Origin of the sequence: Klebsiella sp. GG_Kp146 (genome assembly GCF_040061975.1) — a bacterium.
In the GTDB taxonomy this organism is placed as follows: Bacteria; Pseudomonadota; Gammaproteobacteria; order Enterobacterales; family Enterobacteriaceae; genus Klebsiella; species Klebsiella quasipneumoniae.
In genome coordinates this window covers 1-57,671 of sequence record NZ_JBEAHA010000011.1, presented here as the reverse complement: position 1 = coordinate 57,671, position 57,671 = coordinate 1, and the positions used below count along the sequence as shown (strand labels likewise).

The following is a 57,671-nucleotide window of genomic DNA, read 5'->3' as shown; positions in this document are numbered from 1 at the left end:
TCGGACAGACGGAAACGGTGGAGAGGGTAAACGGAATGCCTTTGTCATCCGCTGCGCCGGCGGCCTGCACTTCGCCGCGGCGGGCGTACATTCCGCACAGCCCCACCGGCGCCAGCGCCGTCGGCATCGCCAGCTTCTCGTTGAAGAGGGTGGTCTCGAGGCTCAGGTCCGACATATTGCGCAGAATACGCTGGCGCAGCGCCACGTCGGAAAGGTCCTCGACGTTGCGGCGCAGGGTATGTTCGGCGTAAGCCCCGCCGTCGATATAGTGGAACAGGAACGGCGGCAGGATACGCTGGGCGGCGGCGCGATAGTCGCTGGCGGCGGAAATAATCATCACGAATTCTCCCTGGAATTATCAATAGCATCGCCGGGCAGGCGGGTAATTCGCGCCTGGCGGGCCTGGTCTTCATCAAAACGTTTAATGGTGGCGTGGACAAAACCTAAGTGGGCCATCATCGCCTGGCGCGCCGCCTCGGCGTCGCCGGCGACAATCGCCTCCATGACGGCCTGGTGCTGTTCGGTCAGGCGGGCAAAAACCGGCGGCACCAGATACATCCGCTGACGGCTCTGCTTGACGGAGGAGTGCAGCAGGTCGAAAAAGCCGCGCATGGTTTGCAGGAGCACCACGTTATGCGAGGCTTCGGCGATGGCCAGATGAAAGCGGACGTCCGCCTGCGAGGCGATATCCGGGTCTTCGCTCTGGGTCGCTTCAAAGCACAGGCGAATTTTTTCTTTATCGGCGTCGGTGGCCCGCATCGCCGCGTGCCACGCGGTGCTGGCTTCGATGGCGTGGCGGGCCTCGAGGATGTCGAAGCTGTAGTCAGGGTCATCGGCCAGCAGCGTCTTCAGCGGCTGGACGATGTTTTGCTCCGACCACGGCTCATGCTGAAAGCGGACGAAAGTGCCGCCGCCGCGACGGCTCAGCAGCACCCCTTCATTGACCAGCATCGCCAGCGCTTCGCGCAGGGAATTGCGCGAGACGCCGAGCTGAGCGGCGAGCTGGCGCTCGGCGGGCAGTCGCATGCCCGCCTCCAGCTGTTGTTCTTCAATCAGCGCCCGGACGCGACGCGCCACGTCGTCGGCCAGGCGTTTAGGCATCACTATCACGGTATCATCCAGGTTAAAACGTAGGCCTGCAGCGTAGTGATCAGGCCCACCATGCAGGTGAAGATCAGGCTGTGTTTGACGGTAAAGCGGAACAGATCCGACTCTTTACCCACCAGGCCTACCGCGGCGCAGGCGATGGCGATCGACTGCGGGGAAATCATCTTGCCGGTGACGCCGCCGGTGGTATTGGCCGCGACCAGCAGGATATCGGAGACGCCAATCTGCTGCGCCGCCGTTGCCTGCAGCGCGGCGAACAGGGCGTTAGACGAGGTGTCCGAACCGGTCAGGAATACCCCCAGCCAGCCCAGGAACGGCGAGAAGAAGGTAAACGCGTGGCCGGTATGGGCCAGCGCCAGGGCCAGGGTCGACGACAGCCCGGAGTAGTTGGAGATAAAGGCGAACGCCAGCACCATGCCGATAGAGTAGATCGGCAGCGCCAGGTCCTTCAGCGTTCCGGCGAAGGTGGTCAGCGCGTCTTTCGGCTTCATGCGCAGCCAGACGATGGACAGCAGGGCGGCGAACAGAATGGCGGTGCCGGTTGCCGACAGCCAGTCAAACTTATAGATGGCGGCGTAAGGCGTCGCGGCGCTGACCACCGGCGGCATGCGGGCGACCATTTTGTCGAGGAACGGCACCGAAATATTGATGACGAAGTCATACATCGCGCCGCCCGGTGCGAACAGCGCTTTGAACGGCGGCACGCTCCACAGGGTCACGGTGGCGGTCAGGAACAGGAACGGCGACCAGGCGCGGATCACTTGTCCCGCGGTGTAGCGCGTGCGGGCCAGCGTCATATCCACCTGCGAGGCGCCGATATCGCCAAAGCGGAAGATGCGCACCGGCTGCCAGCGTTTGAGGAACAGGGTCAGGCAGACCAGGGAGACCAGCGATGAGATGATGTCCGGCAGCTCCGGGCCAAGGAAGTTAGAGCTGAGGTACTGGGCGATAGCAAACGAGCCGCCTGCGACCATCACCGCCGGCCAGGTCTCTTTGATGCCCCGCCAGCCGTCCATAATCGCCATGATCCAGAACAGCACGATAATGGTCAGGAACGGCAGCTGACGGCCCACCATCTGGCCGATGGCGAAGCTGTCGATACCGGTCACCTGACCGGCCACCAGGATCGGGATGCCCATCGCGCCGAAGGCCACCGGCGCGGTGTTGACGATCAGGCACAGGCCTGCGGCATACAGCGGGTTAAACCCGAGGCCGACCAGCAGCGCCGCGGTAATCGCCACCGGCGCGCCAAATCCCGCCGCCCCTTCGAGAAAGGCGCCGAACGAGAAGCCGACGATCAGCATCTGCAGGCGCTGGTCAGGCGTAATCGACAGGATCGACGAGCGGATAATGTCGAACTGTCCGGTCTTCACCGAGATTTTATAGACGAAGACTGCGGCAATAATAATCCAGGCGATGGGCCACAGTCCGTAGAAGAAGCCATACACCACCGAGGCCAGGGCGCGGTCCACCGGCATTTTATAGAACAGCAATGCGACGGCCAGGGCGATCGCAACGGTCCAGGTAGCGGCGAGATAGCCTTTCAGTTTGAGCTTTATCAGCGCAAAAAAGAAAAACAGAATCGGTAGCGATGCGATAAGACTGGATAACCAGATATTACCGGCGGGATCGTAGTTTTGTTGCCAGAGATTCATGCAGGGTCTCCATCGGGCCGCCAGGACGGGTGGGCTGAGTCTGCGCTCTTTGCCGACCCGTCGTAGGTAAAATTGGCCCGGCCAATTAGGGATAGCAGGGTTGATGACAACGAATGGTTAACCAGATGTTACTCTTAGGCAACGGGTTTGTGATGTATTTTGATGGATTTGTGAACTGTCGGGGGTAGATAAAATTATTGGTTGGACCAATCGGCCGGAGAGGGAACGAAAAAGAGGGGGGAGGACAGAATAACCCTCTCCGAACGGAGAGGGCTGGGGATCAGAATTCGCTGCGGGCGAAACCGGTCATCTCTTTCAGGCCCATTTCCCGGCCCAGGGCGGTCATCGGATGGACGACCACCAGGCCGCGGACGCTTTTCTTCAGCTTGCCCATATCGGCCTGCTCTTTTTTGGTAATCGCGCGGCGGAACGGCAGGCTCATCAGCTTCTGCGCCTCTTTGCTCAACTTCTGGCTCTGGACGGAACGCAGACGTTCAATCTCCGTTTCCAGAGTGGCTTTTTCTTTCTCCAGCTCCGCGTATTTATCGGCGGCTTCCACCAGCGACAGCTCGGCCTGCTGGTGGCGGATGGCGTCGAGACGATCGCTCAGACGTTTGATTTCATTCTTTTCGACTTCTTTCATGGTGATTTGATCTGTTAATAAAGGGGCTTCATTCGCCTATAGTATGTGCCGTGACCGCTATTGTTGATAGCTATTTATCAAAAATTCGCCGTTTATCGCCGTCAGAATACGATACCTTAATCTGCTAATAATTTGAATTTTATAATTATTCCTTCCGATACCCGCGCTAATTTCATTTCTGTGAAGCCTGTCGGCAGATAAGCACGTTTTCCTTAACCCACGCCGGTGAATTGGCTAATGCTTAATCAGATTATTCCCAAAAGGAGGACGTGATGGCAAAGATCGGCGACGGCGTACCACGTTTAATCGACAAAGCGGTTGATTTTATGGCTTCCAGTCAGGCGTTTATGGAGTATTTGAAAAAGTCTCCGCGGCTGCAGCATGTACCGCGAGATATCCCTCAGGATAAGGAAGCGTTGTTTCTGCAGCGTCTGGAATATTATCGTCAGCTTTACCGGCCGACCTGCGACCAGACGGAGCCGGAATCAGAGCGTTGATTTCTGGAAGGCTTTTTTTAAGCTGATTCGTGAAATCAGCTCAGTCAGGGACAACACCATCGTTGAACGCACCATCTGCTGGTAACGCAGTTTCTGCATTGCCAGCAGTTCGGCGTCGCTGTCATCAAACTGCGGCGTTGGCGGCAGGGCGGCGACGCAGTGCAGTTCGCCGAACGGACCGATAATTTCGTCGTCGGTAAAGCTGTACTCATTGCCGTCGTGATTAAGCTCTTCGCGCAGGGCCATCAGCAGCTCGGCGTCTTCATATTCGGCACGGCTTATCACCCCAAGGCCATAAATCAGCTTCAGGCGTACTGAGAGATCGCCGAGCGGCCCGCTGCCCTCCAGCAAGGGCTCGACGGCGTATTTCACCGCGTAGTCGTCTTTACGGAACACCTGAAGCACCAGAATATTGACCGCTTCCGTTAACAGCTCGACGGTGGCGATCAGGAAGCTTCGTACGGTTTTGCCAGCATTCAGACGCTCAAGCACACGGTTTTCAAATGCTTGTGTTTCTTCCATCATTGCCTGCATATCTGACAGGAGTCGTAATGGGCGCGACGTCGGCCGCGCCAGGTTATGCATCATTTTACCGCGTTGTAGTCGTTAACGGCCTCCGCGACGACATCGCTTGCCGCGTCAAGGCCGGAAATCTGCGCCAGCGCGGCCTGCGGCCCTTTGTCGGCGATCAGTGTCGCCAGCTCCTGCGCCTGCGGATCGTCTTCGCTACGGAAATGCATCGCCGCCGCAATCCCTTTCACCAGATTGCGGTGCGGCAGGCCGTATTCCAGCGTACCCAGCAGCGGCTTAATTAAACGGTCGCCGGCGCTCAGTTTGCGCAGCGGCTGACGGCCAACGCGCTCGACATCGTCTTTCAGGTACGGGTTCTCGAAACGGCCAAGAATTTTCTGGATATAAGCCGCGTGCTTCTGCGGGTCAAAGGCGTAGCGTTTGATCAGCACCGCGCCGCTCTCCTCCATCGCGCCCTGCACGACGGCCCGAATTTTCTCGTCGAGTATCGCGTCGCGAATCGTCTGGTGGCCCGCCAGTTTTCCGAGGTAGGCGGTTATAGCATGCCCGGTGTTCAAGGTGAAGAGCTTGCGTTCGACAAATGCCATCAGGTTATCAGTTAATTCCATTCCCGGGATGGTCGGCAGTTCGCCCTTGAACTGGGTTTTATCGACGATCCATTCGCTGAAGGTTTCCACGGTGACTTCCAGCGGGTCATGGGTAGCGGACGCCGATGGCGGCACAATACGGTCAACGGCGGAGTCGACGAAGCCGATATGGGTTTCCACCCAGGCCTTATCTTCCTCCGCCAGGGCGTTAAATACGTGGCCTTTTAACTGCGTGGTGCCGCGCACCATGTTTTCGCAGGCGATAATGTTCAGCGGGCGTTCGGTGCCCTGCGCCTTGCGCTTCGCCAGCCCTCTGGCGATGGCCGGGGCGATGCGCTCAAGAACGACGGGACCGACGGCGGTGGTCACCAGGTCGACGCTGGCGATCAACTCCACTACCTCGTCGCCAATGCTGCTGACGGCATTCACGCCGGAGACGGTATCCACCTGCTCATTCTCGCCAACGACGTGAACCTGGTAGCTATGACGGGCATTCAGGGCATCAAGTACGGTCTGATTGACATCGGCAAACGTCAGGTCGATGCCCGCGTCAGCCAGCAGTTTACCGATAAAGCCACGTCCGATATTACCTGCGCCAAAATGTAATGCTTTCATAGTATTAACCTTCAATTAATGTTTTTACCTGAGAGGGCTGGGGTGAGGCTTTTTCCCTCACCCCAACCCTCTCCCAAAGGAGAGGGTTGGATAACGCTGATTATTTATTCAGCAGCGCCAGTACGTCGTCGACGCTGGTGGTGTTCGCCAGGCGCTCAATCACCGTTTCGTCATCCAGCGCGTTGGTCAGGCTGGTAATCACCTGAATGTGCTCGTTGTTGCGGGCGGCGATGCCGATCACCAGGCGGGCAACATCGTCTTCATCTTCCCCAAAGCGCACCCCTTCCGGGTACTGGCAGAAGACGACGCCGGTTTTCAGCACGCGGTCTTTCGCTTCGATGGTGCCGTGCGGCACCGCGATGGACTCGCCGAGATAGGTCGAGGTCAGTTTTTCGCGGTCCAGCATCGCCTGCACATATTCCGGCTCGACGTAGCCGCCTTTCACCAGCTGCTCACCGGCGAAGCGAATGGCTTCTTCTTTGGTGGCCGCTTTGCGACCGAGGAAGATGTTATCCGCACCCAGCTTGAACAGGTTTTTGTCAGTATCATCAAAGCTGTCTTTCAGGCTATCGGTGACTTTAACTTCGTTGTCGATGTGGCGCTGGGCCGCCACCAGACGCTCGGTCAGGCTGGTGTACAGACCGCTGTCGAGGAAGTTGGTCAGCGAAATATGCTGCGCCTGCGGTACCTGGCGCATGGCGCGCTCGGTCAGGTCGCGGTGGGTGATCACCAGGTCAACATCCGGCGGCAGATTATTGATGGCGCTGTTGGTGACCGAGATGTTGCTCAGGCCGGCATCCTGCACTTTCTTGCGCAGTACCCCGGCGCCCATGGCGCTGGAGCCCATCCCGGCGTCGCAGGCGACGATGATTTTACGCACATGGCTCAGGTCGTTGGTGACATTGCCAGCCGCCAGCGGGTTGGCGCCTTTGGATTCCGCTTTCATGTCATGCATACGACGGGTCGCGGCTTCGATATCGTCTTCTTCTTTAACTTTGCTGGTCTTGAGCAGAACCGCAGAGACGACGAAGGAGACCGCCATCGCGGCGATAATGGCTGCGATGTTCGCGAAGTAGGCCCCTTTCGGCGTCATCGCCAGCACCGCCAGGATAGAGCCCGGGGAAGCCGGAGAGACCAGACCGCCGTTGAGGATGGTCAGGGTGAAGACACCGGTCATCCCGCCGAGGATAACGGCCAGGATCAGACGTGGGTTCATCAGCACGTACGGGAAGTAGATTTCATGGATACCCCCCAGGAAGTGGATGATAGCCGCCCCGCCTGCAGACTGTTTAGCGCTGCCGCGGCCAAAGAACATGTACGCCAGCAGAACGCCCATCCCCGGACCCGGGTTAGCTTCAATCAGGAAGAAGATGGATTTACCCAGCTCGTGGGACTGCTGAATACCCAGCGGCGAGAAGATACCGTGGTTGATGGCGTTATTGAGGAACAGGATTTTTGCCGGTTCCACGAAGATAGACGCCAGCGGCAGCATGTCGTGCGCCACCATGAAGTTAACGCCAGCCGCCAGAATTTTCGACAGAACTTCTACCGCCGGGCCGATACCGAGGAAGGCGAGAATGGCGAGGATCATCCCGATGATGCCGGCGGAGAAGTTATTCACCAGCATTTCAAAACCGGATTTGATCTTACCGTCTACCCAGTTATCGAATTTCTTGATGCAGTAGCCGCCCAGCGGGCCGGCGATCATGGAGCCGAGGAACATCGGCATATCCGCGCCGACGATAACGCCCATGGTGGTGATCGCCCCGACCACGCCGCCACGTTCGCCGCCGACTAATTTACCGCCGGTGTAACCGATCAGCAGCGGCAGCAGGTAGGTGATCATCGGACCGACCAGCTTCGCCAGCGTTTCGTTTGGCAACCACCCTGTCGGAATGAAAAGCGCGGTGATGATACCCCACGCGATAAACGCGCCGATATTCGGCATCACCATATTGCTGAGAAAACGACCAAAGCTTTGCACTTTGATCTTGATATCGGATGACATAAAACACCCCTTCTTCTGTTTTGCGTATCGCGCAGGCTAAAAGCCCGAGGTTTGTTGTTAATGTGGCGGCAGAGGTAGCCGGGCCCTGATTGATAGTGCGAAATCTGGCACTGAATCGTTTAGCTGTCCAGCCAGCGCCCTTAAGTGTGAGTTAGATCACATGAATATAGGGGGCGTAGAGGGTTTTGTAGTGATTGCGATCACATAATGGCTGTGTAAAAAAACAACAGACCGCCGTTTTAGTCGCTAATCTGCGTTTTTGTGTGATATTTGTCACAATTTTGTTTCGTGTTTTTGTTGTTTGTTTGTGATTTTGATCACAAAGAATTTCACGGTGGATTTTTGCCGCTGTGATCTCGGCCCGGTTTTGCGGCCAGGGCGAGGCGGCGCTGTAACTAAGCAACCATGTTTGTTAAATAACTTTTTCCGCCGGATGGCAAAAATGAAAGGGGTGAATTATGCTCAAATCAGCGGTCCGGATATCAGTGGGCCGTGATTAAAATTCATATAAATTATTAGCGTAAAGCCGAGGGAATTATGTTTCTCAATTATTTTGCGCTGGGCGTTCTGATCTTCGTTTTTCTGGTCATTTTTTATGGGATTATCATTATTCACGATATTCCTTATTTAATTGCCAAAAAACGCAACCACCCCCATTCCGATGCTATTCATGTCGCCGGATGGGTCAGTCTTTTTACTCTCCACGTCATCTGGCCGTTTTTATGGATATGGGCCACGCTGTACCGGCCTGAGCGCGGTTGGGGCATGCAGCATAAGGCGAATACGGACCCCGACGAACCTGAAAAAGAGACGGATATACAACAGCTTCGCCAACGACTGAGCGACCTTGAACATCAGGTGGCGGCCATCCAGCGGCCACAGTCCACCGCTGCGGCGGAGAAATAAACTATGGATCTGTTGATCATTTTGACCTACGTGGCCATCGCCTGGTCGATATTTAAAATCTTCAAAATACCGGTTAATAAATGGACGGTTCCCACCGCGGCGCTGGGGGGCGTATTTATTGTTAGCGCGCTTATTTTATTAATGAACTATAACCACCCTTACACCTTTCTGGCGCAAAAGGCGGTAATATCTATTCCTATTACGCCGCAGGTGACCGGGGTTGTCAGCAGCGTCACCGACAAAGCGAATCAGCGCGTCGAAAAGGGCGAGGTGTTATTTACCATTGACCCGGCGCGCTACCAGGCGCGGGTCGATCGCCTGCAGGCCGACCTGGTGACAGCGCTGCACAGTATTAACACCCTCAAGGCGCAGCTCTCTGAAGCCCAGGCCAACACCACCCGCGTGTCGGCGGAACGCGATCGCTTATACAAGGACTATCAGCGCTACCTGAAAGGGAGCCAGGCGCGGGTGAATCCGTTCTCGGAAAGCGACATCGATAACGCCAGGCAGAATTATCTGGCCCAGGACGCGCTGGTCAAGGCGTCGGTGGCGGAGCAGGCGCAGATCCAGAGCCAGCTGGATAGCATGATCAACGGCGAACAGTCGCAAGTGGCCAGCCTGCGCGCCCAGCTGGCGGAGGCGAAATATAATCTCGATCAGACCACCGTGCGGGCGCCCAGCGATGGGTATATCACTCAGGTGTTGATCCGTCCGGGGACCTACGCCGCCTCGCTGCCGCTGCGGCCGGTGATGGTGTTTATCCCCGAGCAAAAACGGCTGATCGTCGCCCAGTTCAGGCAAAATTCGCTGTTAAGGCTGGAGAAGGGCGACGACGCGGAAGCGGTGTTTAATGCCCTGCCCGGACAGGTGTTCCACGGTAAACTGGTGAGCATTTTACCGGTGGTGCCCGGGGGGACCTATCAGGCGCAGGGGGCGTTGCAGTCGCTGACCGTGACGCCGGGCAGCGATGGCGTGCTGGCGACCATCGAGCTCGATCCGAATGCCGAAATTGATGCGCTACCCGATGGCATCTACGCTCAGGTGGCGGTCTACTCCGACCATTTCGCCCACGTTTCGGTGATGCGTAAAGTGCTGCTGCGCATGACCAGCTGGATGCACTACCTCTATCTCGACCATTAATGCGATCGGCGGCAGGTTGAGCGGGAGGCTCACCTGCCTTTTACCTCGCCCTGAGCCATACTCATATCTTTGTTGGCGATAAGGAGCAGGCTATGAAACTGATCGGCAGCTACACCAGTCCCTTTGTGCGCAAAATATCAGTGATCCTGCTGGAAAAGCGCATCCCTTTTGAGTTTGTCAACGAATCCCCCTACAGCGAAAGCAACGGCGTGGCGCGCTATAACCCGCTGGGCAAAGTGCCGGCGCTGGTGACGGATGACGGCGAATGCTGGTTTGACTCCCCGGTTATCGCCCAGTATCTCGAGCTGCTGGGCGTGGCGCCGCCGATGATCCCCGCCGATCCCAGAGCCGCTCTCAGGATGCGCCAGCTAGAGGCGCTGGCGGATGGGGTGATGGAGGCCGCCCAGGCGCTGGTGCGCGAAAAGGCTCGCCCCGCGGCCCAACAGTCAGAGCAAGAGCTGCTCCGCCAGCGGGAGAAAGTGGCGCGCGGCCTCGACAGGCTGGAAGCCTGCGCGGCGGACGGGACGCTGCGCGGCGACGAGGTCAATCTGGCGACCATCTCCACGGCCTGCGCCATCGCCTACCTGAACTTTCGCCGGGTGGCGCCGGGCTGGTGCGCCACCCGGCCGCAGCTGGTGAAGCTGGTGGATGCGCTGTTCCAGCGCGCCAGCTTTGCGCGCACCGAACCGCCGCGGACTTGACCCAGGCAGGTAACAGTTTGCGCAAGGAGGCGTTACAATCGCCGCTGATTGTTGACTCCCTCTCCCGTCGGGAGGGGGGAAAATAACTTACCGCCAGGCCCATTGATGACTACCGAAATTCGTGCGCTTTATACCCGGCTTCCGGCCATTGACCGCTTACTCCGCGACCCCGCTTTTTCCTCCCTGCTGGCGCAGCACGGCCATTCGCAGGTGGTGACGCAGCTGCGCCAGATGCTGGACGAGGCGCGGGAACAGATCCGCCAGTGTCAGACACTGCCTGACTGGAGCCAGGACTGGCTGAGCGCCTGCGCGCAGCGGCTGACCGCCAGAAGGCAGAGCGCCCTGCGTCCGGTGTTTAATCTCACCGGTACGGTGCTGCACACCAATCTCGGGCGTGCCATCCAGGCTGAGGCGGCGGTGGAGGCGGTCGCCGGCGCGATGCGCTCGCCGGTGACGCTCGAATATGATCTCGACGACGCCGGGCGCGGCCATCGCGATCGCGCCATTGCCGATCTGCTGTGCCAGATCACCGGCGCGGAAGATGCCTGTATCGTGAACAACAACGCGGCAGCCGTTCTGCTGATGCTGGCGGCCACCGCCAGCGGCAGGGAGGTGGTTGTCTCCCGCGGCGAGCTGGTGGAGATCGGCGGGGCGTTCCGCATCCCCGACGTAATGCGTCAGGCAGGTTGTCAGCTGCACGAAGTGGGCACCACCAACCGCACCCATGCCAAAGACTATCGCCAGGCGGTGAATGACAATACCGCCCTGCTGATGAAGGTCCACACCAGCAACTACAGCATTGAAGGCTTTACCAAAGCCGTCGACGAAGCGGAGCTGGCGGTCATCGGCCGCGAGCTGGACGTCCCGGTGGTGGCCGACCTGGGCAGCGGGTCGCTGGTGGATCTCAGTCAGTATGGCCTGCCGAAGGAGCCGATGCCGCAGGAGATGATCGCCGCCGGGGTGAGCCTGGTCAGTTTCTCCGGCGACAAACTGCTTGGCGGCCCGCAGGCTGGAATTATCGTCGGCAAACGCGCGCTGATTGCCCGCCTGCAAAGCCATCCGCTGAAGCGGGCCCTGCGCGCGGATAAAATGACCCTCGCGGCGCTGGAAGCCACGCTGCGCCTCTATCAGCATCCGGAAGCGCTGCGGGACACCTTACCGACGCTGCGCCTGCTCACCCGCCCGGCGGACGAAATCCGCCGGCAGGCCGAACGTCTGCAGCCTGCCCTGGCGGCACACTATGCTGATTTTGCCGTCAACGTGGCAGCCTGCCAGTCGCAGATTGGCAGCGGCTCGTTACCTGTCGACCGTCTGCCTGGCGCGGCGTTGACCTTTACCCCGCATGACGGCCGCGGCAGCCGGCTGGAGGCGCTGGCGGCCCGCTGGCGCGCGCTGCCGTGCCCGGTGATTGGCCGCATTTATGACGGTCGGCTCTGGCTGGACCTGCGCTGTCTGGAAGATGAAACCCGGTTTATGGAGATGTTGTTACGATGATTATTGCCACCGCTGGACATGTTGACCACGGCAAAACGACGCTGCTGCAGGCGATAACCGGCGTAAATGCCGATCGTCTGCCGGAAGAGAAAGCGCGGGGAATGACGATCGATCTCGGCTATGCCTACTGGCCGCAACCGGACGGGCGGGTGCTGGGGTTTATTGACGTGCCCGGGCACGAAAAGTTTTTGTCCAACATGCTGGCGGGGGTGGGAGGGATCGACCATGCGCTGCTGGTGGTGGCCTGCGATGACGGCGTGATGGCGCAAACCCGCGAACACCTGGCGATCCTGCAGCTGACCGGAAAGCCGACGCTGACGGTGGCCCTCACCAAGACGGACCGCGTGGCGGCCGCCAGGGTGGCGGAGGTTCAGGCGGAGGTCGAGCAGACCCTGCGCGAACTGGGCTTTGACGCCGCCGCTTTCTTCCCCACCGCGGCGGTGGAAAACATCGGTATTGCCGAACTGCGCAGCCATCTGCTACAGCTTGCGGAGCGCCCCCATCCACAGCAGCGGCGTTTTCGCCTGGCGCTGGATCGCGCCTTTACCGTCAAAGGGGCGGGGCTGGTGGTCACCGGGACGGCGCTCTCCGGCGAAGTTCGGGTCGGGGATACTTTGTGGCTCACCGGCGTCAACGCGCCGATGCGCGTCCGCGGCCTGCATGCCCAGAATCAAGCGGTTGAGCAGGCGCACGCCGGGCAACGCATTGCGCTGAATATTGTCGGCGATGCGCAGAAAGAGGCATTGCACCGCGGCGACTGGCTGCTCTCCTCACCGCCGCCGGAGCCTGCAGAGCGGGTGATTGTCGAACTGCAGTGCCATACGCCGCTCAGCCAGTGGCAGCCGCTGCATATTCACCACGCTGCCAGCCACATCACCGGCCGGGTGTCGCTCCTGGAGGGCGGCCTGGCGGAGCTGGTGCTGGATACTCCGCTGTGGCTGGCGGATAACGATCGGCTGGTGCTCCGCGATATCTCCGCTCGCTTGACGCTGGCCGGCGCACGGGTGGTGACGCTGGATCCCCCGCGCCGCGGCAAGCGTAAACCGGAGTATCTGCAGTGGCTGCACGCCCTGGCGGCGGTCGGCGCTGACGATGCGCAGGCCCTGGAGCTGCATCTGCAGCGGGACGCCGTCCGGCTTGAGCGCTTCGCCTGGGCGCGGCAGCTGAGTGAAGCCGGAATGGCGGCCTTGATCCAGCGACCGGACTATCTGCAGGCCGGACAGCGCCTGCTTAGTGCGCCGCTTGCCGCCCGCTGGCAGCGAAAATTGCTGGATGCCCTGGCGCGCTACCATGAGCAGCATCGCGACGAGCCGGGCCCTGGCCGGGAGCGCCTGCGCCGCATCGCGCTGCCGATGGAAGAGGAAGCGCTGGTGCTGCTGCTGATTGAGCAGATGCGCGAGAGCGGATTAGTCCACAGCCATCACGGCTGGCTGCATCTGCCCGAGCATAAAGCCGGGTTTACCGACGAGCAGCAGGCGGTCTGGCGGAAGGTGGAGACCCTGTTCGGCGATGATCCCTGGTGGGTGCGCGATCTCGCGCGCGAAGTCCATGTTGAAGAGTCCCTGATGCGCGCGGTGCTGCGCCAGGCGGCGCAGCAGGGGATGATTACCGCGATCGTCAAAGATCGTTACTACCGCAACGATCGCATTGTGCAGTTCGCCCAGCGGGTGCGCGAGCTGGATCAGCTGCGCGGCTCAACCTGCGCGGCGGATTTTCGCGATACCTTAAACGTAGGGCGGAAGCTGGCGATCCAGATCCTCGAGTATTTCGATCGGATTGGCTACACCCGTCGTCGCGGCAACGATCATATCCTGCGCGATAAAGCATTGTTTCTTTAATCATTAACGCCTGCTCCCCGGCGGACAGCGAACGGTGTGTTGCCGGGGAAGAGGGGTCGCGTTGTGCCTGGCCTTATTCGGCTTCCCGAACCCAGATACGCATTTCGCCTTCTCCGCGGTTTGCCCAGCTAAACCAGGGAATAAAGGTCAACGTCTGTGAATGGGGGGTGGCCAGAGGGTGATCGTAGCTCCACAGCTTCTGCGCATCGGCGTTTTCTGCATGTTTTCTGTAGCCTGGGGCCTGAATCAACATTTTGTGAGCAAACAGCCCCTTTCCTTCAAACACCGTGAACCTGGCATCGCGTGGCAGCAGTAGGTTATGCAGCGCCTCACCGTTATCAGCTTGTTCAAGACAATAAACCAGTGGACCGCGTTGCAGCGCCACCTGGCCTGCCTGGTGGCGAACCAGCGGATTACCATATACCCGGCGAACCGGCATCGGCAACGTTAGCATCAGGGCGTCGCCTTCCTGCCAGAGATGTTGGATATGCAGATAGCCCTGGCGTATATCCTGCGTGACCGGCGCGCCGTTCAGGGTGAGCTGTGCCCCCTCGCACCAGTCCGGGAGACGCAGCGCCAGCGTATGGTTCAATGCTGACGGAGACTCGATGACAATTTTGACCTGTTCCTGCCAGGGATAGTCACCGCTGATACGCAGACGTAACGTCTTTTCTCCTACCGGGATCTCAGCCTGATTACCGACGTAGAGATTGATATACAACGCCTCTTCGCGTGGCGTATAGATATAATGTCCCAGCGAGGTCAGGAGACGAGCGATATTCGGTGGGCAACAGGCACAGCCGAACCAGCGCTGACGAACAGGCTTAACATGGTCATAAATATGATTGAATTTTAAAGCCTTGGGCTGCACTTCCAGTGGGTTGACGTAGAAGAAATGTTTACCGTCCAGCGCCATACCGCCCAGAACGGTATTGTAAAGTGCGCGCTCCATCACATCAGCATATTGGCTGTCGGCTTCCAGTTCCAGCATGCGGCGCGCGAACATCATCAGCCCGATAGAGGCGCAGCTTTCCGCATAAACGGTATCATTCGGCAGATCGTAATCGCTGCTGAAGGCTTCCCCGCTGCTCTGTGAGCCAATGCCGCCCGTAATATACAACTGACGCTGGACCATGTTTTTCCATAACCGCAGGCAGTCCTGGCGTTTGCCTTCGTTCTTGCTCAGGCGTGCAAGGTGCGCTACGCCAGTCATTAAATAAACAAAGCGAACCGCGTGACCCACAGCGGTGGTCTGTTCGGCAAGCGGCAAATGCGCCTGGCTGTAGGGTTTATCCATCACCATCCACGCCGGCCCATAGGTATTCCAGAAGGAAGTTTTGCCGCGTTTTTCATATTCGATGTCATAGAAATGCGGCTGTGTTCCACGCTGTTCAACGAAGTAATTAGCCAGCGCCATATAGCGTGGTTCCTGAGTCACATCGTACAAACGCATTAACGCCAGCTCTATTTCAGGGTGTCCCGGGTAGCCGTGCAGCTGATTGCCGTCCGGACCAAAGATGCTGTCGATATGATCGGCGAGGCGACATACCACCTCCAGCAGGCGGCGTTTACTGGTTGCCTGGAAGAATGCCACCCCAGCCTCAATCAAGTGACCGGCACAGTACAATTCATGGCATTCGGCGAGATTGGTCCAGCGTTCCCCGGGCGCTTTCACCGTAAAATAGGTGTTCAGATAACCATCTTCACATTGCGCGGCGGCAATCAGCTCAATCACCTCGTCGGCGGTTTTTTCCAGTTCCGCATCTGGCTTCTGACACAATGACCAGGCGACTGCCTCCAGCCATTTCGCCACATCGCTGTCCTGGAACACCATTCCGTAGAATTCCCCTGCCTGCTGACCTGCGGCGATACGGAAGTTTTCTATCGCATGGCTGGGTTCAGCCTCGGCGATCCGGTCATTGAGGGCCTCCCACTGATAGGGAATGACGACATCACGCACTAGTTGCTGATACTGACCCAGAAACGGATCGTTAACTTTCAGTTTGTGCAGATCGACTTCCATGATTTCTCCTTAAGACTGAATGTGACGTGCGCGCAGATCGGTTGCAATGCGCGACATCATGGGATTGTTGAGCTTACAGGCGCGGATAGCGAAGGCCAGCAACAGATGGAACAGCGCGGGCAGCAGGGTTTCCATCGCCGTGATCCCCGATAGTGAGGATGGAGTCTGGTTGCTGGCGCCGGGTTGATAAGCAACGTAGATAAATACCAGGCTGATAATGCCCGCACTGGAGGCCCATGCCAGCTTGATAAAGAACAGGTTGAAAGCAAAGTTCATCCCTGACGAACGGACACCCGTCTTCCATTCACCATAATCATCAGAGAAGGCCATCAACGAAAAATGCAGCGGTAGGGTAAAGCCCAGGATGATGCCATTGCCGAGAATGACCGCCAGCCATAGCGTTTGCCAGGACGGACCGGTTGGCAGGAACCACATCCCCACCGCCAGTAAGGCCAATACCAGATTGGTGTAGTAATAGAGCTTGACGGTATCAACGTGGCGCGACAGCCAATTGACGATCGCGGCGCCCAGAATCGAGGAAAAGGTGACCATGGTGAAAAACAGCGATGTATAGCCAGTAGAGCCGCCCAGTACATAGGTAATAAAGTACATGTAGCCGCCACCGCGAATGTTAAACACGTTGATCAACAGGAATGACATCGCCAGCATGAGTAACAACTGATCGTTTTTACGCAGACCGGCGATATGTTCGCGCAGGGTGAATTTGCCGAGCATCTCCAGGGAAACACGCTCACGTACCCAGAAAAAGCAGCACAAAAACATCACCGCCGCGATGGCGCAGAGTACGCCGACACCATACTGATAACCCTGGGCGGTATTCCCCTGACCGAGCGCTTTAACCAACCACGGCAGGCCCACGGAGACCAGGAATCCTGCCACGCCGCACAGTACAAAGCGCCATGCCTGGCAGGATATCACCTCGCTATGGCGAGTGGTCATCGTATTAATGAGCGCGCAGTAGGGGACGTTAATCGCGGTATAGCTGACTGAAAGCAGCAGGTAAGTGCCGAAGGCCCAGGCGATTTTTACCCCCATGCCGGCATCCGGCACGGTAAAGGTCAGCACCCCGATCGCTGCAATAGGAACCGCAATCCATAGCTGCCAGGGGCGAAAACGTCCCCATCGGCTTTGGGTCCGATCGGCGAGGACGCCCATGATCGGATCGGAAATAGCATCAAACACACGCAGCGCAAGGAACAGAGTACCGACCAGCGCCGGGGTGAGCCCAAAGACGTCAGTATAGAAAAAAGTGAGAAAGTTCATGATCAGGCAGGTGATGACCGTTCCACCGGCGTCGCCCAGACCATAGCCTATTTTTTCACGGAGAGATAATTTGGCGTCCTGCACGTGCTTCGTGAGGTCGCTTGTCGTAATCGGAGCCGTAGTCATAAATAACTCCCGAAGATGATGTTCAGAATTATTCCGCTGTCTGACCGGCGGACATTTTTTGTCTTTTGCAAATACATTAATTATTTTGCACCGAATAAACGAGGCAACAAGGGAAGGGAAAAGTATAAAAAGAGGACGATTCCGACTTCGTCATAAAAGTGTGATTCCGATCCGGAAAGGCGTTAATTTATGATTAATAATCAGTTGGAAAGAGATTTTTTATCGTTTCGTTAGCGGAAAATTAAATATATATGCTTGAATTATCCATGCCTCTCCCGATTCGCGTACAAAATGGCGGCTTATTTATTTCCCGTGGCATCGGCAGTCATCCGGCGCGTAAACTGCAGTCCTGGGAAATTATTTTTGTCGAAAAGGGGACGTTAACGATTTGCGAGGAGGGTGAAATATTTAACGTTAATGCAGGGGAGAGTTTACTGCTGTGGCCAGAACGTTCTCATGTTGGGGTGGGGGAATTTCCCGCCGACCTGAAATTTTATTGGCTGCATTTTGAAGTACTGACGGAGAGTGTCCGGTCTCTGCCGCCCGCGCTGCTTAACGTTCCGCAACATACCCGCGTCAGCGATCCACAATACATTATTTCGCTGTTTCGCCAGTTTCTTCGTGAACAGGAGAATATTCACCGCAGCCTGGCGCTGGAGCTCCTGTTATTGCTGATACTGCAGCAGATTGCCGCGGCGGCAAGCGAAAAACCGGACGACAGTCCCGGCGCTGCGCTGGCCTGGAAAGCGCAGCAGATCATCCATACCCGTTACCACTTGCCTGTTTCAGCATCGACGCTGGCGAAAGAGCTGCACTGTAATGCGGACTATTTAGGACGCGTCTATCGTCACGTTTTTCGCGTGACGTTGACCGAAGCGCTGCATCGTCAGCGGGTCAGAGCGGCGGAAAAGCTATTGATCAGTGATTCACTGTCGTTGACCGAAGTCGCGAGCCAGTGCGGCTTTAATGACGTCGGTTATTTTCGCAAGATCTTTCGCAAGCACACCAGCCTCACGCCTGCAGCCTGGAAGCGCCGCTACTGTAAGGAGCACATTAATTCAGCGTAATGAAAAATCACTTGTGCTAGTGACTAAAAACAGCGCTGATTCCATTCAGGATCAAAGCGCGGGCAGGGATTATTCTGGCACCCTGCGGTTTTATCCCCAGGGAGCAGAGGATGAACCGGTTTCTTATTGCCAATGCCCAGCAGTGTATTGGCTGTCGTACCTGTGAAGTGGCCTGCGCGGTGGCGCACCAGCAGGCGCAGGATCTCTCCATGCTGTCGACAGGCCATTTCACGCCGCGTATCCGGGTGGTGAAAAGCGGTGAGATATCAACGGCGACGGCCTGTCGGCAGTGCGAGGATGCGCCTTGCGCCAGCGTCTGCCCGCAGGGGGCGATTCATCGGGAGGAGGACGTCTGGTGGGTCGATCAGCGCCGCTGCATCGGCTGTAAAAGCTGCATGGTGGCCTGCCCGTACGGCGCAATGACCGTCACGGTGGTGAACCAGCAGGCGCAGGCGCTGAAATGCGATTTATGCCACCACCGCGCCGAGGGGCCGGCCTGCGTAGCCGCCTGCCCGACGCAGGCGCTGCGGGTGATGGCTCCCGCGGAGCTGGAGGCGCTGTGCGCGCAAAAACGCCAGCGGCTGGCGCTGGCGTGAGCGGGTCCGCTAACGGGCGTTTCCCGTCAGCGGCGTCAGGGATTAGGCTTCCTGTTCGCGCCAGGCGAATTCAACCTCTTCGGCGAGAATTTTCACCCCGGCCTCGATTTTTTGCGGGTCCGGCACATAGTTCATGCGCATGCACTGGTGGGTATGCGGCCACGGTTTATCGAGTCCCGGGAAGAAGAAATCCCCCGGCACCATCAGCACGCCGCGCTTTTTCAGCCGCTGATACAGCAGCTCGGTGGAGATCGGCAGATCCTTAAACCACAGCCAGAGGAAGATCGCCCCCTCCGGTTTGTGAATAAGGCAGCGCTCTTCCGGCAGATAGCGGCGAATAATGGCGATGGTCTCCTGCACCCGCTGGTAATAGAAGGGTTTGATCACTGTCTCTGACAGGCGCAGCAGATCCTGACGTTTAATCATTTCACACATCATTGCCGGCCCGATACCGCCGGGCGCGAGGCTGATAATGCCGTTCATGTTGCTGATGGCGGTGATGATTTTCTCGTTGGCGATGATAATCCCGCAGCGGCTGCCCGGCAGGCCCAGCTTGGACAGGCTCATACACAGCACGATGTTCGGATTCCACAGCGGTCGGGCGTCGCTGAAAATAATGCCCGGGAACGGCACGCCGTAGGCGTTATCAATCACCAGCGGGACCCCATGCTGATTCGCCAGCGCATCCAGTTTGATCAGCTCTTCATCAGTGATGACGTTGCCGGTCGGGTTGGTGGGACGCGAGACGCAGATCATCCCGGTCTCTTCCGTCACCTGCAGATGCTCAAAATCAACGTGGTACTTGAACTGGCCTTCCGGCAGCAGTTCGATATTCGGCCGGGTGGCAACGAACAGATCCTCTTCCAGGCCGGCATCGGCATAGCCGATATATTCCGGCGTCAGCGGGAACAGCACCTTACGGGTGGTGCCATCTGCCCGACGGCCTGCGAACAGATTAAACAAGTAGAAAAATGCGCTCTGACTGCCGTTTGTTAGCGCAATATTCTGTGGTTCGATCTCCCAGCCCAGCTCGTCGCGCAGCATCTTCGCCAGCAGGCTCAGCAGCTCGCTTTTGCCCTGCGGACCATCATAATTACAAAGCGCATCAAGGGCTTTGCCATTATCCAGCATGTCGGAGAGCAGCTGCTGGAAGTAGTCATTCATCTCCGGGATCTGAGCGGGGTTGCCGCCGCCCAGCATAATAGCGCCCGGCGTGCGCAGACCGTCATTAAGGTCTTCCATCAGGCGGGTAATGCCTGAATGACGGGTGAATTTGTCGCCGAAAAGGGAAAATGTCATCGCGAATCGTCTGTCGGTGGTTCTGGAAAGTGGCTAACCATAACGCCAGCGCCAGCGAGGTGCAAATCGAAGGGAAGGGGAGTGTTTTTGTTTTTATCCTGTGAATCGATATTTTATCAGCGTATTGTTCTGACTGGCTCCCCGCCGGGCAGGGAGCCACTCCTGCTTTACTGCTGTTGTCCGGCCCAGATGACCATCACTTTGTCTTCACCGCTCTCGCGCACGAATCCGTAACCCCGCGGCATCGACAGCGTTGTCTGTTTGCCCATGCCGATCGCCGGATGGCGCGCGCGGAACTGGCCGATCTTCTGCCAGTGGGTAACGCTGCGGGCCGCTTTACCGTTGACATCCTGCCAGTTCATCTCTGAACGGGTGCCCTGCAGCGGGTCTGAGCCGGTGGGGCCGAACGGGCGCGACGACTCGTCACCATAGAAGATCTGCACGGCGCCAGGGGCCAGCAGCAGCAGCTCTGCCGCCGTGGTGCCGCCTTCGCGGAACAGGCGCGTATCGTGCGAGGAGAGGTAACTCAGGACGTTAAAGCTCTGCAGCTTGTCCGCCATTTGCTGCCAGGTGAGGTCAATGTTGGCCATGCAGTTAGCCGCTTTCGCCGCCTGGTCCTGGTAATCGAAATTGATCATCGCATCAAAACCGTGGCGATAGTAATCGCTCTCCATCACCCCGTGTCCCCAGGCTTCGCCGGTCATCCAGAACGGCGCCGCATCCAGCGCTTTATCCGGATTGGCTTTCTTCCACTCCGCCAGCGCGGCGGTGGCCTGGGTTTTTAACTGCTGCCAGGCGTCCATCTCCACATGTTTAGCGGTATCGACGCGGAAGCCGTCGATGCCGTAGTCGCGCACCCACTGGCTCAGCCAGTGCGTCAGGTAGTCGCGCGGCGTATAGCCCGGGATCGCTTTCGCCGCAGTGTCCGGTTTATGGCTGTAGAAGTTCGGCAGGCCCGACGCCTCCTTCGATTCGGTTTTCAGATCCGGCAGGAAGGCCAGCGACATGGTGAGATCGTCATAGCCCGGGTTGTCGTAATCGCCGATATCGGTGCGGATCCACTTCTTGCCCCACCATTTCTCCCACCCGGCTTTATCGCTGAAGTTGATATAGTCGTTAAAGCTGTGCCAGGTCTGGCCCGCGCCGGGCTTCCAGTCCGTCCAGCGCTCGCCGAGGGTTTTTTTCAGCTCATCCCCTTGCAGATACAGAGAGCCGAACTGGAACTCCTGCATGTCGGCCAGGGTGGCGTAACCGGTATGGTTCATCACCACGTCGAACAGAATACGTATTCCGCGCTTATGCGCTTCATCCACCAGCCGACGGAGATCGGCTTCGGTCCCCATATTGGCGTCCAGTTTCGACCAGTCCTGAGTGTAATAGCCGTGGTAAGCGTAGTGAGGGAAATCGCCTTTCGTCCCGCCGCCGACCCAGCCGTGGATCTGCTCGAGCGGGGAGCTGATCCACAGGGCATTGACCCCCATCTGCTGCAGATAATCCAGCTTGCTGGTTAATCCCTGCAGGTCGCCGCCGTGGAAGGTGCCTATCTCCTGCATGCCGTCTTTATGTCGGCCGTAGCTATTGTCGTTGGCCGGATTACCGTTCACGAAGCGGTCGGTCAGGACGAAGTAGACGGTGGCGTTGTGCCAGTCGAACGGCGCCGGCGCGGCCGTCTCGGCGCGCTCGAGCAGCAGCAGACCATTGCTGCCGAAGGCGGGCTGCAGCGTGATTTTGCCGCCGCTGACGGTCGCGACATTGCCGCTGTAGAAATCGCGAACCTTGCTGCCCTCCGGGAAGGTTTTACTGACGTCGAGGGTGAGAGGTTTTCCATCCCACTTCGGACACTGGCGGATCTGCGGCGCCGCGGCGCTGGCCTCTTTTTCTTCCAGCGAAATCATCATCGTCGGCGTGCCGGATCGGGTATCCACTTCCAGGGTATACAGACCCTGGCGGAAGACGCGCCATTGCGGCGGCGTGCCGCGACAGGGTTCCATGGAGAGCATCTGGTTGAGCTTAATGCCGCCGGAAGGCTGCCAGCACTGTTGGTCAAAATTTAGCTGCAGGGGACGTGTACCCTTCTCAACCACTTTCTGGCTGATGAAGCGACCCGTCCCCTCTTCGGTAAAAGCAGGGAAGTCGGCGGTAGTCCAGGCGGCAAAGGCCATCCCAGGCACGAATAACGTGGCAAGCGCAGCGAGTTTCATTGCGGGATCCTTGAGCGGTTTTTAGCTAGTGTGCCTTGTTGCCGCGCGAGTGAACTCCTCCCGGCGGACGTTTTGCCAGGAGGATGAAAAGGGGTGAGTGACACCGCTCAAAAAATAGGCTAAAAATGAGACGAAGCTAGCATTTTCGCGCTAGCGATGCGGCGCAGAAACCGATTTCAGATGACAGCAATTCGGAATTGGACTATTTCTGTTGATGCTCTCAGTGCGTATTTTTGATACTATTAGCGATTCAGCTATCGTTTTTTTGTGAAAAACAAGGTGTTGGAATGCATATATCCGACCAGGAGACCTGATGATATCGAATCCCATACGACGATATGGGGCCGCCATACTTATGTTACTAACCTGCGTCTTTTCAGGTAGTGTGTTGGCAACAACGCACACAGCAACAAAGAGTCATAAAGCCCCAACGGTTAAGAAGATAAGTAGTACTAAGGTAAGCAGTAAACAAGAGTATTCTCGCAATAGTGTAAAGAGCAGTTCACTTCCTGACTTGCGAAAATACCCTTCCGGAACACCAAGGAAAAAAGCGTTTCTCCGGACGGTCATGCCTTATATTACCAAGCAGAATCAGGCGATTACTGCGGATCGTAACTGGCTTGTTTCCAAGCAGTACGATGCTCGCTGGTCGCCGAGCGAAAAGGCGCGCCTGAAAGACATCGCGACACGTTATAAGGTGAAGTGGTCAGGCAATACGCGTCATGTGCCCTGGAACGCGCTGCTTGAGCGTGTCGACATTATTCCGAACAGCATGGTCGCGACCATGGCGGCGGCGGAAAGTGGCTGGGGTACTTCCAAGCTGGCGCGTGAGAACAACAATCTGTTCGGCATGAAGTGCGGCGCTGGTCGCTGCCGCGGCGCGATGAAAGGCTACTCGCAGTTTGAGTCGGTGGAGCAGTCGGTGCAGGCTTACGTCACAAACCTGAACACTCACCCGGCCTATTCCTCTTTCCGCAAATCGCGCCTGCAGCTGCGCAAGGCGGATCAGGAAGTAACGGCCAGCACCATGATTCATAAGCTGAAGGGCTATTCGACCAGAGGGTCGAGCTACAACAACTATCTCTTCGCGATGTATCAGGATAACCAGCGGTTAATTGCCGCGCACATGTAATGTGCTTATCTACGTGATTATTCATGCCCGGCGCGCAAACCCGGGCATTTTTCTTTGCTCTCTACATCATGACTTCACTGTGCCGGTCACGGTACTCCTTCGGCGTCACGTCGTACTCTTTCTTAAACACCGAATAGAAATATTGCAGCGACGGGTAGCCGCACATTTGTGAAATTTCATTGATCGACAGGCTGGTGGATACCAGCAGGCTGCGCGCCTTTTCCAGTTTCTCGCTGTGGATCACCGTGTGGATGGTCTCCCCGACCTCCTCTTTAAAGCGTTTCTCCAGGTTGGAGCGTGAAATGCCGACGGCGTCGAGCACCTGCTCCACCTTGATGCCTTTGCAGGCGTTGTTGCGAATGTAATGCATCGCCTGAATCACGGAAGGATCGTTTAACGACCGGTAGTCGGTGGAACGTCGTTCAACGACGCGCATCGGCGGGATCAGCTGGCGCTGCAGCGGGAGCGCCTCGTTATTTAGCAGCCGGTGGAGCAATTTTGCCGCCTGATAACCCATCTGGCGGGTGCCCTGGGCGACGGAGGAGAGGGCGACGCGCGAGAGGTAGCGGGTCAGCTCCTCATTATCGATGCCAATAACGCACAGTTTCTCTGGCACCGGGATATGCAGCAGCTCGCAGGCCTGCAGGACGTGGCGGGCGCGCGCGTCGGTGACGGCGATAATGCCGGTTTGCGGCGGCAGCGTTTGCAGCCAGTCGGCGAGCCGGTTTTGCGCGTGCTGCCAGTTTTCCGGCGCCGTCTCCAGCCCCTGGTAGACCACGCCGCGGTACTTCTCCTTCGCCACCAGCTGGCAGAAGGCATACTCGCGCTCTACCGCCCAACGTTTACCGCTGGAGGTGGGCAGTCCGTAAAACGCGAAGCGGTGTACCCCTTTTTCCTTCAGATGAAGAAAGGCGCTTTCCACCAGCGCGGTGTTGTCCGTGGCGATATAGTGGACCGGCGGGTACTGCTCTGGCTGATGATAAGAGCCGCCGACGCCGACGATGGGGACGTTGACATCGGCCAGTAGCTTTTCGATTTCGGGATCGTCATAGTCGGCGATAACGCCATCGCCTAACCACTCTTTGATGTTTTCGATTCGTGCCCGAAAATCCTCTTCAATAAAGATATCCCACTCCAGCTGAGAGGCCTGCAGATACTCGCCGACACCCTCAACCACCTGGCGGTCATAAGCTTTGTTGGCGTTAAATAACAGCGTAATACGGTGACGCTTTTCAAACATAGATGATGTTCCTGCTCTAACCCCGGTCATACCCCTTCATTCATGATGTTGCCGATGGCCTGGCTTTCTCATTCACCCCAGCCACGTACGCGATACGCGGCTGGGATGCGCCGTCTGCAACCCGAATGCTGTTGGGTATACACTACCGGCTAATGCCCGAGATATTTCAAGCGCCTTATGGCGAAGTTTGGTGGTAGCGCAAAGAATTCAGACATTCTTCAGAGAGCGCTTCCTTACGCGCGCCGCTTGGTGGCGGAGTCCATCCACACCGCCAGCAGCAAAATGGCGCCTTTGACGATATATTGCCAGAAGGTGGCGACGTCCATCATGCTCATGCCGTTATCCAGGGCCGACATAATAAACGCCCCCATTACCGCCCCGGCGACACTGCCGATACCGCCCGCCAGGCTGGTACCGCCGATGACGCAGGCGGCGATGGCGTCCAGTTCGGCGATGTTGCCCGCCGAGGGGGAGCCCGCGCCAAGGCGCGAGCTGAGGATCAGTCCGGCAATGGCGACCATCAGGCCGTTAATGGCAAACACCGCCAGCTTGGTACGCTCGACGTTAATCCCGGACAGACGTGCCGCCTCCAGGTTGCCGCCGATGGCGTAGATGCGGCGGCCAAAGGCGGTGCGAGTGGCCATGAACAGGCCTGCCAGCAGCAGGGCGGCGAGGATCAGTACCGGCGTCGGCACGCCGCGATAGTCATTGAGCAGCCAGATTGCGCCCAGCACAATCACCGCGGTAATGGCCTGGCGGCCAACGGTCGCGGTGGAGGACGCGGTCGCCAGACCTAACGCCTGACGGCGCATCCGTCCGCGCCACTGCCAGATAATGAACGCCGCCATGCCGACAACGCCGATGCCAAAGCCAATGCCATCGGGCAGGTAGCTTTGGCCGATCTGCGCCATCGCCGGGCTGGTGGGCGAGACGGTGGTCCCGTTGGTGATGCCGATCAGAATGCCGCGAAACGCCAGCATCCCGGCGAGGGTGACGATAAACGAGGGGACCTTGCGATAGGCTACCCACCATCCGTTCCATGCGCCGAGCAGCAGCCCCATCACCAGCGTCACCAGAATGGTGAGCGGCAGCGGCCAGCCGAGCCAGACGTCAAAGATCGCCGCGGCGCCGCCCAACAGCCCCATCATCGAGCCGACGGAGAGGTCGATTTCTGCCGAAATAATCACAAACACCATGCCGACGGCGAGGATGCCGGTGATGGCCGTCTGGCGCAGCAGGTTGGAGATATTGCGCGCGCTCAGGTAGGCGCCATCGGTAACCCAGGTGAAAAACAGCATAATGACGACGATCGCGGCGATCATCACGAAGACCTGGAGGTTCAGCCCTTTCAGCGCCGGCAGGGTGGTGGGGGCGGTTGGGGTAAGTTTGATTTCAGACGACGTGTTCTTCGACATGGCGTTCGCTCCTCAGCGCGGCTTCCATCACCTGTTCCTGGGTCAGATGTTGATTAACCAAATTGGCTTTTAGCCTGCCTTCGTGCATGACCAGCACCCGATCGCTAAGACCAAGCACCTCGGGCAGTTCGGATGAAATGACAATGACCGCGATGCCCTGCTGCACCAGCTGGTTAATCAGTTTATAAATTTCATACTTCGCCCCGATATCGATGCCGCGGGTGGGTTCGTCGAGGATCAGAATGCGTGGATTCAGCAGCAGACAGCGGGCCAGAATCGCCTTTTGCTGGTTGCCGCCGCTCAGGCGGCCAATCGCCAGCTCCGGCGAGGAGGTTTTAATTTTCAATCGCTGAATGGACTGCTCAATACAGTGCTGCTCGGCGGCGTCGTCCAGGCTGCTCATCGCGCCGGTGAACTGGCTGAGCGCCGCCAGGGTAATGTTCTTACCCACCGCCATCACCGGCACGATGCCGTCTTTTTTGCGGTCTTCCGGCACCATGGCGATGCCGTGGCCAATGGCCTGCTGACAGTTAGTGATGCTGACCGGCTGGCCATCAATGAAGATCTCCCCCTGCCAGCGCCCCGGCCAGACGCCGAACAGGCACTGCACCGCCTCGGTCCGTCCGGCGCCGACCAGCCCGGCGATGCCGAGGATCTCCCCGCGATGCAGGGAAAACGAGACGTCGTTGACCCGTTTAATATGACGGTTTACCGGGTGCCAGGCGGTTAAATGTTCGACCCGCAGGATCTCCTCGCCGTGGGCGTGCGGTTCGCTGGGATAGAGCGCGGTGAGCTCCCGGCCAACCATCATGGTGATGATGTCGTCTTCGCTCATGCCGCTGGCGTCGCGGGTGCCGATATGCTGGCCGTCGCGGATCACGCAGATCGTATCGGAGATCGCTTTGACCTCATTGAGCTTGTGCGAAATATAGATGCAGGCGATATCGTGGTTTTGCAGATCGCGAACGATCGCCAGCAGCGTCGCGGTCTCTTGTTCGGTTAAGGAGGCGGTTGGTTCGTCGAGGATCAGCAGGCGCACCTGTTTATTCAGCGCCTTGGCGATCTCCACCAGCTGCTGCTGACCGAGGCCGAGGTCGCCGACGCGGGTGTCGGGCGAAATGGGCAGATTGACCTGCGCCAGCAGCTTCTGGCAGCGCAGCGTCATGGTTTCATAATCCAGCAGGCCGTGGCGGGATATTTCGGCGCCGAGGAAAATGTTCTCCAGCACGGTGAGATGTTTCACCAGCGCCAGCTCCTGATGAATAATGGCGATGCCTTTGCGTTCGGTATCGCGAATATGGTTTGCCTGCAGCGTTTCGCCGGCAAAAATAATCTCGCCCTCATAGCTTCCGTGCGGATAGATACCGCACAGCACCTTCATCAGCGTCGATTTTCCCGAACCATTTTCACCGCATAACGAGACCACCTCGCCAGCGTTCAGGCGCAGGCTGACATTGTCCACGGCCTTAACGGCGCCGAAGGTTTTGGTGATGTTCTTCATTTCGAGTAGCCAGGCCATAAAGACTCCGCAAAAGTGATATCCGGCGGGATGAAAATGACGCCCCGTAGCGGGGCGTCAGCCATTACAGTTCACTCTTTTTATGGAAACCGTCTTTAATCACCGTGGCGTCGATATTCTCTTTATTCACTTCAATTGGCGTTAACAGGCGCGAAGGGACATCTTTTAAGCCGTTATTCAGCGTGGTGTCAGACTTCGGCTGCTTATCGTTGCCCAGCTCAACGGCGATTTCGGCGGCGTTGGTGGCCAGGGTGGTAATCGGTTTATAGACGGTCATCGTCTGGGTACCGGAAATAATGCGCTTCACGCCCGCCAGGTCAGCATCCTGACCGGAGATCGCCACTTTGCCTGCCAGCCCCTGGGCGGTTAAGGCCTGGATGGCGCCGCCGGCGGTTGCGTCATTGGAGGCCACCACCGCATCGATTTTGTTATTATTCGCCGTCAGCGCGTTTTCCATTATTTTCAGCGCGTTTTCCGGCAGCCAGCCGTCAACCCACTGATCGCCGACAATCTTAATTTTTCCCTCATCGACATACGGCTTGAGGATCTTCATCTGGCCGGCGCGGAACAGCTTGGCGTTATTATCCACCGGCGAGCCGCCCATCAGAAAATAATTACCCTGCGGCACTTTGTCGACCAGGCTTTGCGCCTGCATTTCGCCGACTTTTTCATTGTCGAAAGAAATATAGAAATCAATATCGGCATTATTAATCATGCGATCATAGGCCAGCACTTTAATACCTTCCTGCTTGGCCTCTTTAATAACGTTACTGAGCACCTGACCGTTATAAGGAATAATGACCAAGACATCGACGCCGCGGTTGATCATGTTTTCAATTTGCGACATCTGCGTTTCTTCATTGCCATTGGCGGACTGGACAAAAACTTTGGCGCCTAAGGATTCCGCTTTATTGACGAAAATATCGCGGTCTTTCTGCCAGCGTTCCAGACGCAGATCGTCGATGGCCATGCCAATCTTCACTTCTTTCGCCATCCCCGCCATGCTGGCGAGCAGGAGGGAGCTGGCGCAAAGCGTAAGGCAAAGGTTCTTTATCTTCATAATAACGATACCTTTTTTGTAAGGGTAGGTAAGACGAACGGAAAAATAATGTTTGATACATGAGGTTGCGGATACGTTACAGATTCTTAACGCGGAAAGCAGGGCTGGCAATTACCGGTTCTTATTTTGCAGTTATGAAATTTCGTTTAATGCGCAAATTATGACGGCGATCGTATTTTATTCATGCACACTCTTATTATTGCACTGGACCTCTCTGACAGGACGGCAGAAGAACGCGCCGATATTATTTTTTGCGAGCTGGCGCACGTTTGTGGATTCTCTCAATGGCGGTGTGAAATAACGTAATTGAGGAAAATGAAAGCGAAATTCTATATTGGCTTAAACCCGTCATACTTCAAGTTGTAGGTGTGTTGGTGACATTCGTTGCTTCGCCCCCTGGTTATCGGGGACTCGCGCTCCTGCCGCCTTCCTGCAACTCGAATTATTTAGGGTACCTGATTGGTTATTCGCCGCATCTCTGAATATGGAGTTCTCTATGCAGACCTATTTCGATCAACTCGATCGCGTTCGTTACGAAGGCCCGAAATCCGCTAACCCGCTGGCTTTCCGTCATTACAACCCGGATGAACTGGTGCTGGGCAAACGGATGGAAGATCATCTGCGTTTTGCGGCCTGTTACTGGCACACTTTCTGCTGGAATGGCGCCGATATGTTTGGCGTGGGCTCCTTCGATCGCCCATGGCAGCAGCCTGGCGACGCCCTGGAGATGGCCAAACGCAAAGCCGATGTGGCGTTCGAATTTTTCCATAAACTCAACGTGCCTTACTACTGCTTCCACGACGTTGACGTCTCGCCGGAAGGGAGTTCGCTCAAGGAGTACAGCAATAACTTCGCCCGGATGGTCGAGGTACTGGCGGAGAAGCAGCAGCAGAGCGGCGTCAAGCTTCTGTGGGGGACCGCAAACTGCTTCACCAACCCGCGCTACGGCGCTGGTGCGGCCACCAACCCGGACCCGGAAGTGTTCAGCTGGGCGGCCACCCAGGTGGTCACCGCCATGAATGCCACCCATCAGCTGGGCGGCGAAAACTATGTTCTGTGGGGCGGTCGCGAGGGCTATGAAACCCTGCTGAATACCGACCTGCGCCAGGAGCGTGAACAGATAGGCCGCTTTATGCAGCTGGTGGTGGAGCATAAGCATAAAATCGGCTTTAAAGGCACGCTGCTGATCGAGCCCAAACCGCAGGAGCCTACCAAGCATCAGTATGATTATGATGCCTCTACCGTGTACGGCTTCCTCAAGCAGTTTGGTCTGGAAAAAGAGATTAAACTGAACATTGAAGCCAACCATGCGACCCTTGCCGGCCACTCGTTCCATCATGAGATCGCGACGGCCATCGCGCTGGGGCTCTTCGGTTCCGTCGACGCCAACCGCGGCGATCCGCAGCTGGGCTGGGATACCGACCAGTTCCCGAACAGCGTCGAAGAGAACGCGCTGGTGATGTATGAAATTCTCAAAGCGGGCGGCTTCACCACCGGCGGCCTCAATTTTGATGCGAAAGTGCGCCGTCAGAGCACCGACAAATACGATCTGTTCTACGGCCATATCGGCGCGATGGATACCATGGCGCTGTCGCTGAAGGTCGCGGCGCGGATGATCGAAGACGGTGAGCTGGATAAACGCGTGGCCAAACGCTACGCCGGCTGGAACGGCGAGCTGGGGCAGCAGATCCTTAACGGGCAGATGACCCTCAGCGACATTGCCCAGTACGCCGCTCAGCATCAGCTGGCGCCGCAGCATCGCAGCGGCCAGCAGGAACAACTGGAAAACCTGGTCAACCATTATCTGTTTGACAAGTAATCATGCGGCGGCGCCCGGCGTGACCGGGACCGCCACCAGGATGCTCTGTTCGCGCCACGCTCAGCCGTGGCGCGCGTTTAAGGAGAGGTAGTATGTATATCGGCATCGATCTGGGGACATCGGGCGTCAAAGCCATTCTGCTCAATGAGCAGGGTGATGTGGTGGCATCGCATACCGAAAAACTCACCGTCTCGCGTCCGCATCCGCTGTGGTCGGAACAAGATCCCGAGCAGTGGTGGCAGGCTACGGACACGGCGATGAAAGCCCTGGGCGCGCAGCATAGCCTGCGCGACGTGAAGGCGCTGGGGATCGCCGGGCAGATGCACGGCGCCACCCTGCTGGATAAATCGCTACAGGTGCTGCGTCCTGCCATTTTATGGAATGACGGCCGCTGCGGCGAAGAGTGCCAGCTGCTGGAGGAAAAAGTCAGCGCTTCCCGGCAGATCACCGGCAACCTGATGATGCCGGGCTTTACGGCGCCGAAGCTCTTGTGGGTGCAGCGCCACGAGGCGGCGGTGTTCAGCCAGGTCGATAAAGTGCTGTTGCCGAAGGATTATCTGCGTCTGCGGATGACCGGCGAGCTTGCCAGCGATATGTCTGACGCCGCCGGTACCCTGTGGATGGACGTCGCCCGACGCGACTGGAGCGATGAGATGCTCGCCGCCTGCGATCTCAGCCGGGACGCGATGCCGGCGCTGTTTGAAGGCAGCGACGTCACCGGGCAGCTGCGTCCGGAGGTGGCGCAGGCGTGGAATATGCCACAGGCGCTGGTGGTGGGGGGCGGCGGCGACAACGCCGCCGGCGCGGTCGGGGTCGGCATGGCCGATGCCGGTCAGGCGATGCTGTCGCTGGGCACTTCAGGTGTGTATTTCGCGGTCAGCGAAGGGTTCCTCAGCAAGCCTGAAAGCGCAGTGCATAGCTTTTGCCATGCGCTGCCGGGCCGCTGGCATCTGATGTCGGTGATGCTCAGCGCGGCCTCCTGTCTGGACTGGGCGGCGAAATTAACCGGTCTCGCCAGCGTGCCGGCGCTGATTGCGGCGGCGCAGTCAGCCGACGAGAGCGCTGGTCCGGTGTGGTTCCTGCCCTATCTGTCGGGCGAACGCACGCCGCACAACAACCCGCAGGCCAAGGGCGTCTTCTTCGGCCTGACGCATCAGCATGGGCCGGCAGAGCTGGCGCGGGCGGTGCTGGAGGGGGTGGGCTATGCGCTGGCGGACGGCATGGACGTGGTTCACGCCTGCGGCATCAAGCCGCAGAGCATCACCCTTATCGGCGGCGGGGCGCGTAGCGCTTACTGGCGACAAATGCTGGCGGATATCAGCGGCCAGCAGCTCGATTACCGTACCGGGGGCGACGTCGGCCCGGCGCTGGGGGCGGCCAGGCTGGCGCAGCTGGCGGTGCACGGCGAAGCCGACCGCGCCGGGCTGTTGACGCCGCTGCCGCTTGAGCAAGCGCATCGCCCGGACGATCGCCGAGTGGCCCACTATGCGCCACAGCGGGAAACCTTCCGCCAGATTTATCAGCAGCTGAAACCGCTGATGTCATAGCCTCAGTCCGTCCGGCAACGCCGGGCGGATTACTTCCCTGAATGTCCCGGCTACATCCATCCAAAAAAGCGTATTTGTTTATTCCGAAATCTCCGTTTGGCCGTGCGTAACCTGAGGCATCGCCGGGGGAGTCGGTCATAATCAGCCCCTGTCGACCAGGGAGGTGAGATGAACACAAAACGCAATATTGCCAGGGTGATGATGGCAGCAGGATCGCTGGTTTATCTGCTCGGTATCTGGCGAACCTGCCCGTTGTTTAGCGGTAAAGGTTATTTTCTCGGCGTACTGGTGATGGGGATGTTTGCCGTCCTCGCCCATCAGCGCGCCAGACGGTGGCAGGAACAGGACGACGGTTTTATTGCCTTGTGCCGGTTGGTGCTGCTGCTATCGGTCGGCCTGCTGCTGGTAGGCGCCTGGTATGTGCCGGCAGACTGGCATGAAAAAGCCGTCTATATCGCGGCATGGTTTGTCTGCTTATATGGCGCATCGGCAAACCCCGAACGGATCCGCGTCGCCTGCGCGATGCAAAAAACGGAATAAGCGCCACCCGTGGGCGCGTAAGAGGTAAAAGTAATGGAAAACAAGCACGCGACGTATTCTCCGGCCTTTCATTTAATCTCCTGGATTGCCCTGATCGGCGGCATCGCCACCTATCTGGTCGGCCTGTGGAATGCGGACATGCAGTTGAATGAAAAAGGTTATTATTTTGCTGTCCTGGTGCTGGGGCTGTTTGCCGCAGCGTCTTATCAGAAGACGGTGCGCGATAAATATGAAGCCATTCCGACCACCGCGCTGTACTACACCACCTGTCTGGTGGTCTTTGTCATCGCCGTTGGCCTGCTGGTTATCGGGTTGTGGAATGCCAGTCTGCTGCTTAGCGAGAAAGGGTTCTATGGACTGGCGTACTTTTTGAGCCTGTTTGGCGCCGTTGCGGTGCAGAAAAACGTGCGTGATGCCTGGGACCCGACCCGTGCAAGAGAGCCTCTCAGCGTGCCGGAAGAGGGGCCTGAACTGTGAGTCGGGTCCGCTCTCGGCGGCAGGTCGTTAACTGACCAGCCGCCGGCTATCAACCCGCTGCACCAGGCCGGACAGCAGCAGACTGCCGAGCAGGGCGGCGCTGAAAATCCACACAATATCCAGCAGCGGCCAGCGGCTCAGTTCCAGATGGCTGGCGCGCAGCGCATGCACAATCAGGGCATGGAAGCCGTAAATTCCCAGAGAATGACGTGCAATACATTCGATACCGGGCAGGGGACGCGCGTTCAGCCAGTTTTTGGCGAGCGTCAGCAGGGCGACTGCGCAAACGAACACCGCCGGCCCGCAGTAGAGATACCAGGTGTCGCCGAAGTCCCCGCGCCAGCGTAGCTCATGCAGCGTGCCGCGGGAGATGACCCACACGGCGGCGAGGAACAGCGCGGCGCAGAGCGGGGTCAGCCATTTTTTATCGGTATCCAGGGTGCCAATGGCCCTGCCCAGCACGCCGTAGAGCACGTAATAAAAGGTGTCGCCATTGATATAGAGGTTGACCGGCAGCCACTCAATCCCGGCGGCTTTGACGCCAACCATGTTGGGGTTGGCCAGAATGCCGAGGATCGCCATCAGCGCCAGCAGCATTTTGCCGTTGACGGATTTAACCTGAATAAGCGGCGAGAGCAGATAGATAACGGCGATAGCAAAGAAAAACCACAGGTGGTAGAAGACGGGCTTCTGCAGCAAATTCTTTAACGACAGCCCGACGTTAATATGGGTAAACAGCGCGATATACAGCAGAGACAGCGCGCTATAGAACGCAATGCACAGGCCAATCCGCCAGAAATGGCGCGGCTGGGCGCTGCGTTCCCCAAAAAACAGATACCCCGAGATCATAAAAAACAGCGGCACGCTGACGCGGGAGGCGGAATTGAGCAGATTGGCGATATCCCATTGCAGCAGGGTAATCGTATGCGGATGAGTGATATACCAGCTGGTACTGTGGATCATCACCACCATCATGCAGGCAATGCCGCGCAGGTTGGTGATCCAGTGTATCTTTTCTTGCATCAGTCCCTCAAAGTCTACTGGCGATATAAGGTCTGACCCGCCTTATGCCCCGGTGTCGCACGAGATTAGTCTGAGTTTTTGATCACAGACTTGTCGCTGTTTCATGATATTCGCAAAATACCTGTAATACTGGATCTTTGCGATAACAACTTGCTGACAAGGCGGTGGAGGAGAACGTGGTGAAAGGTGTCGTTTCCATAATGCTGGCGCTGCTCCTTGCGGGCTGCAGCGAGACCGTTTCCCCGCCGGCGCAAAAGGCGCAGCGCGCGCATATTACACCGCAAACTACGCTCAATATGGCGCAGCTTTGCAAGGATCAGGCCGCTATCCGCTATAACACGCAAACGCAGTTAGTTGACGTGAACCATCTTGAACAATTCCAGGCGAGCTATGAGCTGTCGGGTCGTACCGGCAAGAATGAACGTTTCATCTGTTCCTTTGACCCCGACGGCCAGTTTATGCATCTTTCGATGCGCTGAATCGACCCCGCCTGGCGTAAATTTCGTCCGTTTTCCTGAAACTACGCCGTTTCGTACTGTATATCTCGCAGCCAGCGGGTATACTGACTCCTTCCTTTAAATCCACACGTATCCAGCACGAAATCATATGCAAAAGTTTGATACCAGGACCTTCCAGGGCCTGATCCTGACCTTACAGGATTACTGGGCTCGTCAGGGCTGCACCATTGTTCAACCACTGGACATGGAAGTCGGCGCCGGCACCTCTCACCCGATGACCTGCCTGCGCGCGTTAGGGCCGGAGCCGATGGCGACCGCCTACGTACAGCCTTCCCGTCGTCCAACCGATGGCCGCTATGGCGAAAACCCGAACCGTTTACAGCATTACTATCAGTTCCAGGTGGTGATTAAGCCTTCTCCGGACAACATCCAGGAGCTGTACCTCGGGTCGCTGAAAGAGCTGGGTATGGACCCGACCATTCACGACATTCGCTTCGTCGAAGACAACTGGGAAAACCCGACACTGGGTGCCTGGGGTCTGGGTTGGGAAGTGTGGCTCAACGGCATGGAAGTGACGCAGTTCACCTACTTCCAGCAGGTGGGCGGCCTGGAGTGTAAGCCGGTTACCGGCGAGATCACCTACGGTCTGGAGCGTCTGGCGATGTACATCCAGGGCGTCGACAGCGTCTACGACCTGGTCTGGAGCGATGGCCCGCTGGGTAAAACCACTTACGGCGACGTGTTCCACCAGAACGAAGTGGAGCAGTCCACCTATAACTTCGAATACGCCGACGTCGATTTCCTCTTCTCCTGCTTCGAGCAGTATGAGAAAGAGGCCCAGCATCTGCTGGCGCTGGAGACCCCGCTGCCGCTGCCGGCCTACGAGCGTATTCTGAAAGCGGCTCACAGCTTCAACCTGCTGGATGCGCGTAAAGCCATCTCCGTCACCGAGCGTCAGCGCTATATCCTGCGCATTCGCACCCTGACGAAAGCAGTGGCGGAAGCGTACTACGCTTCCCGTGAAGCGCTCGGCTTCCCGATGTGCAACAAGAATAAATAAGAGGCGGCCATGTCTGAGAATACTTTTCTGGTGGAAATCGGCACTGAAGAGCTGCCACCAAAAGCGCTGCGCAGCCTGGCGGAATCTTTTGCTGCGAACGTGACCGCGGAGCTGGATAACGCCGGCCTCGCGCACGGTAAAGTGGAATGGTTTGCCGCCCCGCGTCGTCTGGCGCTGAAGGTGGCCAACCTGGCGGCGGCGCAAGCCGATCGCGAAGTTGAAAAACGCGGCCCGGCCGTTGCCCAGGCGTTCGATGCCGAAGGCAAGCCAAGCAAAGCGGCCGAAGGCTGGGCGCGCGGCTGCGGTATTACCGTCGATCAGGCCGAACGTCTGACTACGGACAAAGGCGAGTGGCTGCTGTATCGCGCCCATGTGAAGGGCGAAAGCACCGAAGCGCTGCTGCCGAACATGATTGCCAGCTCGCTGGCGAAGCTGCCGATCCCGAAACTGATGCGCTGGGGCGCGTCTGACGTCCACTTCGTGCGCCCGGTTCACACCGTCACGCTGCTGCTGGGCGACAAGGTGATCCCGGCTACTATCCTCGGTATCCCGTCCGATCGCGTGATCCGCGGCCATCGCTTTATGGGCGAGCCGGAATTCACCATCGACCATGCCGACCAGTACCCGCAGATCCTGCTGGAGCGCGGTAAAGTCATCGCCGATTACGAACAGCGTAAAGCCAAAATCAAAGCCGATGCGGAAGAGGCGGCGCGTAAGATTGGCGGTCAAGCCGATCTGAGCGAAAGCCTGCTGGAAGAAGTCACCTCGCTGGTGGAATGGCCGGTGGTGCTGACGGCGAAGTTCGAAGAAAAATTCCTCGCGGTGCCGTCTGAAGCGCTGGTTTACACCATGAAGGGCGACCAGAAGTACTTCCCGGTTTACGACAACGCCGGTAAGCTGCTGCCGAACTTTATCTTCGTCGCCAACATCGAGTCGAAAGATCCGCAGCAGATCATCTCCGGTAACGAGAAGGTGGTCCGTCCGCGTCTGGCCGACGCCGAGTTCTTCTTCAACACAGACCGTAAAAAACGTCTGGAAGACAACCTGCCGCGTCTGGAAACCGTGCTGTTCCAGCAGCAGCTGGGTACGCTGCGCGACAAGACCGATCGCATTCAGGCGCTGGCGGGCTGGATTGCCGAGCAGATTGGCGCTGATGTGAACCACGCGACCCGCGCGGGCCTGCTGTCCAAGTGCGACCTGATGACCAACATGGTCTTCGAGTTCACCGACACCCAGGGCGTGATGGGGATGCACTACGCGCGCCACGATGGCGAAGCGGAAGATGTGGCCGTGGCGCTGAACGAACAGTATCAGCCGCGCTTTGCCGGCGACGCGCTGCCGTCTAACCCGGTGGCCTGCGCGGTGGCGATTGCCGATAAGATGGACACCCTGGCGGGTATCTTCGGTATCGGCCAGCACCCGAAAGGCGATAAAGACCCGTTTGCGCTGCGTCGCGCCGCGCTGGGCGTCCTGCGTATCATCGTCGAGAAGAACCTGAACCTCGATCTGCAAACGCTGACCGAAGAAGCGGTGCGTCTGTACGGTGAGAAGCTGACCAACGCCAACGTGGTTGATGACGTGATCGACTTTATGCTGGGCCGCTTCCGCGCCTGGTATCAGGACGAAGGCTACGGCGTCGACACTATCCAGGCGGTACTGGCGCGTCGTCCAACCCGCCCGGCGGATTTCGATGCGCGCATGAAAGCCGTATCGCACTTCCGTACCCTGGAAGAGTCCTCCGCGCTGGCGGCGGCGAACAAACGTGTCTCCAACATCCTCGCGAAATCCGACGAGACGCTGAACGACATCGTTCACGCTTCCGTGCTGAAAGAAGCTGCGGAAATTAAGCTGGCGGGCAATCTGGTGGTGCTGCGCGACAAGCTGCAGCCGTACTTCGCCGCAGGCCGCTATCAGGATGCGCTGATTGAGCTGGCCGCTCTGCGCGAGCCGGTGGATGAGTTCTTCGAAAACGTGATGGTCAACGCCGAAGACAAAGATGTCCGCATCAACCGTCTGACGCTGCTGTCCAAACTGCGTGAACTGTTCCTGCAGGTGGCGGATATTTCTCTGCTGCAGTAAGCGTATCGGTAATAAAAAAACCTGCCTCAGGGCAGGTTTTTTTATACCTGAAATATAAGTAGTCGAACCGATAATAATTCAGTCATTGATATTTTAATTATTTACATTGATCAATAAAAAATATTTTAAGAATATATAAACATAATTTCGCAAGTTATTTACGCTAGAATGGCGGCGGGTGCTTGAGACTGTGTGTCTCAGGTATTCAGCGGGAGACAGACAGAGAAAAGCCCCACCTGATAGTCATCAAAGTGAGGCTCCCCTAATGCATGAACACCATAAGCGTAGCCTCTTACTTGTTGAAAATCAACACGGGAGGCGAGGTGTGCTGCGAAAGTATCTGTTGTTTGGCTTAATAGTGATTTGCTTCACTGTTTTATTATTGACCTGGATGGTTCGTGATTCGCTATATGAATTACAGCTCAGGCAGGGAAATAGTGAGCTGGTGGCATTCTTATCCTGTGATAGTAAACAGTAAGAGCATCTGGCGGGGATCTATCCCCACTATGCTTGCAGTGTCAGGCATTCTCAATGCACCCTTTCATTGTTCACCAAATAAATCATTTGCCTCCTGATATCAGGAGGCCTTTTTATTTTTAAACGATTGTTGAATTAAACGGGCTTGAAATTCATAGCGGAGTGTGGCTATCCTATGCCCCGACGAATCCCTCGTCTCACTGGAGCGCGCCCTACAAATGAACAAACACGACTGATGAACTTCACGCCTTACCTCGCAGACGTTGCGGGTAGGGGAGTATTGATTTCATTCAGGAGTGCTTATGGCTCATTGCGCCCACATCCCCGCTTTTGTTTTACATCAGGTCACCTGTCAGTTTGCGACGGGGCAGACCCTGTTTGGTCCTCTCAACGTCTCGCTGGAACCGTCCCTTTGCGGTCTGGTCGGCCGGAACGGCGTCGGTAAGTCGCGTCTGTTGCGCCTGCTGGCGGGCCTTGATTCTCCTGCCGGTGGCCATATCGAGCGCGCGGCTTCCATTGCCTGGGTGGCGCAGCAGCCGACGCTTACGCCGGAGACCACCCTCGCTACGCTGCTGGGCTATGCGCCGGTCTTTGACGCCTTGTACCGCCTTGAACAGGGTCATGGACTGGCCGACGATTTCGAGCTATTGGATGGCCACTGGGATCTCCCCGATCGGCTGAGTTTAGCTTTCCGTGATGCCGGTCTCCCGCCGTTCTCTGCCGATCGTCCCGCTTTTTCACTCAGCGGCGGCGAGCGGATGAAGGCCCTGCTGTGCGGCGCCTTTGTTTCGAGCGCCGATTATCTGCTGCTGGATGAGCCCACCAACCATCTGGACAGTGAGGGGCGAGAGTGGCTCTATCAGCAACTGGAAAACTGGCACGGCGGAGCTTTGATCGCCAGCCACGATCGTCAACTGCTGGCGCGGATGCCGAGGATCATCGAGCTGACGCCGACGGCGCTGCGCAGCTACGGCGGCAACTATGACGAATATCAGCGGCAGCGCGAGGCGGAGCAGCAGGCGGCGCGCGCGGCGCTGGACCATGCGACGACCGAGCGGCGACGCACCCGCGCGCGAATGCAAAAAGAGCATGATGCTGCCCAGCGGCGCTCGGCGCAGACACTGCGTACCGTTGATACCCTGAATATCGCCTCTTTCGAACGCGTGAAGTACAAAGGCGCGGCAAAAGAGCGTACGGGAACGCTGCGCCGTCAGCATCGTGAACAGAACAGCAGTCTGAATGGCGCTGTGCAGCAGGCGCGAGAGCGGGTGGAAGAGGATACGCCGGTGATGTTCACCCTGCCAGGCAGCGAAGTGGCGGCGGGCAAGCAGGTGCTGGTCGTGGAAGCATTGCAGCTCGCCCATTCCCCCGCTGCGCCGCTGGACTGGCGCATGGATGGTCCGATGCGCGTCGCGCTGCGAGGGCCGAACGGCTGCGGCAAAACTACCTTGCTGAAAACGCTGCTGGGGCTGGAGCAGGCCGCCTCAGGCGATGTCCGGCTGTCGGTGAGCGCCGCTTATCTGGATCAACATCTGACGCAGCTGGATCTGTCGTTATCGGTGATCACGCATCTGAGCCTGGACGATACTCCGCTGGATGAGGGGCTGCTGCGGACCCGTCTGGCGCAGCTGCAGCTGGGCGCCGATAAGGTCAACCTGCCGCTGGCGGCGCTCAGCGGCGGCGAACGCCTGAAAGCGGCCCTGGCCTGCGTACTCTGGCGACGCGATCCGGCCCAGCTGCTGTTGCTCGATGAGCCGACCAACCATCTCGATTTAGCTTCGACACAGGCCATTGAGTGTGCGCTGGCGACGTTTCCCGGCGCGTTGGTGGTGGTGTCGCATGACGAGGCGTTTCTGCAGGGGTTGAAACTCACCCACAGCCTGACGTGGGGGGAAACGGGCTGGCACGATACCCGACTCTGAATGCCCGGCAGCCGCCATCGTATGCTGGCGGCGGCTGGCGACAGATAAAAAAAATCCCCGCCATCAGGCAGGGATTCTCGATTCTTAGCGGCTTGAACTTACAGAGAAGTTACGTTGCCAGCTGCCGGGCCTTTAGCGCCGCTTTCGATGGTGAAGGAGACTTTCTGACCTTCGTCCAGGGATTTGTAGCCATCGTTCTGGATAGCAGAGAAGTGTACGAACACGTCTTTAGAGCCATCGTCAGGAGTGATGAAGCCGAAGCCTTTGTCAGCGTTGAACCATTTTACGATACCAGTCATTTTACCGGACATAGTGAATTACCTTTAAAAAAATAAGTGAGCCTTGCGGCGTAGCGGTCTGGACTACAGATTTAAAGCGATAAAGGGAAAGTTCACTACGGGGGTATCTTTGGATAACCTTAGAAGGACTGCTCTATTCGACTGCTCTGTGGTCTGTACATCAAACCTGCGAGCATTAACGCACGTTCAGCACCTGATAGCAAACTTTTTTTTACGGCGCAGCGGCAAAAGCTCCCTTACTGGCCCTTGCCGCTGCGCGCTGGATTAATCGAGTAACTGTCTTGAAAGCTGCGGATTGGCCTGAATCAGGCGCATTAACTTCAGCTCTGTGGGGGACGGTCTTACCCGTCTCGACTCCCACTCTCTTACCATGGCGACGCTCACGCCCATGGCGTTGGCGAAGTCGTCAATCTTAAGTCCAGTGCCTTTACGCAGCTGTTCAAATTCACTAAACACAGTGGACTTACGGTTTGAGGTAAGTGTCTGATTATCGTCCTTAAAAACGATGTGTTCCAGGCTGCTCAGCAGTTCAAACACGGGATCTTTATATTCCATTGAGAACTCCTTTTATCACACAGCGGAAGAGATTTTTCTAAAGCTCTTTAAGAATAGTCAGAAAAAGGCGTAAAGGATGGTAACGTCCGTGATTATTTGCCAGCAGGTTATCGAATCGGCCCCGTCAGCCAAACGGCAACGGGGCCTAAGAGAATGATTACTAACGCGATGGCGTGGCTTCGAAAATTTTTGTAAACGGATAAGAAAAAAGCGGCAAAGCCGGCGCGGGCCGCCGGCTTATCGATCAGGCTTTCTGCAGACCTCTCGCGTCCTCTGTCGCCACGGGCGCTGATTTACTGACCCGGTATTTAATCAGCAGCGCGATGGCTGACAGGAACGCCGGGATGGCCAGCAGAGTGAAAATGGTCTCAAAAGAGAGCTGGGCCTGCATCAGGAAGGCGCCGCTGAACGCACCGAGGATCCCGCCGAAGCGGCCGATACCCAGCATCCAGGCGACGCCGGTGGCGCGCCCTTGCGTCGGGTAGAAGCCTGCCGCCAGCGCCGGCATTGACGACTGCGCACCGTTCATAATACTGCCGGCGATAAACACCATCACTCCCATCAGCGCCAGGCTGCTGGTGGAGAAGCCGACCAGACAGACGAAAACGCCGGTCAGCAGCCAGCCGACGGCCACTACCTTATTGGGGTTGATCTTGTCCATCAGGGCGCCGAGGATCAGCACGCCAATTCCGCCGCCGAGCGGGAACAGCGCGGTGATAATTGAGGCCTGACTCATTGATGCGCCGGTTTCACGGATCAGCAGCGGCAGCCAGCTGGTCAGGAGATAGAAGATCAGCAGACCCATGAAGTAGGTCAGGCACAGCATCACGGTACCCACTGCGTAGCGCGGGGAGAAAATGACGCCGATAGCCGACTTCTCTTTCACCTGGCCTGCTTCGCGCAGCTCAAATTCCACCGCCTCCGGCAGCGGCGCGATACGCCGCAGGATGGCGGCAATGCGCTGCGCCGGCTGACGCTTCACCACCAGATAACGGGCGGACTCCGGCAGCAGGAAAATTAAGGCCACCGCCAGCAGGAGAGGCATCACGCCGCCCAGCACCAGCACGCTCTGCCAGCCATAGTGCGGGATCATCCAGGCGGATAAAAAGCCGCCCAGCGACGATCCCATCGGAAAGCCGACGAACATCAGGTTCACCAGCAGCGCCCGACGGCGCTCCGGCGCATATTCGCTCATTAGCGTCGCGGCATTGGGCATCGCCGCGCCGAGGCCCAGGCCGGTCAGGAAGCGCAGCAGCGTCAGCTGGTTAAGGCTGGTGGCAAAGGCGGTGAGCAGGCTGAATCCGCCGAACACCACGATCGACATAATCAGTACTTTCTTGCGGCCGATACGGTCAGCCAGTGGTCCCGCGGTTAACGCGCCGACCGCCAGGCCAACCAGCGCGGCGCTCATCACCGGGCCGAGGGCTGATTTTTCCACGCCCCATTCCTGGACCAGGTCGGAGGCGATGAATCCGATGATCGCGGTGTCGAACCCGTCCATCGCGACGGTGATGAAGCAGAGCGCGAGGATCATCCACTGGTAGCGGGTGAAGGGGTGCTCGTTGATAAAGGCCTGAATGTCGATGGTTGTCTTAGTCATACGGCTTTCCTGGCAGACTGAGCGAGGGACAGAGGTTTGTTATTATCGTCGCCTTCGCGTCGTTGAGATTGGTTTGTGCGATAATCGAACGCATCGCCGTTAATCGCTCATTCATCAAATCATTGAAGCGCTGACCAGGCAATCCGGGCGGGCGCCAAAGCGTGCGATTATCGTCCGCTTCCGGGCGAGGCGCCGGTTGATGGATTTTTTGTTTAAAGAATATCAATAAGTTACGTGATATGCGTCGGCCTGATTTAAAGCGCATATTTGTGATGCGCATAACAGACGCGCCAGGCGGCGATAGCGGCGTATGGAATGGCGTTTTTCCTGCGTAAGATTAGCAGTAAAGGGTATCCTGCGAGGCCGAGCTGGACTATCCTTGTCAGCGTCTGGCACGTGTGTGTCTTTGTGCGCTTTTTTTGGCTGAAAGGAGTAAAAAAATGGCGACAGGAAAGTCCTGCTCTCGCTGGTTTGCGGCTATGGCGGCCTTATTAATGGTGGTTAGCCTGAGTGGGTGTTTTGATAAAGAGGGCGATCAGCGCAAAGCGTTTATCGACTTCCTGCAGAATACGGCGATGCGTAGCGGTGAACGACTGCCGACGCTGACCGCCGATCAGAAAAAACAGTTTGGGCCGTTTGTCTCTGACTACGCGGTGATCTACGGCTACTCGCAGCAGGTGAGCCAGGCGATGGACGCTGGTCTGCGCCCGGTGGTGGATAGCGTCAATGCGATCCGCGTTCCGCAGGACTATATGACCCAGCGCGAGCCGCTGCGTCAGGCGAACGGCGCGCTGGGCGTGCTCAGCCAGCAGCTGCAGAATGCCAAAATGCAGGCTGATGCCGCGCATGGCGCTCTGAAGCAGGCTGACGATCTCAAGCCGGTCTTCGATCAGGTATACGCCAAGGTCGTCACCGCGCCAGCCGACGCGCTGCAGCCGCTGATCCCGGCCGCGCAGATCTTTACCCAGCAGCTGGTTCAGGTGGGGGATTTTGTCGCTCAGCAGGGGACCCAGGTGAGCTTTGTGGCCAACGGCATTCAGTTCCCGACCTCGCAGCAGGCCAGCCAGTATAATGCGCTGATTGGGCCGCTGGCGGCGCAGCATCAAGCGTTTAATCAGGCATGGACGGCGGCGGTGAACGCCACCCGCTAATGCCCCGTCTGGCTGACGTGAGCTGCGGCGAACGGGCTGGATGACGGACAGAATGCAAAAAGAACCCGGGGAGGGCGATGGCCGCCGCTACCCGGGTTTTTTTATGGCTTATTTTACCTGCGGATTGACGCAGTTTTTCTCGACCTTGCCGTTCAGGGCATCGATCAGGTTATCCACCGCGCAGGCTGCCATGTTGTAGCGCGTCTCATGGGTGGCGGAGCCGATATGCGGCAGCGCGACGACGTTCGGCAGGCTAAGCAGCGGCGAATCTTTAGCCAGCGGCTCGTGCTCGAAGACATCAAGGCCGGCAGCGTGGATCTCGCCCGCCTGCAGGGCGGCGATCAGCGCCTGCTCATCGACCACCGGGCCGCGCCCGGCGTTAATAAAGATGGCGGAAGATTTCATTTTGGCGAACTGCGCCTGACCGAACAGATGATGGGTCTCTTCGCTCAGGGGCAGGATCAGGCAGACAAAATCGGCTTCCTGCAGCAGGGTATCGAGATCGCAATAGCGGGCGTTGAAGCGCTCTTCTGCCTGTGGATGCTGGCGGCGCGCGTTGTACAGGATCGGCATGCCGAACCCGAAGTGGGCGCGCTGCGCCAGCGCCATGCCGATGCGGCCCATGCCGACGATACCTAAGGTTTTATGGTGTACGTCGGTGCCGAACCAGTCTGGCCCAATGCTCTTCGTCCACTCGCCCGCTTTGACGCGCTCCGCCACTTCCACCACCCGGCGGGCGGTGCTCAGCACCAGCGCCATGATCGTGTCGGCGACGGTCTCGGTCAGCACGGTCGGGGTATGCATCAGCAGCACCCGGCGGGCGTTCAGCGCCTCGACGTCGAAGTTGTCATAGCCAACGGACACGGTGGAGGTCGCACGCAGCTTCGGCATTTTCTCCAGCAGCGCGGCGTCAACCTTTTCGCTGGAGCCCAGCAGGCCCTCAGCCTGGGCGAAGGCCTCAGCGTGCTGCGAAACGGTCTCCGGCCGCAGGTTTTTCACCTGAGTGACGGAAAAGTGCTCCTCCAGACGCTGTAGCAGGTCGTCGGGAAGCGTTTTATAGAGAATGACAGACGGCTTCATGCGAATCTCCGTAGTGTGAGTCGTTCAGGCGTGATGAGCGCCAAGTGGAAGGTTTTGATTATTAGCAGGCTTAACAATCAAAGTCAGCCATACTGAGGCGAAAAGCGCCACCCCCATAAAAATATAGGAAGCTGCGGGGCTGCCGGTGGCGCCGTTCAGGTAGCCGACAAACCACGAGCCGCAGAAGGAGCCCAGGGCGCCCATGCTGTTGATCAGCGCCATCGCGCCGCCGGCGACGTTGCGTGGCAGCATTTCCGGAATAATGGCGAAGAAGGGGCCGTAAGGCGCATACATTGCCGCACCAGCCACCACCAGCAGGGTGTAAGAGACCCAGAAGTGGTTGGCGCCGACCGCCCAGGAGCCGATGAAGGCCAGTCCGCCAATCAGCAGCAGCGGCCAGACGAACAGCTTACGGTTCTGCATTTTATCGGAGGCCCAAGAGACCACGATCATGGCGATAGTCGCCGCCAGGTACGGAACCGAAGAGAGCCAGCCCACTTCCACCATCCCCATATTTTCGCCGCCGCTGCGGATAATCGACGGCAGCCACAGTACAAAGCCGTACACGCCGATGCTCCAGGCAAAGTACTGAGCGCAGAGCAGGATCACGTTGCGGGAGCGGAAGGCCTCGCCATAGTTACGCACCGCTTTGATACCCTGCTGTTCACGATCCAGTTGTTCCTGCAGCGCGGCTTTTTCACTCTCCGCCAGCCAGGATACCTGCGACGGTTTATCTTTCACCAGCACCCACCAGCAGAAGGCCCAGATCACCGCCGGCACCCCTTCGATGATGAACATTTCCCGCCAGCCGAAGGCCTGAATCAGGTAGCCGGAGACCACCGACATCCACAGGACCGTCACCGGGTTGCCGAGGATCAGGAAGGTGTTGGCCCGCGAGCGCTCGGATTTGGTGAACCAGTTGCTGATATAGATCAGCATCGCCGGCATCACCGCCGCTTCGACGACGCCGAGGATAAAGCGAATGGCCGCCAGCGCCGGGATATTATGCACAATCCCGGTCAGGGAGGCGCAGCCGCCCCACAGGATCAGGCAGATAAAGATCAGTTTGCGAACGCTGCGGCGCTCCGCATAGATAGCGCCGGGGATCTGAAAGAAGAAGTAGCCAAGGAAGAACAGCGCCCCCAGCAGGGAAGAGATCCCTTTGGTGATGCCCAGGTCTTCGGTAATGCCTGCCGCGGAGGCGAAGCTGAAGTTGGCGCGGTCGAGGTACGCCAGGCTATACGTGATAAACACGATAGGCATGATGTACCACCAGCGTTTCGTTGCATTTGTTGAGCTATTCATAGGCTTGCCTCTGTCAATGAGGTGACATACGTCCGTCGAAACGGACGCTGCTGTGCCGCGCTGCAGGTAGGGTACAGGACGGCTGTTATTGTTGCGTATAAATGTTATTCGCCCAGCGCGTCGCGGGTGGGCAGCCCCTCGCTGTCGCCCTGGACCTGAATCGCCAGCGAACCGATTTTATTGCCGCGGTTCACCGCCTGAAGCAGGGTTTTGCCTTCCAGCAGGGCGCTAATCACCCCGACGGCAAAGCCGTCGCCGGCGCCGACGGTATCGACGACGTTTTCGACTTTGATGGCATCAACCGTTCCCTGTTCGCCGCTGGCGCTCTTGAACCAGGCGCCGTCGCAGCCGGTTTTAATGACCACCGCCTTGACGCCGCGCGAGAGATAGAAATCGGCGATCCCCTCCGGGGTCTGCTGGCCGGTGAGGATGACGCCCTCTTTTAAGCCTGGCAAAACCCAGTCAGCCTGGAAGGCGAGACGGTTGAGCTTCTCCACCATCTCGGCTTCGCTTTTCCACAGCACCGGCCGCAGATTGGGGTCGAAAGAGAGGGTTTTGCCCTCGGCTTTCATGACCTTCGCCGCATGCTCAAGCAGCGCATATGAGCTTTCAGAGAGCGCGGCGGCCACGCCGCTCAGGTGCAGATGACGGGCGCTGGTGAAGTAGTCGGCGCGAAAATCGTCCGGCGACAGATGGCTGGCGGCAGAACCTTTGCGGAAATATTCCACAATGGGATCGGTTCCATTTTCGACTTTCGATTTCATCTGGAAACCGGTAGCGAAGCGGTTGTCGATGGCGACAGCGTGGCTATCGATCCCCTCTTTCGCCAGCGATTGCAGTACGAAGCGGCCAAAGCTGTCGTTGCCGACGCGGCTGACCCAGCCGACCTTCAGACCCAGGCGCGCCAGGCCGGTGGCGACGTTCAGCTCAGCGCCGGCGACACGTTTCATAAAATGCTCCACCTCGGCCAGATCGCCGGTTTCGGTGGCGACAAACATGGCCATAGCTTCGCCGATGGTGATGACATCTAAATTTTCCACGGCTTATTCCTCGCGTAACAGGTTGACGTAGCGGCGGGTCACGGCCGTCAGGTCATGGCCAGTCAGCGGAAACTCGATTCCACGCGGCGCGTCGGCGGGAAGATTATCGAGCAGGGCCAGCCAGCGGTCGGCGGCCTGATCCGGCGGCACAGCGCGGAATTTCTCCTGATGAGGCTCCGCCGCTTTTACATGAATATAGCTGACCGCCGGCGCAAGATGGCGGGCGGCCTCTTCCGGCGAATCGCCGACCCACAGCCAGTTGCCCATATCAAACGTTAAGGTGATCGGCAGCTGATGGACCCGACAGGCGGCTTTGAAGCGCTGCATCGGCGCCAGCTGGCCGCAGTCGGTCTGGTCATTCTCCACCACCAGCGCCATGCCGCTGTCGCTGAGGATATCGCGCAGTTCGTCGAGCTGCTGGTTGTGGCGGAAATGGCCAAGGGAGAGCTTCAGCCACAGGGCGTTAAGGGTCTGCGCTTCCGCGAGCAGCGTCGGGAGATGCGGGTTAAGCTCGCCGTTGTCGGCGAACAGCGCCTGGGGCGCGGAGTAGCAGGCCAGCAGGCCGTGGCGCTCAATGGCGGCGGCCAGCGTCGGCAGGGCGTTGAGCTCTTCGGCGCTGAACAGCTCGCGGCGGATTTCGACGCCGTCCGCGCCGGCGTCGGCGATAAACGGCAGGACGGCGGCCTGGCCGCCTAAGGATTTAACATGGTCATTACCATACGCAGCGGTAACGACAATAATTTTTCTGGCCATCGCGCTCTTACTCCCGGCGTTTGTTGCTTAATCTCCTTATTACGCTAGATGGTATCGGTTCCATAAGAAAGGGCGAGATGTTTAATTTATGATCGGCATCACGAAGGATCGTTAACGGGAAGTTGATCCGCGGACGATAAGCTCGCCGGAGAAGACCCGCTCGCAGATGGGGTCGTTACTGCCAGCAATGCGCCGAATCACCTGTTCCACCGCCGCGTAGCCGATCTGCCACGTTGGCTGTTTGAGGGTGGTGATGCCGACGCCAGCCAGCTCCGCCCACTCCAGTTCGTCGAAGCCCAGCAGGCCGATATCGCTGCCCCAGATCAGGCCGACGCGCTTCAGGGCGCGGGCTACCTGCAGCGTCAGCGCGCCGTTGGCGGAGATCACCGCTTTGCGCATCCCGCGATGGCGGGCGTGGAACTGGCGCAGGACGTTGTCCATCATCGCGCCGTCGTTGAGCTGCACTTCGGCGTTTTCGGCCACCACGCCGTGGTGGCGGGTGAGCGTGGCGCGGAAGGCGCTCAGGCGCTCGCGGCGGGTATTGACCGACCCCAGCGGTTCGCTAAGAAACAGGATGGCCTCAAAGCCTTTCTCCACCAGGTGTTCGGTGGCGGTGGTGGCGGCCTGGGCGTTATCAAGCCCGACCACATCGCAGGCGAAATCGGGGATTTTACGGTCAATCAGCACCATCGGCAGGGCCGACTGCTGCAGGCGGTTCAGGCCATCCTCCCGCATGCCGACCGCGTTGACGACGATGCCTTCCACCTGGTAGCTGCGCAGCAGGTCGAGGTAGTGCAGCTCCTGATCCAGCTCGTTATTGGTGTTACACACCAGCAAAGTGAAGCCCTTTTCCCGGCAGGCCGCTTCAATGCCGCTCATGACGTTGACCGAATAGGGGTTGGTGATATCGGCGATGATCAGGCCGATGAGGCGGGTTCGGCCGTGCTTGAGGCCGCGGGCCATCAGGCTGGGGCGGTAGTCGAGTTCGGCAATGGCTTGTTCAATACGTGATAACAGATCGTCGGAAAGCAGATGCTTCTCGCCGTTAAGATACCGTGAAATGCTGGTTTTGCCGGTCTTTGCGGCTTTCGCCACATCGCTAATGGTTGCACGCGCCGCTTTCGCCATGGTGGCTTCCTTTGCTGAAAATCTGCCAACACCTTAGCGCGAAAAATAGCGATATCAAGCATTTTGCCCGGCAGAGGCGCGGCCGGGCAACATGAGGATGCGCTTATTGCAGCGGGCTGAGGGTGATTTCCACGCGACGGTTCTGCGCCTTGCCTTCCGCCGTGCTGTTGCTGGCGATGGGGTTCGCCAGGCCCATGCCGGTGGTGCGAATGCGGTTGGCCGCCACGCCCTGGGTGATCAGCGCGCTGGCGACGCTGTCAGCACGCTGCTGCGACAGACGCATATTCAGGTCCTTACTGCCGGTGCTGTCGGTGTAGCCGACGACGTTAACGGCGGTTTTCTCATACTCTTTCAGCACCATGGCCACGCCGGTCAGGGTGTTGGCGCCGGCCGGTTTCAGGTTGGCGCTGTTGCTGTCGAAAGTGACGTTATTCGGCATGTTCAGCACGATGTTGTCACCATTTCGCGTCACGCTGACCCCGGTTCCCTGCATTTTGTCGCGCAGCTTCGCTTCCTGCACGTCCATGTAGTAGCCAATGCCGCCGCCCAGCGCCGCGCCTGCCGCTGCGCCAATCAGCGCGCCTTTGCCGCGGTCGTGTTTGGAGGAGGAAAGCGCGCCGACGCCAGCGCCCACTAAGGAGCCAATACCTGCGCCAATACCGGATTTGCCAGCTTCACGCTCACCGGTATAGGGGTTGGTGGTGCAGCCGGAAACGGCCAGGGTGCCGCTGACCAGAGCCGCAATCATAAGTACGCGTTTTTTCATTTAATGTCCTTAATCCTTTTTATTCTTTGCCACAGCGAACGTGACGGTTGATTATGACGCGCGAATACGTAGAAAATTCCCCGCATACCATCTCATTTTGTAAATAACATTGAACGGCGCCGATTCGCGCCGTCACCACACCTGCCTTCGCTGACCAGGAGCCGCCTTTGCCAACCTCATCTGCAACCAAAACCATTTTAACCGCCGCCCACTGGGGACCGATGCTGGTGGAAACGGACGGGGAAAACGTCCTCTCCTCCCGCGGCGCGCTGGCGACGCCGTTTGCCAATTCGCTGCAAACGGCGGTGCGCGACCAGGTGCACAGCAAAACCCGCGTGCGCTACCCGATGGTGCGCAAAGGCTTTCTCGCCTCTCCGGACAAGCCCCAGGGGGTCCGCGGTCAGGATGAATTTGTGCGGGTGAGCTGGGAGCAGGCGCTGGATCTGATCGATGCCCAGCATCGTCGGATCCGCGAAAGCTATGGACCGGCCTCCATTTTTGCCGGCTCCTACGGCTGGCGTTCTAACGGCGTCCTGCATAAGGCGGCCACCCTGCTGCAGCGCTATATGAGCCTGGCGGGCGGCTACACCGGCCATCTCGGGGATTACTCCACCGGCGCGGCACAGGCGATCATGCCTTATGTCGTGGGCGGCAATGAGGTGTATCAGCAGCAGACCAGCTGGCCGCTGGTGCTGGAGCACAGCGAGGTAGTGGTGCTGTGGAGCGCCAACCCGCTGAACACGCTGAAAATTGCCTGGAACGCCTCCGACGAGCAGGGTATCCCGTGGTTCGACCGGCTGCGCCAGAGCGGAAAGCGCTTGATCTGCATCGATCCGATGCGATCGGAAACGGTCGATTTCTTTGGCGATTCGATGGAGTGGATCGCGCCGCATATGGGCACCGACGTCGCGTTGATGCTGGGTATCGCCCATACGCTGGTGGAGAATGGCTGGCAGGACGACGAGTTTCTTGCCCGCTGCGCCAGCGGCTACGAGATTTTTGCCCGCTACCTGATCGGCGAAAGCGACGGCGTGGCGAAAACCGCCGACTGGGCGGCGGCTATTTGCGGCGTCTCAGCGGATAAGATCCGCGAACTGGCGAAACTTTTCCACGAAAACACCACCATGTTGATGTCTGGCTGGGGCATGCAGCGCCAGCAGTATGGCGAGCAGAAACACTGGATGTTGGTCACCCTGGCCGCGATGCTGGGGCAGATTGGCACCCCAGGGGGCGGGTTTGGACTTTCCTACCATTTCGCCAACGGCGGCAACCCGACCCGCCGCGCGGCGGTGCTGGGCTCGATGCAGGGGAGCGTAGCCGGAGGCGTGGACGCCGTGGAGAAGATCCCGGTCGCGCGGATTGTCGAGGCGCTGGAGCATCCGGGGGCGGAGTATCAGCACAACGGCATGGCGCGGCGCTTCCCCGATATTCGCTTTATCTGGTGGGCCGGCGGCGCCAACTTTACCCATCACCAGGATACCAACCGCCTGATTCAGGCCTGGCAGAAGCCAGAGCTTATCGTCATCTCCGAATGCTTCTGGACCGCCGCCGCGCGTCATGCCGATATCGTTCTGCCGGCGACCACCTCGTTTGAGCGCAACGATCTGACGATGACCGGGGACTACAGCAATCAGCATCTGGTGCCGATGAAGCAGGTGGTCGCCCCGCGGGGTGAAGCGCGCGATGATTTCGCGGTCTTTGCCGACCTCAGCGAACGTTGGGAGGCGGGCGGCCGCGAGCGCTTTACCGAAGGGAAGAGCGATCTGCAGTGGCTGGAGACCTTCTATCAGATGGCCGCCCGGCGCGGCGCCCAGCAGCAGGTGACGCTGCCGCCGTTTGCCGAATTCTGGCAGGCTAACCAGCTGATTGAGATGCCGGAGGCGCCGGAGAATGCCCGTTTCATCCGCTTCGCCGCCTTCCGCGACGATCCCCTGGCCAACCCGCTGAAAACGGCGAGCGGTAAAATTGAGATCCACTCGCCGACCATCGCCGCCTTTGGCTACGCCGACTGCCCGCCGCACCCGATGTGGCTGGAGCCCGACGAGTGGCATGGCAACGCCGAGGCGGGGCAGCTGCAGCTGCTGTCGGCCCATCCGGCACACCGTCTGCACAGTCAACTGAACTATTCCGCGCTGCGCGAACGTTATGCCGTCGCCGGACGCGAACCGTTGACTATTCATCCGCAGGATGCCCGGGCGCGGGGGATTGCCGATGGCGATCTGGTGCGGGTGTGGAACGCCCGCGGTCAGGTGCTGGCCGGCGCGGTGGTAACGGAGGGGATCCGCCCGGGGGTGATATGCCTGCATGAAGGGGCGTGGCCCGACCTGGATCCGGTGGCGGGCATCTGCAAAAACGGGGCGGTGAACGTCTTAACTAAAGATATCCCAACATCCCGCTTGGGCAACGGCTGTGCCGGGAACACCGCCCTGGCGTGGCTGGAGAAATATACCGGCCCGGCGCTGCCGCTTACGGCATTTGATCCGCCGGCCAACGCATAATCCAGGTGGGGTGCTGAGTATCGTCCTGCCATGCGCAATCTTCAATGCGGAAGCCTTGCGCATGGTAGAAACTGACCGCTGATTCGTTTTTCTGATAAACCTCAAGGCTAAGCCAGGCGTAGTGCTGCTTGACTTCATCCAGCAGCGCCCGGCCAATGCCCTGGCGAATAGCGTCCGGCGCGACGAACAGCGCGCCGACGAAACGGGACTCCAGCACGCTGACAAAGCCTTTTAGCTCCCCGTCGCGCTCCCAGACCCAGGTGCTGGCGGCGGGAAGATAGACATCCCGTACCACCGCGACGCTGTCGCGCCAGTAGCTTTCGCTGATAAAGGGATGGGCATGAATCGTGCTTTCCAGCCACAGGTCCAGCAGCGGCAGGTTATCTTTAGCGTCCCACTTGCGGATCATCCTGACCTCCAGGGTGACAGAAGCAGCCGATGACATGGTCGTTGACCAGCCCGCAGGCCTGCATAAAAGAGTAACAGATTGTCGAACCGACAAACTTAAAACCGCGTTTTTTCAACGCCTTAGACAGCGCATCTGAAGCCGGCGTCGTGGTCGGGATCTCCGCCAGCGTCGCCGCGCGGGTGACCTGGGGCGCATTGTCGACGAAGGACCAGACAAAATCAGTGAACGACTCGCCATTTTCCTCCATCGCCAGATACGCCCGGGCGTTGCCGATAATGGCCTGGATTTTTCCCCGATGGCGGATAATCCCGGCATCCTGCAGCAGCCGCTCGACATCATCGTCCCCCATCGCCGCCACGCGCACCGGATCGAACTGGTGAAAAGCCTGGCGATAGTTCTGCCGTTTTTTTAACACCGTGATCCACGACAACCCGGCCTGCTGGCCTTCAAGGCAGATCATTTCAAACAGCCGCTGGGACGCTTTTTGCGCGACACCCCATTCGGTATCGTGATACTCGATGTATAACGGATCCTGACTCACCCATCCGCAACGCTGCATAGCTATTTCTCCCTCTGCGCTAAAAAAGTGGACGCCCCGGCTTGACGACTGAAAGATAAAGATAATAGTTAATACAGGGAAATCGTATCCCCAAAAAAACACAGCAATAATGCCGATTCGGCTCTTTTCTGGAGTCGCATTAATGATAATAAAGAAATGCAATGGCCTCCGGGGGTTCTTGTTCCCGGTGTGCGTATCCGTCTGGGTATCGTGTGTCTCTGGAGCGAATGCCTGGCAACAGGAATATATCGCTATCGATACAAAAAGTAATACGTCGGAACGTTATACATGGGATAGCGATCACCAACCACGCTATGAAGATATCCTCGCCGAGCGGATGAAGTCGTCTGAAACGCCGGGCGGACTGGCGTTAAACCAGGGGCTGGCGCCGCCGGACAGCAGCCGGGGGATGAGCGTCGGCTGGAATTATCTGCTGGCAAACGGCATGACCTCCGGGCCGGTGGCCAGCCTGCGCAGCGACTACAGCGCGCCGGCGACGAAAAGCGTTGGCGAGACGGGATATGTCAACACGCTCGGCTGGCGTATGGATTATCAGTCGCTGTGGGGCGTGCACCCCTGGGCTCAGGTGAGCTATAACCAGTCGCTCGCCAGCGATGCCTGGTCGCCGACCACTCGCGCCAGAGAGGGCGGCTGGAGTGATGTCACCCTGGGCGCCGATATGCCGCTGGGATCGCATGTGGCGGCATGGGCCACGCTGTCGCAGGCGGATAATGTCCCGTCGGGGGAAAATACGCTCTATCTGATGGGGGTCAGCGCCAACTTTTGAGCGGGGATTGTTACGCGTTTGAAACGATGCGGTTATTGTTAAATCTCAGTAATGGCGCATTTCTGTGAGATAGCGCACACTAACTTTTTTGCTGATATTCGCGGAATGAATGTCATGCAATGCCATTCATTCCGCCATTAATGCATTTCATTCCCTGCTGATGGCAGTTCATGCCTTTTTCCCCCACTGGATGAGGGGCCTTCGCTATTGTGGCGGCAGTTAATTTATCAGGACAACTGCTATGAACGCTGCAAACCGTCAATCGACCCGCTGGCTTACGCTTATCGGCACCATCATCACCCAATTCGCTCTCGGTTCGGTTTATACCTGGAGCCTGTTTAACAGTTCACTGTCTGACAAACTGGGCGAACCGGTCAGCCAGGTCGCGTTCTCCTTTGGCCTGCTGAGCCTCGGGCTGGCGCTCTCCTCGTCGGTCGCCGGCAAGCTGCAGGAGCGTTTCGGCGTGAAGCGCGTCACCATGGCCTCCGGGATCCTGCTCGGACTGGGCTTCTTCCTGACCGCGCACTCCAACAGCCTGATGATGCTGTGGCTGAGCGCGGGCGTGCTGGTGGGGCTGGCGGACGGCGCCGGTTATCTGCTGACCCTGTCGAACTGCGTGAAGTGGTTCCCGGAACGCAAAGGGCTGATTTCCGCCTTCTCCATCGGTTCCTATGGCCTCGGCAGCCTGGGGTTCAAATTCATTGATACTCATCTGCTGGCCACCGTCGGTCTGGAAAAAACCTTCGTCATCTGGGGCGCTATCGTGCTGGTGATGATCGTCTTTGGCGCGACCCTGATGAAAGATGCGCCAAATCATACGGCGACCACCGCGGCCAACGGCGTCGTGGAAAATGACTTTACTCTCGCCGAATCGATGCGTAAACCGCAGTACTGGATGCTGGCGGTGATGTTCCTGACGGCCTGCATGAGCGGTCTGTATGTGATTGGCGTGGCGAAAGATATCGCGCAGGGGATGGTCCATCTGGATGTCGCCACGGCGGCTAATGCGGTAACGGTTATCTCAATCGCTAACCTTAGCGGTCGCCTGGTGTTAGGTATCCTGTCCGATAAAATCTCCCGCATTCGCGTGATCACCCTCGGTCAGGTGGTGTCGCTGGTGGGGATGGCCGCGCTGCTGTTCGCTCCGCTGAATGCCATGACCTTTTTCGCCGCGATTGCCTGCGTCGCCTTTAACTTCGGCGGAACCATCACCGTCTTCCCCTCGCTGGTCAGTGAATTCTTCGGTCTGAACAACCTGGCGAAAAACTATGGCGTCATTTATCTGGGCTTTGGTATCGGCAGCATCTGCGGTTCCCTCATCGCTTCGCTGTTCGGGGGCTTCTACGTCACCTTCTGCGTGATCTTCGCTCTGCTGATTATTTCGCTGGCGCTTTCCACTACCATTCGTCAGCCGAAAGGCAGTGTCTATAGCGAGGCGCACGCCTGAAACCTGCAGCGTGAAACGTGCCCCTGATTAATACCCTAAGCAAATAGTGCCAATCCAGCCAAATGTTTTGTAAATGTTTGGCTGGATCACATTCCCTCCTGATACTTTTCCCGTTCCCTGTGGTCTACTTATCGCGCTTTGTAGAGGTTTCTGATAACCAACCCTAACGCACCCTATTAGCCTACTGACTCATGCCACAGCGTCAGGCGGTGTTTTATTCTTCTTTTTCCAGGTTTGCTTGCATGAAATATATTAGAACGATGACGCAGCAGAAGCTTAGTTTTTGGCTGGCGCTGTACATCGGCTGGTTTATGAACGTCGCCGTTTTTTTTCGGCGTTTCGATGGTTATGCTCAAGAGTTCACTTTCTGGAAAGGGCTTTCCGGTGTCGTTGAACTGGTGGCCACGGTCTTTGTCACCTTCTTCCTGTTACGTCTTCTGTCGCTGTTCGGCCGCCGTATCTGGCGCATTCTGGCGACGCTGATTGTTCTGTTTTCCGCCGCCGCCAGTTATTACATGACGTTCCTCAACGTGGTGATTGGCTACGGGATTATCGCCTCGGTGATGACCACCGATATCGACCTGTCGAAAGAGGTCATCGGCTGGCATCTGATCCTCTGGCTGGCGGCGGTGAGCGCGCCGCCGCTGCTGTTTATCTGGAGCAACCGTTGCCGTCATACGCTGCTGCGCCAACTGCGTACCCCGGGTCAGCGGGTTAAAAACGTGCTGATCGTGGTGCTGGCCGGCCTCATCGTCTGGGGCCCCATCCGCCTGCTTGAGCTGCGCCAACACGATGTAGAGCGCCATTCTGAAGTGGATATGCCGAGCTACGGCGGGGTGATCGCCAACTCCTACCTGCCATCGAACTGGCTGTCGGCGCTGGGGCTGTACGCCTGGGCGCAGGTGGATGAATCCTCAGACAACAAATCGCTGATTAACCCGGCGAAGAAATTTACCTACGTCGCCCCGGAAGGGCTCGATGACACCTACGTGGTGTTTATCATTGGCGAAACCACCCGCTGGGATCATATGGGCATTCTCGGCTATAGCCGCAACACCACGCCAGAGCTGGCGAAAGAGAAGAATCTGGTCGCCTTCCGCGGCTACTCGTGCGATACCGCCACTAAGCTGTCGTTACGCTGCATGTTTGTGCGTCAGGGCGGGGCAGAGGATAATCCGCAGCGGACCCTCAAAGAGCAGAACGTCTTTGCGGTGCTGCATCAACTGGGCTTCAGCGGCAATCTGTACGCCATGCAGAGTGAGATGTGGTTCTACAGCAACACGATGGCCAACAATATCGCCTATCGCGAGCAGATTGGCGCCGAACCGCGTAACCGCGGCAAGAGCGTTGACGATATGCTGCTGGTGGATGAGATGAAGCGCGGTATGGCGCAGGGCAACGCCTCCGGTAAGCGCCTGATCATCCTGCATACGAAAGGCTCGCACTTTAACTATACCCAACGCTATCCGCGCAGCTTCGCCCAGTGGAAGCCGGAGTGTGTCGGCGTCGACAACAAATGTTCTAAAGCGGAGCTGATTAACTCCTACGACAACAGCGTGACCTATGTCGATCACTTTATCGTCAGCGTCCTCGACCAGCTGCGGGATAAGAAAGCGATTGTGTTCTATGCCGCCGACCATGGCGAGTCGATTAACGAGCGCGAACATCTGCACGGTACGCCGCGCAAGATGGCGCCGCCGGAACAGTTCCGTGTGCCGATGATGGTCTGGATGTCGGATAAATATCTGGAGAATCCCGATCATGCCGCCGCGTTCGCCCATCTGCAGCAGCAGGCCGCGATGAAGGTGCCGCGACGCCACGTCGAGCTGTACGACACCATTATGGGCTGCCTCGGTTATACCTCGCCGGATGGCGGGATCAACGAGAACAACAACTGGTGCCGCGTGCCGGCTTCGAAGAAAGCGGCGAAGGAATAGTAATAGTGGCGAGATTCTCGCCGCTTGATTGATTTTTTGCTAATAAGGCATTGACGGGGGTGCATCCCAGCAGTAAGATGCGCCCCGCATTCGGTGATTGGCGCAGCCTGGTAGCGCACTTCGTTCGGGACGAAGGGGTCGGAGGTTCGAATCCTCTATCACCGACCAAATTCAAAAAGCCTGCTCATTGAGCAGGCTTTTTTGCATCTGCGGCCAGTGAGGATGAGAACCTCCGGGGGCAGGAGGTTCGACTCGAGCGGAGCGAGAGAAC

The 57,671-nt window shown here is 58.2% G+C and carries 51 protein-coding genes and 1 tRNA gene (1 of these 52 running past the window's edge); 24 read left to right on the top strand and 28 right to left on the bottom strand.

The annotated features are described in order from the left end of the window. From lldD to ABLU95_RS12350, 4 genes are all read right to left on the bottom strand, one after another. A protein-coding gene (gene lldD, locus ABLU95_RS12365) for an FMN-dependent L-lactate dehydrogenase LldD (RefSeq protein ID WP_004205042.1) crosses the window boundary here: on the bottom strand, positions 1–337 show its 5' end (the start). 848 nt of this gene lie to the left of the window's left edge; the window shows 337 of its 1,185 coding nt (coding positions 1–337); its start codon is at positions 335–337; the stop codon falls past the left edge of the window. Beyond that, a complete protein-coding gene (lldR, locus tag ABLU95_RS12360) occupies positions 337–1,110 on the bottom strand; it encodes a transcriptional regulator LldR (RefSeq protein WP_004205041.1) in 774 nt (257 codons plus the stop codon). The genes lldD and lldR overlap by 1 nt, the downstream gene beginning before the upstream one ends. After that, a complete protein-coding gene (gene lldP, locus ABLU95_RS12355) occupies positions 1,107–2,762 on the bottom strand; it encodes an L-lactate permease (RefSeq protein WP_044525040.1) in 1,656 nt (551 codons plus the stop codon). Before lldP ends, lldR begins: the two co-directional genes overlap by 4 nt. Positions 2,763–3,042: 280 nt before the next feature. Further along, positions 3,043–3,405, bottom strand: coding sequence for a YibL family ribosome-associated protein (locus ABLU95_RS12350; protein WP_002922410.1), 363 nt, complete (start codon positions 3,403–3,405; stop codon positions 3,043–3,045). A gap of 272 nt (positions 3,406–3,677) precedes the next feature. Between ABLU95_RS12350 and ABLU95_RS12345 the strand changes: the two genes are divergently transcribed. Next, positions 3,678–3,902, top strand: coding sequence for a hypothetical protein (locus ABLU95_RS12345; RefSeq protein ID WP_002922402.1), 225 nt, complete (start codon positions 3,678–3,680; stop codon positions 3,900–3,902). Here the strand turns inward: ABLU95_RS12345 and mtlR are convergent. From mtlR to mtlA, 3 genes are all read right to left on the bottom strand, one after another. Next, a complete protein-coding gene (mtlR, locus tag ABLU95_RS12340) occupies positions 3,891–4,487 on the bottom strand; it encodes a mannitol operon repressor MtlR (protein ID WP_002922401.1) in 597 nt (198 codons plus the stop codon). The two genes, ABLU95_RS12345 and mtlR, sit on opposite strands and share 12 nt — an antisense overlap. Then, positions 4,487–5,635 carry a mannitol-1-phosphate 5-dehydrogenase gene (mtlD, locus tag ABLU95_RS12335; RefSeq protein ID WP_085551491.1) on the bottom strand — a complete coding sequence of 383 codons (1,149 nt, stop codon included), beginning with the start codon at positions 5,633–5,635 and terminating at the stop codon, positions 4,487–4,489. The genes mtlR and mtlD overlap by 1 nt, the downstream gene beginning before the upstream one ends. A gap of 100 nt (positions 5,636–5,735) precedes the next feature. After that, entirely contained in the window at positions 5,736–7,643 is a 1,908-nt protein-coding gene (gene mtlA, locus ABLU95_RS12330; RefSeq protein WP_044525038.1) for a PTS mannitol transporter subunit IICBA, read from the bottom strand. Between the two features lie 537 nt (positions 7,644–8,180). Here mtlA and ABLU95_RS12325 point away from each other — a divergent pair. The 5 genes from ABLU95_RS12325 (at position 8,181) to selB (ending at position 13,722) form a co-directional block, all read left to right on the top strand. Beyond that, the gene (locus ABLU95_RS12325) at positions 8,181–8,549 is read left to right on the top strand and encodes a DUF3302 domain-containing protein (protein ID WP_023291344.1); all 369 of its coding nucleotides are present in this window, start codon (positions 8,181–8,183) and stop codon (positions 8,547–8,549) included. 3 nt (positions 8,550–8,552) lie between these two features. After that, entirely contained in the window at positions 8,553–9,689 is a 1,137-nt protein-coding gene (locus ABLU95_RS12320) for an HlyD family secretion protein (RefSeq protein ID WP_023291343.1), read from the top strand. 92 nt (positions 9,690–9,781) lie between these two features. Then, positions 9,782–10,390 (top strand): glutathione S-transferase, encoded by a 609-nt coding sequence (locus ABLU95_RS12315; RefSeq protein WP_004152043.1) that lies wholly within the window; start codon positions 9,782–9,784, stop codon positions 10,388–10,390. Between the two features lie 105 nt (positions 10,391–10,495). Next, entirely contained in the window at positions 10,496–11,884 is a 1,389-nt protein-coding gene (gene selA, locus ABLU95_RS12310; protein WP_348879671.1) for an L-seryl-tRNA(Sec) selenium transferase, read from the top strand. Next, complete coding sequence (selB, locus tag ABLU95_RS12305) at positions 11,881–13,722, top strand: selenocysteine-specific translation elongation factor (RefSeq protein WP_218810513.1); 1,842 nt, start codon at positions 11,881–11,883, stop codon at positions 13,720–13,722. Before selA ends, selB begins: the two co-directional genes overlap by 4 nt. A 73-nt stretch (positions 13,723–13,795) precedes the next feature. Here selB and ABLU95_RS12300 read toward each other — a convergent pair whose 3' ends face one another. Together ABLU95_RS12300 and ABLU95_RS12295 are read right to left on the bottom strand one after the other, a co-directional pair. Then, positions 13,796–15,745 (bottom strand): glycoside hydrolase family 127 protein, encoded by a 1,950-nt coding sequence (locus tag ABLU95_RS12300; protein WP_241515927.1) that lies wholly within the window; start codon positions 15,743–15,745, stop codon positions 13,796–13,798. Positions 15,746–15,754: 9 nt separating this feature from the next. Beyond that, the gene (locus tag ABLU95_RS12295) at positions 15,755–17,155 is read right to left on the bottom strand and encodes an MFS transporter (protein WP_032454349.1); all 1,401 of its coding nucleotides are present in this window, start codon (positions 17,153–17,155) and stop codon (positions 15,755–15,757) included. 251 nt (positions 17,156–17,406) lie between these two features. Here ABLU95_RS12295 and ABLU95_RS12290 point away from each other — a divergent pair, with 251 nt between their 5' ends. After that, a complete protein-coding gene (locus tag ABLU95_RS12290) occupies positions 17,407–18,222 on the top strand; it encodes a helix-turn-helix domain-containing protein (RefSeq protein WP_348879668.1) in 816 nt (271 codons plus the stop codon). A gap of 110 nt (positions 18,223–18,332) precedes the next feature. Then, positions 18,333–18,818 carry a 4Fe-4S dicluster domain-containing protein gene (locus tag ABLU95_RS12285; protein WP_218810514.1) on the top strand — a complete coding sequence of 162 codons (486 nt, stop codon included), beginning with the start codon at positions 18,333–18,335 and terminating at the stop codon, positions 18,816–18,818. Positions 18,819–18,860: 42 nt separating this feature from the next. On the opposite strand, the gene avtA is transcribed toward ABLU95_RS12285, so the two are convergent. Both avtA and ABLU95_RS12275 read right to left on the bottom strand, forming a co-directional pair. Next, positions 18,861–20,117, bottom strand: coding sequence for a valine--pyruvate transaminase (gene avtA, locus ABLU95_RS12280; protein WP_023291339.1), 1,257 nt, complete (start codon positions 20,115–20,117; stop codon positions 18,861–18,863). 167 nt (positions 20,118–20,284) lie between these two features. After that, a complete protein-coding gene (locus ABLU95_RS12275) occupies positions 20,285–22,318 on the bottom strand; it encodes an alpha-amylase (protein ID WP_086076514.1) in 2,034 nt (677 codons plus the stop codon). A 313-nt stretch (positions 22,319–22,631) separates the two neighbouring features. Here ABLU95_RS12275 and ABLU95_RS12270 point away from each other — a divergent pair, with 313 nt between their 5' ends. Then, the gene (locus ABLU95_RS12270; RefSeq protein ID WP_064757123.1) at positions 22,632–23,450 is read left to right on the top strand and encodes a protein bax; all 819 of its coding nucleotides are present in this window, start codon (positions 22,632–22,634) and stop codon (positions 23,448–23,450) included. Positions 23,451–23,511: 61 nt separating this feature from the next. On the opposite strand, the gene xylR is transcribed toward ABLU95_RS12270, so the two are convergent. The 4 genes from xylR to xylF form a co-directional block, all read right to left on the bottom strand. Further along, positions 23,512–24,690 carry a D-xylose utilization transcriptional activator XylR gene (gene xylR, locus ABLU95_RS12265; RefSeq protein WP_023291336.1) on the bottom strand — a complete coding sequence of 393 codons (1,179 nt, stop codon included), beginning with the start codon at positions 24,688–24,690 and terminating at the stop codon, positions 23,512–23,514. A 233-nt stretch (positions 24,691–24,923) separates the two neighbouring features. Continuing rightward, positions 24,924–26,105 carry a xylose ABC transporter permease XylH gene (gene xylH / locus ABLU95_RS12260; protein ID WP_348879665.1) on the bottom strand — a complete coding sequence of 394 codons (1,182 nt, stop codon included), beginning with the start codon at positions 26,103–26,105 and terminating at the stop codon, positions 24,924–24,926. Beyond that, a complete protein-coding gene (locus tag ABLU95_RS12255) occupies positions 26,083–27,624 on the bottom strand; it encodes a xylose ABC transporter ATP-binding protein (protein WP_044525029.1) in 1,542 nt (513 codons plus the stop codon). The genes xylH and ABLU95_RS12255 overlap by 23 nt, the downstream gene beginning before the upstream one ends. Positions 27,625–27,688: 64 nt before the next feature. Then, positions 27,689–28,684: a D-xylose ABC transporter substrate-binding protein gene (gene xylF, locus ABLU95_RS12250; RefSeq protein ID WP_023291333.1), complete on the bottom strand. Its 996-nt coding sequence runs from the start codon at positions 28,682–28,684 to the stop codon at positions 27,689–27,691. Positions 28,685–29,180: 496 nt separating this feature from the next. Between xylF and xylA the strand changes: the two genes are divergently transcribed. The 4 genes from xylA (at position 29,181) to yiaA (ending at position 33,067) form a co-directional block, all read left to right on the top strand. Continuing rightward, positions 29,181–30,503, top strand: a complete 1,323-nt coding sequence (gene xylA / locus ABLU95_RS12245) for a xylose isomerase (RefSeq protein ID WP_023291332.1) — start codon at positions 29,181–29,183, stop codon at positions 30,501–30,503. Between the two features lie 92 nt (positions 30,504–30,595). After that, positions 30,596–32,050 (top strand): xylulokinase, encoded by a 1,455-nt coding sequence (gene xylB, locus ABLU95_RS12240; RefSeq protein WP_004205018.1) that lies wholly within the window; start codon positions 30,596–30,598, stop codon positions 32,048–32,050. A gap of 168 nt (positions 32,051–32,218) precedes the next feature. Continuing rightward, complete coding sequence (yiaB, locus tag ABLU95_RS12235) at positions 32,219–32,590, top strand: inner membrane protein YiaB (RefSeq protein ID WP_087848693.1); 372 nt, start codon at positions 32,219–32,221, stop codon at positions 32,588–32,590. A gap of 33 nt (positions 32,591–32,623) precedes the next feature. After that, complete coding sequence (yiaA, locus tag ABLU95_RS12230) at positions 32,624–33,067, top strand: inner membrane protein YiaA (RefSeq protein WP_348879662.1); 444 nt, start codon at positions 32,624–32,626, stop codon at positions 33,065–33,067. A 27-nt stretch (positions 33,068–33,094) separates the two neighbouring features. Here yiaA and ABLU95_RS12225 read toward each other — a convergent pair whose 3' ends face one another. Next, entirely contained in the window at positions 33,095–34,090 is a 996-nt protein-coding gene (locus ABLU95_RS12225; RefSeq protein ID WP_032454339.1) for an acyltransferase, read from the bottom strand. 179 nt (positions 34,091–34,269) lie between these two features. Between ABLU95_RS12225 and ABLU95_RS12220 the strand changes: the two genes are divergently transcribed. The 5 genes from ABLU95_RS12220 to ABLU95_RS12200 all read left to right on the top strand — a co-directional run bounded on the left by ABLU95_RS12220 (position 34,270) and on the right by ABLU95_RS12200 (position 40,086). Beyond that, entirely contained in the window at positions 34,270–34,569 is a 300-nt protein-coding gene (locus tag ABLU95_RS12220) for a YsaB family lipoprotein (protein WP_072096573.1), read from the top strand. Between the two features lie 127 nt (positions 34,570–34,696). Next, on the top strand, positions 34,697–35,608 hold the full coding sequence (gene glyQ / locus ABLU95_RS12215; protein WP_023291326.1) for a glycine--tRNA ligase subunit alpha: 912 nt from the start codon (positions 34,697–34,699) through the stop codon (positions 35,606–35,608). A 9-nt stretch (positions 35,609–35,617) separates the two neighbouring features. After that, complete coding sequence (glyS, locus tag ABLU95_RS12210; protein ID WP_023291325.1) at positions 35,618–37,687, top strand: glycine--tRNA ligase subunit beta; 2,070 nt, start codon at positions 35,618–35,620, stop codon at positions 37,685–37,687. A gap of 325 nt (positions 37,688–38,012) precedes the next feature. Next, positions 38,013–38,165, top strand: coding sequence for a type I toxin-antitoxin system toxin HokA (hokA, locus tag ABLU95_RS12205; protein WP_348879731.1), 153 nt, complete (start codon positions 38,013–38,015; stop codon positions 38,163–38,165). Between the two features lie 301 nt (positions 38,166–38,466). Beyond that, complete coding sequence (locus tag ABLU95_RS12200; protein WP_348879659.1) at positions 38,467–40,086, top strand: ATP-binding cassette domain-containing protein; 1,620 nt, start codon at positions 38,467–38,469, stop codon at positions 40,084–40,086. 98 nt (positions 40,087–40,184) lie between these two features. Here the strand turns inward: ABLU95_RS12200 and cspA are convergent, their stop codons facing one another. The 4 genes from cspA to ABLU95_RS12180 all read right to left on the bottom strand — a co-directional run bounded on the left by cspA (position 40,185) and on the right by ABLU95_RS12180 (position 42,820). After that, positions 40,185–40,397, bottom strand: coding sequence for an RNA chaperone/antiterminator CspA (gene cspA, locus ABLU95_RS12195; protein WP_000014594.1), 213 nt, complete (start codon positions 40,395–40,397; stop codon positions 40,185–40,187). Positions 40,398–40,649: 252 nt separating this feature from the next. Next, positions 40,650–40,940, bottom strand: coding sequence for an HTH-type transcriptional regulator (locus tag ABLU95_RS12190; RefSeq protein WP_004205010.1), 291 nt, complete (start codon positions 40,938–40,940; stop codon positions 40,650–40,652). Positions 40,941–41,184: 244 nt separating this feature from the next. Next, positions 41,185–42,540 carry an MFS transporter gene (locus ABLU95_RS12185; protein ID WP_023291321.1) on the bottom strand — a complete coding sequence of 452 codons (1,356 nt, stop codon included), beginning with the start codon at positions 42,538–42,540 and terminating at the stop codon, positions 41,185–41,187. Continuing rightward, positions 42,533–42,820, bottom strand: a complete 288-nt coding sequence (locus ABLU95_RS12180) for a hypothetical protein (RefSeq protein ID WP_074442644.1) — start codon at positions 42,818–42,820, stop codon at positions 42,533–42,535. The genes ABLU95_RS12185 and ABLU95_RS12180 overlap by 8 nt, the downstream gene beginning before the upstream one ends. A 160-nt stretch (positions 42,821–42,980) precedes the next feature. On the opposite strand from ABLU95_RS12180, the gene ABLU95_RS12175 reads away from it, so the two are divergent. Next, on the top strand, positions 42,981–43,691 hold the full coding sequence (locus tag ABLU95_RS12175) for a DUF3053 domain-containing protein (protein WP_002921929.1): 711 nt from the start codon (positions 42,981–42,983) through the stop codon (positions 43,689–43,691). Positions 43,692–43,799: 108 nt separating this feature from the next. Here the strand turns inward: ABLU95_RS12175 and ghrB are convergent, their stop codons facing one another. From ghrB to ABLU95_RS12145, 6 genes are all read right to left on the bottom strand, one after another. Further along, complete coding sequence (ghrB, locus tag ABLU95_RS12170) at positions 43,800–44,771, bottom strand: glyoxylate/hydroxypyruvate reductase GhrB (protein ID WP_023291320.1); 972 nt, start codon at positions 44,769–44,771, stop codon at positions 43,800–43,802. A gap of 24 nt (positions 44,772–44,795) precedes the next feature. Beyond that, the gene (locus tag ABLU95_RS12165; protein WP_004205006.1) at positions 44,796–46,076 is read right to left on the bottom strand and encodes an MFS transporter; all 1,281 of its coding nucleotides are present in this window, start codon (positions 46,074–46,076) and stop codon (positions 44,796–44,798) included. A gap of 104 nt (positions 46,077–46,180) precedes the next feature. After that, on the bottom strand, positions 46,181–47,116 hold the full coding sequence (locus ABLU95_RS12160; RefSeq protein WP_008806889.1) for a sugar kinase: 936 nt from the start codon (positions 47,114–47,116) through the stop codon (positions 46,181–46,183). A 3-nt stretch (positions 47,117–47,119) separates the two neighbouring features. After that, positions 47,120–47,869 carry a xylose isomerase gene (locus ABLU95_RS12155; protein ID WP_032454334.1) on the bottom strand — a complete coding sequence of 250 codons (750 nt, stop codon included), beginning with the start codon at positions 47,867–47,869 and terminating at the stop codon, positions 47,120–47,122. A 111-nt stretch (positions 47,870–47,980) separates the two neighbouring features. After that, complete coding sequence (locus ABLU95_RS12150) at positions 47,981–48,997, bottom strand: LacI family DNA-binding transcriptional regulator (RefSeq protein WP_023291318.1); 1,017 nt, start codon at positions 48,995–48,997, stop codon at positions 47,981–47,983. 103 nt (positions 48,998–49,100) lie between these two features. Continuing rightward, complete coding sequence (locus tag ABLU95_RS12145) at positions 49,101–49,763, bottom strand: OmpA family lipoprotein (RefSeq protein ID WP_348879655.1); 663 nt, start codon at positions 49,761–49,763, stop codon at positions 49,101–49,103. 167 nt (positions 49,764–49,930) lie between these two features. Here ABLU95_RS12145 and ABLU95_RS12140 point away from each other — a divergent pair, with 167 nt between their 5' ends. Further along, a complete protein-coding gene (locus tag ABLU95_RS12140) occupies positions 49,931–52,261 on the top strand; it encodes a molybdopterin guanine dinucleotide-containing S/N-oxide reductase (RefSeq protein ID WP_348879653.1) in 2,331 nt (776 codons plus the stop codon). Here ABLU95_RS12140 and ABLU95_RS12135 read toward each other — a convergent pair. Beyond that, the gene (locus tag ABLU95_RS12135; protein ID WP_004205000.1) at positions 52,230–52,670 is read right to left on the bottom strand and encodes an N-acetyltransferase; all 441 of its coding nucleotides are present in this window, start codon (positions 52,668–52,670) and stop codon (positions 52,230–52,232) included. The genes ABLU95_RS12140 and ABLU95_RS12135 overlap by 32 nt on opposite strands. Further along, on the bottom strand, positions 52,648–53,229 hold the full coding sequence (gene tag, locus ABLU95_RS12130; RefSeq protein ID WP_348879651.1) for a DNA-3-methyladenine glycosylase I: 582 nt from the start codon (positions 53,227–53,229) through the stop codon (positions 52,648–52,650). The genes ABLU95_RS12135 and tag overlap by 23 nt, the downstream gene beginning before the upstream one ends. Positions 53,230–53,371: 142 nt before the next feature. On the opposite strand from tag, the gene ABLU95_RS12125 reads away from it, so the two are divergent. From ABLU95_RS12125 to ABLU95_RS12110, 4 genes are all read left to right on the top strand, one after another. After that, entirely contained in the window at positions 53,372–54,016 is a 645-nt protein-coding gene (locus ABLU95_RS12125) for a lipase (RefSeq protein WP_023291313.1), read from the top strand. 241 nt (positions 54,017–54,257) lie between these two features. Further along, positions 54,258–55,463, top strand: a complete 1,206-nt coding sequence (locus ABLU95_RS12120) for an MFS transporter (RefSeq protein ID WP_023291312.1) — start codon at positions 54,258–54,260, stop codon at positions 55,461–55,463. Between the two features lie 242 nt (positions 55,464–55,705). Then, on the top strand, positions 55,706–57,400 hold the full coding sequence (eptB, locus tag ABLU95_RS12115; protein WP_101978220.1) for a kdo(2)-lipid A phosphoethanolamine 7''-transferase: 1,695 nt from the start codon (positions 55,706–55,708) through the stop codon (positions 57,398–57,400). Positions 57,401–57,491: 91 nt separating this feature from the next. After that, positions 57,492–57,568, top strand: a tRNA-Pro gene (locus ABLU95_RS12110). Positions 57,569–57,671: the final 103 nt, after the last annotated feature.

Excerpts from the sequence above, each read along its gene's own strand:
- ABLU95_RS12290 (WP_348879668.1), top strand. The coding sequence starts at position 17,407 with ATGCTTGAATTATCCATGCCTCTCCCGATTCGCGTACAAAATGGCGGC.
- mtlA (WP_044525038.1), bottom strand. The coding sequence starts at position 7,643 with ATGTCATCCGATATCAAGATCAAAGTGCAAAGCTTTGGTCGTTTTCTC.
- avtA (WP_023291339.1), bottom strand. The coding sequence starts at position 20,117 with ATGACATTTTCCCTTTTCGGCGACAAATTCACCCGTCATTCAGGCATT.
- glyS (WP_023291325.1), top strand. The coding sequence starts at position 35,618 with ATGTCTGAGAATACTTTTCTGGTGGAAATCGGCACTGAAGAGCTGCCA.
- xylA (WP_023291332.1), top strand. The coding sequence starts at position 29,181 with ATGCAGACCTATTTCGATCAACTCGATCGCGTTCGTTACGAAGGCCCG.
- yiaB (WP_087848693.1), top strand. The coding sequence starts at position 32,219 with ATGAACACAAAACGCAATATTGCCAGGGTGATGATGGCAGCAGGATCG.
- ABLU95_RS12145 (WP_348879655.1), bottom strand. The coding sequence starts at position 49,763 with ATGAAAAAACGCGTACTTATGATTGCGGCTCTGGTCAGCGGCACCCTG.
- ABLU95_RS12270 (WP_064757123.1), top strand. The coding sequence starts at position 22,632 with ATGATATCGAATCCCATACGACGATATGGGGCCGCCATACTTATGTTA.
- ABLU95_RS12120 (WP_023291312.1), top strand. The coding sequence starts at position 54,258 with ATGAACGCTGCAAACCGTCAATCGACCCGCTGGCTTACGCTTATCGGC.
- xylB (WP_004205018.1), top strand. The coding sequence starts at position 30,596 with ATGTATATCGGCATCGATCTGGGGACATCGGGCGTCAAAGCCATTCTG.
- ABLU95_RS12180 (WP_074442644.1), bottom strand. The coding sequence starts at position 42,820 with ATGCGCATCACAAATATGCGCTTTAAATCAGGCCGACGCATATCACGT.
- ABLU95_RS12325 (WP_023291344.1), top strand. The coding sequence starts at position 8,181 with ATGTTTCTCAATTATTTTGCGCTGGGCGTTCTGATCTTCGTTTTTCTG.
- yiaA (WP_348879662.1), top strand. The coding sequence starts at position 32,624 with ATGGAAAACAAGCACGCGACGTATTCTCCGGCCTTTCATTTAATCTCC.
- tag (WP_348879651.1), bottom strand. The coding sequence starts at position 53,229 with ATGCAGCGTTGCGGATGGGTGAGTCAGGATCCGTTATACATCGAGTAT.
- mtlD (WP_085551491.1), bottom strand. The coding sequence starts at position 5,635 with ATGAAAGCATTACATTTTGGCGCAGGTAATATCGGACGTGGCTTTATC.
- ABLU95_RS12300 (WP_241515927.1), bottom strand. The coding sequence starts at position 15,745 with ATGGAAGTCGATCTGCACAAACTGAAAGTTAACGATCCGTTTCTGGGT.
- ABLU95_RS12255 (WP_044525029.1), bottom strand. The coding sequence starts at position 27,624 with ATGGCCTGGCTACTCGAAATGAAGAACATCACCAAAACCTTCGGCGCC.
- cspA (WP_000014594.1), bottom strand. The coding sequence starts at position 40,397 with ATGTCCGGTAAAATGACTGGTATCGTAAAATGGTTCAACGCTGACAAA.
- ghrB (WP_023291320.1), bottom strand. The coding sequence starts at position 44,771 with ATGAAGCCGTCTGTCATTCTCTATAAAACGCTTCCCGACGACCTGCTA.
- ABLU95_RS12175 (WP_002921929.1), top strand. The coding sequence starts at position 42,981 with ATGGCGACAGGAAAGTCCTGCTCTCGCTGGTTTGCGGCTATGGCGGCC.
- ABLU95_RS12155 (WP_032454334.1), bottom strand. The coding sequence starts at position 47,869 with ATGGCCAGAAAAATTATTGTCGTTACCGCTGCGTATGGTAATGACCAT.
- ABLU95_RS12185 (WP_023291321.1), bottom strand. The coding sequence starts at position 42,540 with ATGACTAAGACAACCATCGACATTCAGGCCTTTATCAACGAGCACCCC.
- ABLU95_RS12295 (WP_032454349.1), bottom strand. The coding sequence starts at position 17,155 with ATGACTACGGCTCCGATTACGACAAGCGACCTCACGAAGCACGTGCAG.
- selA (WP_348879671.1), top strand. The coding sequence starts at position 10,496 with ATGACTACCGAAATTCGTGCGCTTTATACCCGGCTTCCGGCCATTGAC.
- ABLU95_RS12190 (WP_004205010.1), bottom strand. The coding sequence starts at position 40,940 with ATGGAATATAAAGATCCCGTGTTTGAACTGCTGAGCAGCCTGGAACAC.
- ABLU95_RS12165 (WP_004205006.1), bottom strand. The coding sequence starts at position 46,076 with ATGAATAGCTCAACAAATGCAACGAAACGCTGGTGGTACATCATGCCT.
- ABLU95_RS12315 (WP_004152043.1), top strand. The coding sequence starts at position 9,782 with ATGAAACTGATCGGCAGCTACACCAGTCCCTTTGTGCGCAAAATATCA.
- selB (WP_218810513.1), top strand. The coding sequence starts at position 11,881 with ATGATTATTGCCACCGCTGGACATGTTGACCACGGCAAAACGACGCTG.
- ABLU95_RS12200 (WP_348879659.1), top strand. The coding sequence starts at position 38,467 with ATGGCTCATTGCGCCCACATCCCCGCTTTTGTTTTACATCAGGTCACC.
- ABLU95_RS12135 (WP_004205000.1), bottom strand. The coding sequence starts at position 52,670 with ATGATCCGCAAGTGGGACGCTAAAGATAACCTGCCGCTGCTGGACCTG.
- xylH (WP_348879665.1), bottom strand. The coding sequence starts at position 26,105 with ATGTCGAAGAACACGTCGTCTGAAATCAAACTTACCCCAACCGCCCCC.
- ABLU95_RS12275 (WP_086076514.1), bottom strand. The coding sequence starts at position 22,318 with ATGAAACTCGCTGCGCTTGCCACGTTATTCGTGCCTGGGATGGCCTTT.
- xylF (WP_023291333.1), bottom strand. The coding sequence starts at position 28,684 with ATGAAGATAAAGAACCTTTGCCTTACGCTTTGCGCCAGCTCCCTCCTG.
- ABLU95_RS12150 (WP_023291318.1), bottom strand. The coding sequence starts at position 48,997 with ATGGCGAAAGCGGCGCGTGCAACCATTAGCGATGTGGCGAAAGCCGCA.
- ABLU95_RS12225 (WP_032454339.1), bottom strand. The coding sequence starts at position 34,090 with ATGCAAGAAAAGATACACTGGATCACCAACCTGCGCGGCATTGCCTGC.
- mtlR (WP_002922401.1), bottom strand. The coding sequence starts at position 4,487 with ATGCATAACCTGGCGCGGCCGACGTCGCGCCCATTACGACTCCTGTCA.
- ABLU95_RS12345 (WP_002922402.1), top strand. The coding sequence starts at position 3,678 with ATGGCAAAGATCGGCGACGGCGTACCACGTTTAATCGACAAAGCGGTT.
- ABLU95_RS12350 (WP_002922410.1), bottom strand. The coding sequence starts at position 3,405 with ATGAAAGAAGTCGAAAAGAATGAAATCAAACGTCTGAGCGATCGTCTC.
- lldP (WP_044525040.1), bottom strand. The coding sequence starts at position 2,762 with ATGAATCTCTGGCAACAAAACTACGATCCCGCCGGTAATATCTGGTTA.
- glyQ (WP_023291326.1), top strand. The coding sequence starts at position 34,697 with ATGCAAAAGTTTGATACCAGGACCTTCCAGGGCCTGATCCTGACCTTA.
- ABLU95_RS12320 (WP_023291343.1), top strand. The coding sequence starts at position 8,553 with ATGGATCTGTTGATCATTTTGACCTACGTGGCCATCGCCTGGTCGATA.
- xylR (WP_023291336.1), bottom strand. The coding sequence starts at position 24,690 with ATGTTTGAAAAGCGTCACCGTATTACGCTGTTATTTAACGCCAACAAA.
- eptB (WP_101978220.1), top strand. The coding sequence starts at position 55,706 with ATGAAATATATTAGAACGATGACGCAGCAGAAGCTTAGTTTTTGGCTG.
- ABLU95_RS12285 (WP_218810514.1), top strand. The coding sequence starts at position 18,333 with ATGAACCGGTTTCTTATTGCCAATGCCCAGCAGTGTATTGGCTGTCGT.
- ABLU95_RS12125 (WP_023291313.1), top strand. The coding sequence starts at position 53,372 with ATGATAATAAAGAAATGCAATGGCCTCCGGGGGTTCTTGTTCCCGGTG.